General features: G+C 39.7%; 48 protein-coding genes (1 of these 48 running past the window's edge). 14 read left to right on the top strand and 34 right to left on the bottom strand.

Annotated elements, in window-relative coordinates; translation table 11 throughout:
* Together ispA and dxs are read left to right on the top strand one after the other, a co-directional pair.
* Window positions 1-503, top strand: the 3' portion of a protein-coding gene (gene ispA / locus I6F44_RS16130) for a (2E,6E)-farnesyl diphosphate synthase (RefSeq protein WP_121955572.1). The gene continues 385 nt to the left of window position 1, outside the view; the window shows 503 of its 888 coding nt (coding positions 386-888); the start codon falls outside the window, past its left edge; the stop codon is at window positions 501-503.
* Between the two features lie 105 nt (window positions 504-608).
* A complete protein-coding gene (dxs, locus tag I6F44_RS16125; protein ID WP_121955573.1) occupies window positions 609-2,471 on the top strand; it encodes a 1-deoxy-D-xylulose-5-phosphate synthase in 1,863 nt (620 codons plus the stop codon).
* Window positions 2,472-2,544: 73 nt separating this feature from the next.
* On the opposite strand, the gene I6F44_RS16120 is transcribed toward dxs, so the two are convergent.
* The 14 genes from I6F44_RS16120 to I6F44_RS16055 all read right to left on the bottom strand — a co-directional run bounded on the left by I6F44_RS16120 (window position 2,545) and on the right by I6F44_RS16055 (window position 18,611).
* A complete protein-coding gene (locus tag I6F44_RS16120) occupies window positions 2,545-5,631 on the bottom strand; it encodes a ligand-binding sensor domain-containing diguanylate cyclase (protein ID WP_007587118.1) in 3,087 nt (1,028 codons plus the stop codon).
* A 38-nt stretch (window positions 5,632-5,669) separates the two neighbouring features.
* Window positions 5,670-6,155, bottom strand: a complete 486-nt coding sequence (locus I6F44_RS16115) for a phosphatidylglycerophosphatase A family protein (RefSeq protein WP_007587120.1) — start codon at window positions 6,153-6,155, stop codon at window positions 5,670-5,672.
* Window positions 6,152-7,126, bottom strand: a complete 975-nt coding sequence (gene thiL, locus I6F44_RS16110; RefSeq protein WP_101164009.1) for a thiamine-phosphate kinase — start codon at window positions 7,124-7,126, stop codon at window positions 6,152-6,154. Before thiL ends, I6F44_RS16115 begins: the two co-directional genes overlap by 4 nt.
* Window positions 7,127-7,172: 46 nt before the next feature.
* A complete protein-coding gene (nusB, locus tag I6F44_RS16105; RefSeq protein WP_007587129.1) occupies window positions 7,173-7,583 on the bottom strand; it encodes a transcription antitermination factor NusB in 411 nt (136 codons plus the stop codon).
* A 15-nt stretch (window positions 7,584-7,598) separates the two neighbouring features.
* On the bottom strand, window positions 7,599-8,063 hold the full coding sequence (gene ribH / locus I6F44_RS16100) for a 6,7-dimethyl-8-ribityllumazine synthase (protein WP_007587130.1): 465 nt from the start codon (window positions 8,061-8,063) through the stop codon (window positions 7,599-7,601).
* A gap of 100 nt (window positions 8,064-8,163) precedes the next feature.
* Window positions 8,164-9,276 carry a bifunctional 3,4-dihydroxy-2-butanone-4-phosphate synthase/GTP cyclohydrolase II gene (gene ribBA / locus I6F44_RS16095; RefSeq protein ID WP_121954529.1) on the bottom strand — a complete coding sequence of 371 codons (1,113 nt, stop codon included), beginning with the start codon at window positions 9,274-9,276 and terminating at the stop codon, window positions 8,164-8,166.
* A gap of 29 nt (window positions 9,277-9,305) precedes the next feature.
* On the bottom strand, window positions 9,306-9,959 hold the full coding sequence (locus I6F44_RS16090; RefSeq protein ID WP_007587137.1) for a riboflavin synthase: 654 nt from the start codon (window positions 9,957-9,959) through the stop codon (window positions 9,306-9,308).
* A 26-nt stretch (window positions 9,960-9,985) separates the two neighbouring features.
* Entirely contained in the window at window positions 9,986-11,110 is a 1,125-nt protein-coding gene (ribD, locus tag I6F44_RS16085) for a bifunctional diaminohydroxyphosphoribosylaminopyrimidine deaminase/5-amino-6-(5-phosphoribosylamino)uracil reductase RibD (protein ID WP_121954528.1), read from the bottom strand.
* Between the two features lie 166 nt (window positions 11,111-11,276).
* Complete coding sequence (gene nrdR, locus I6F44_RS16080) at window positions 11,277-11,726, bottom strand: transcriptional regulator NrdR (protein WP_002961761.1); 450 nt, start codon at window positions 11,724-11,726, stop codon at window positions 11,277-11,279.
* Between the two features lie 104 nt (window positions 11,727-11,830).
* Complete coding sequence (glyA, locus tag I6F44_RS16075; RefSeq protein WP_197174170.1) at window positions 11,831-13,087, bottom strand: serine hydroxymethyltransferase; 1,257 nt, start codon at window positions 13,085-13,087, stop codon at window positions 11,831-11,833.
* 269 nt (window positions 13,088-13,356) lie between these two features.
* Complete coding sequence (thrC, locus tag I6F44_RS16070; protein WP_197174169.1) at window positions 13,357-14,640, bottom strand: threonine synthase; 1,284 nt, start codon at window positions 14,638-14,640, stop codon at window positions 13,357-13,359.
* An 11-nt stretch (window positions 14,641-14,651) separates the two neighbouring features.
* Window positions 14,652-15,587, bottom strand: coding sequence for a homoserine kinase (gene thrB / locus I6F44_RS16065; protein ID WP_010554586.1), 936 nt, complete (start codon window positions 15,585-15,587; stop codon window positions 14,652-14,654).
* A 9-nt stretch (window positions 15,588-15,596) separates the two neighbouring features.
* On the bottom strand, window positions 15,597-18,014 hold the full coding sequence (gene thrA / locus I6F44_RS16060) for a bifunctional aspartate kinase/homoserine dehydrogenase I (protein ID WP_197174168.1): 2,418 nt from the start codon (window positions 18,012-18,014) through the stop codon (window positions 15,597-15,599).
* 228 nt (window positions 18,015-18,242) lie between these two features.
* A complete protein-coding gene (locus I6F44_RS16055) occupies window positions 18,243-18,611 on the bottom strand; it encodes a response regulator (protein ID WP_024589756.1) in 369 nt (122 codons plus the stop codon).
* Between the two features lie 366 nt (window positions 18,612-18,977).
* On the opposite strand from I6F44_RS16055, the gene I6F44_RS16050 reads away from it, so the two are divergent.
* Both I6F44_RS16050 and rdgC read left to right on the top strand, forming a co-directional pair.
* Window positions 18,978-20,747 carry a sensor histidine kinase gene (locus I6F44_RS16050; protein ID WP_024593692.1) on the top strand — a complete coding sequence of 590 codons (1,770 nt, stop codon included), beginning with the start codon at window positions 18,978-18,980 and terminating at the stop codon, window positions 20,745-20,747.
* 368 nt (window positions 20,748-21,115) lie between these two features.
* The gene (gene rdgC / locus I6F44_RS16045; RefSeq protein WP_101216560.1) at window positions 21,116-22,033 is read left to right on the top strand and encodes a recombination-associated protein RdgC; all 918 of its coding nucleotides are present in this window, start codon (window positions 21,116-21,118) and stop codon (window positions 22,031-22,033) included.
* A gap of 367 nt (window positions 22,034-22,400) precedes the next feature.
* On the opposite strand, the gene I6F44_RS16040 is transcribed toward rdgC, so the two are convergent.
* Window positions 22,401-22,637 (bottom strand): YgjV family protein, encoded by a 237-nt coding sequence (locus I6F44_RS16040; protein WP_002962663.1) that lies wholly within the window; start codon window positions 22,635-22,637, stop codon window positions 22,401-22,403.
* A gap of 288 nt (window positions 22,638-22,925) precedes the next feature.
* On the opposite strand from I6F44_RS16040, the gene I6F44_RS16035 reads away from it, so the two are divergent.
* On the top strand, window positions 22,926-23,582 hold the full coding sequence (locus I6F44_RS16035; RefSeq protein ID WP_002962665.1) for a Crp/Fnr family transcriptional regulator: 657 nt from the start codon (window positions 22,926-22,928) through the stop codon (window positions 23,580-23,582).
* A gap of 221 nt (window positions 23,583-23,803) precedes the next feature.
* Here the strand turns inward: I6F44_RS16035 and I6F44_RS16030 are convergent, their stop codons facing one another.
* Both I6F44_RS16030 and pepB read right to left on the bottom strand, forming a co-directional pair.
* Entirely contained in the window at window positions 23,804-24,370 is a 567-nt protein-coding gene (locus I6F44_RS16030) for a phosphoribosyltransferase (RefSeq protein WP_007377478.1), read from the bottom strand.
* A gap of 183 nt (window positions 24,371-24,553) precedes the next feature.
* Window positions 24,554-25,849 (bottom strand): aminopeptidase PepB, encoded by a 1,296-nt coding sequence (gene pepB / locus I6F44_RS16025; RefSeq protein ID WP_024589754.1) that lies wholly within the window; start codon window positions 25,847-25,849, stop codon window positions 24,554-24,556.
* A gap of 123 nt (window positions 25,850-25,972) precedes the next feature.
* Here pepB and sfsA point away from each other — a divergent pair, with 123 nt between their 5' ends.
* The 8 genes from sfsA (at window position 25,973) to I6F44_RS15985 (ending at window position 32,410) form a co-directional block, all read left to right on the top strand.
* Window positions 25,973-26,692, top strand: coding sequence for a DNA/RNA nuclease SfsA (sfsA, locus tag I6F44_RS16020; RefSeq protein WP_007587160.1), 720 nt, complete (start codon window positions 25,973-25,975; stop codon window positions 26,690-26,692).
* A 316-nt stretch (window positions 26,693-27,008) separates the two neighbouring features.
* A complete protein-coding gene (dksA, locus tag I6F44_RS16015; RefSeq protein ID WP_002962671.1) occupies window positions 27,009-27,452 on the top strand; it encodes an RNA polymerase-binding protein DksA in 444 nt (147 codons plus the stop codon).
* Between the two features lie 20 nt (window positions 27,453-27,472).
* Window positions 27,473-28,417, top strand: coding sequence for a tRNA glutamyl-Q(34) synthetase GluQRS (gene gluQRS / locus I6F44_RS16010; RefSeq protein WP_197174167.1), 945 nt, complete (start codon window positions 27,473-27,475; stop codon window positions 28,415-28,417).
* A 78-nt stretch (window positions 28,418-28,495) separates the two neighbouring features.
* Entirely contained in the window at window positions 28,496-29,977 is a 1,482-nt protein-coding gene (gene pcnB, locus I6F44_RS16005; protein WP_007587164.1) for a polynucleotide adenylyltransferase PcnB, read from the top strand.
* A gap of 4 nt (window positions 29,978-29,981) precedes the next feature.
* A complete protein-coding gene (gene folK, locus I6F44_RS16000) occupies window positions 29,982-30,467 on the top strand; it encodes a 2-amino-4-hydroxy-6-hydroxymethyldihydropteridine diphosphokinase (protein ID WP_007587165.1) in 486 nt (161 codons plus the stop codon).
* 30 nt (window positions 30,468-30,497) lie between these two features.
* A complete protein-coding gene (gene panB, locus I6F44_RS15995) occupies window positions 30,498-31,292 on the top strand; it encodes a 3-methyl-2-oxobutanoate hydroxymethyltransferase (RefSeq protein ID WP_007587166.1) in 795 nt (264 codons plus the stop codon).
* On the top strand, window positions 31,292-32,140 hold the full coding sequence (gene panC / locus I6F44_RS15990) for a pantoate--beta-alanine ligase (RefSeq protein ID WP_007587167.1): 849 nt from the start codon (window positions 31,292-31,294) through the stop codon (window positions 32,138-32,140). The genes panB and panC overlap by 1 nt, the downstream gene beginning before the upstream one ends.
* Window positions 32,141-32,173: 33 nt before the next feature.
* A complete protein-coding gene (locus I6F44_RS15985; protein ID WP_169045067.1) occupies window positions 32,174-32,410 on the top strand; it encodes a hypothetical protein in 237 nt (78 codons plus the stop codon).
* Between the two features lie 233 nt (window positions 32,411-32,643).
* On the opposite strand, the gene I6F44_RS15980 is transcribed toward I6F44_RS15985, so the two are convergent.
* The 13 genes from I6F44_RS15980 to I6F44_RS15920 all read right to left on the bottom strand — a co-directional run bounded on the left by I6F44_RS15980 (window position 32,644) and on the right by I6F44_RS15920 (window position 47,419).
* A complete protein-coding gene (locus I6F44_RS15980; protein WP_007587169.1) occupies window positions 32,644-33,612 on the bottom strand; it encodes a PstS family phosphate ABC transporter substrate-binding protein in 969 nt (322 codons plus the stop codon).
* Between the two features lie 115 nt (window positions 33,613-33,727).
* A complete protein-coding gene (gene phoR / locus I6F44_RS15975) occupies window positions 33,728-35,035 on the bottom strand; it encodes a phosphate regulon sensor histidine kinase PhoR (RefSeq protein ID WP_007587170.1) in 1,308 nt (435 codons plus the stop codon).
* Between the two features lie 65 nt (window positions 35,036-35,100).
* Window positions 35,101-35,790, bottom strand: coding sequence for a phosphate regulon transcriptional regulator PhoB (gene phoB, locus I6F44_RS15970; RefSeq protein WP_006791869.1), 690 nt, complete (start codon window positions 35,788-35,790; stop codon window positions 35,101-35,103).
* Window positions 35,791-36,782: 992 nt separating this feature from the next.
* Window positions 36,783-37,847, bottom strand: a complete 1,065-nt coding sequence (gene fba, locus I6F44_RS15965; RefSeq protein ID WP_197174166.1) for a class II fructose-bisphosphate aldolase — start codon at window positions 37,845-37,847, stop codon at window positions 36,783-36,785.
* 201 nt (window positions 37,848-38,048) lie between these two features.
* Entirely contained in the window at window positions 38,049-39,224 is a 1,176-nt protein-coding gene (locus I6F44_RS15960) for a phosphoglycerate kinase (protein ID WP_007587175.1), read from the bottom strand.
* Between the two features lie 64 nt (window positions 39,225-39,288).
* On the bottom strand, window positions 39,289-40,305 hold the full coding sequence (epd, locus tag I6F44_RS15955) for an erythrose-4-phosphate dehydrogenase (RefSeq protein WP_002961528.1): 1,017 nt from the start codon (window positions 40,303-40,305) through the stop codon (window positions 39,289-39,291).
* 178 nt (window positions 40,306-40,483) lie between these two features.
* Window positions 40,484-41,146 carry a peroxiredoxin-like family protein gene (locus I6F44_RS15950; protein ID WP_024589750.1) on the bottom strand — a complete coding sequence of 221 codons (663 nt, stop codon included), beginning with the start codon at window positions 41,144-41,146 and terminating at the stop codon, window positions 40,484-40,486.
* Between the two features lie 79 nt (window positions 41,147-41,225).
* Window positions 41,226-41,954, bottom strand: coding sequence for an SIMPL domain-containing protein (locus tag I6F44_RS15945; protein WP_197174165.1), 729 nt, complete (start codon window positions 41,952-41,954; stop codon window positions 41,226-41,228).
* 225 nt (window positions 41,955-42,179) lie between these two features.
* Window positions 42,180-42,683 (bottom strand): hypothetical protein, encoded by a 504-nt coding sequence (locus I6F44_RS15940; RefSeq protein ID WP_197174164.1) that lies wholly within the window; start codon window positions 42,681-42,683, stop codon window positions 42,180-42,182.
* Between the two features lie 134 nt (window positions 42,684-42,817).
* On the bottom strand, window positions 42,818-43,441 hold the full coding sequence (locus I6F44_RS15935; protein ID WP_024593701.1) for a 3'-5' exonuclease: 624 nt from the start codon (window positions 43,439-43,441) through the stop codon (window positions 42,818-42,820).
* A gap of 15 nt (window positions 43,442-43,456) precedes the next feature.
* On the bottom strand, window positions 43,457-45,295 hold the full coding sequence (locus tag I6F44_RS15930) for a DUF294 nucleotidyltransferase-like domain-containing protein (RefSeq protein ID WP_165736253.1): 1,839 nt from the start codon (window positions 45,293-45,295) through the stop codon (window positions 43,457-43,459).
* Window positions 45,296-45,420: 125 nt separating this feature from the next.
* A complete protein-coding gene (locus I6F44_RS15925; protein ID WP_007587184.1) occupies window positions 45,421-47,145 on the bottom strand; it encodes a sodium:solute symporter family protein in 1,725 nt (574 codons plus the stop codon).
* A gap of 10 nt (window positions 47,146-47,155) precedes the next feature.
* Window positions 47,156-47,419 carry a DUF4212 domain-containing protein gene (locus I6F44_RS15920; RefSeq protein WP_007377498.1) on the bottom strand — a complete coding sequence of 88 codons (264 nt, stop codon included), beginning with the start codon at window positions 47,417-47,419 and terminating at the stop codon, window positions 47,156-47,158.
* 414 nt (window positions 47,420-47,833) lie between these two features.
* Between I6F44_RS15920 and I6F44_RS15915 the strand changes: the two genes are divergently transcribed.
* Window positions 47,834-51,274, top strand: a complete 3,441-nt coding sequence (locus I6F44_RS15915; protein ID WP_197174163.1) for a PAS domain-containing hybrid sensor histidine kinase/response regulator — start codon at window positions 47,834-47,836, stop codon at window positions 51,272-51,274.
* 116 nt (window positions 51,275-51,390) lie between these two features.
* On the opposite strand, the gene I6F44_RS15910 is transcribed toward I6F44_RS15915, so the two are convergent.
* The 4 genes from I6F44_RS15910 to I6F44_RS15895 all read right to left on the bottom strand — a co-directional run bounded on the left by I6F44_RS15910 (window position 51,391) and on the right by I6F44_RS15895 (window position 57,276).
* Window positions 51,391-54,036 (bottom strand): DUF2339 domain-containing protein, encoded by a 2,646-nt coding sequence (locus I6F44_RS15910; RefSeq protein WP_197174162.1) that lies wholly within the window; start codon window positions 54,034-54,036, stop codon window positions 51,391-51,393.
* A gap of 126 nt (window positions 54,037-54,162) precedes the next feature.
* Window positions 54,163-55,524 (bottom strand): hypothetical protein, encoded by a 1,362-nt coding sequence (locus I6F44_RS15905; protein ID WP_010554602.1) that lies wholly within the window; start codon window positions 55,522-55,524, stop codon window positions 54,163-54,165.
* 164 nt (window positions 55,525-55,688) lie between these two features.
* On the bottom strand, window positions 55,689-56,594 hold the full coding sequence (locus I6F44_RS15900) for a GGDEF domain-containing protein (protein WP_197174161.1): 906 nt from the start codon (window positions 56,592-56,594) through the stop codon (window positions 55,689-55,691).
* Window positions 56,595-56,691: 97 nt separating this feature from the next.
* A complete protein-coding gene (locus I6F44_RS15895; protein WP_010554604.1) occupies window positions 56,692-57,276 on the bottom strand; it encodes a YqaA family protein in 585 nt (194 codons plus the stop codon).
* Between the last annotated feature and the right edge of the window lie 395 nt (window positions 57,277-57,671).

Below are 57,671 nucleotides of genomic sequence, written 5' to 3'. Positions count from 1 at the left end.
AATTTGAATGCTCATCACAAACACAAGTAAAAATGATTGCTACACTTGCCCACGCATCAGGCCTTCAGGGTATGGTTGGCGGACAAGGCCTTGATATAGCAGCAACTGATAAAGTGATTACCGTACAAGAGCTTGAGCGAATACATAAGCTAAAAACCGGAGCTCTAATTAATTGCGCAATTACACTTGGTGCACTGTGCAGTGAAAAGGCTGATCAACAAACCTTAGAAAATTTAAGTATTTTTGGGTATGCTATAGGGCTAGCATTTCAAGTACACGACGACATTTTAGATGTTGAAGGCGATACAGTTATTTTAGGAAAGCCACAAGGCTCCGATATTGCCGCGAATAAAGCGACATATCCGGCGTTATTAGGTATGCTAGGCGCTAAAGAAAAGGCGCAGAATTTAATACAACAAGCCCATGAAGCGTTAGCAAATATAGATGCTGACACAACACTTCTTGCGTCGCTAGCAAATTACCTAATTGAGCGTGACCACTAATTTTTGCTCATACGTATTGCAATTAGCACTGACATTATTACTCAACATTAATTATTCGTAAAAGCTTTGAATTAATTAATGTTAGCGAAGGATATATATAAAACCATGACACTTGATAGTAGCAAGTATCCATTACTTAATTTGGTTGACGAGCCAGCCCAATTGCGTGACTTAGCGCAAGACAAACTCCCTGCATTTAGCAATGAGCTGCGCGATTATTTACTCAACTCAGTATCGCAAAGTAGCGGTCATCTAGCGTCTGGTTTAGGGACGGTTGAACTAACCGTTGCGCTGCATTATGTTTATAACACTCCAGACGATCGCCTAGTTTGGGATGTGGGTCATCAAGCTTATCCGCATAAAATTCTTACTGGTCGTCGCGAGCAAATGCACACTATTCGCCAAAAAGACGGTTTGCACCCTTTTCCTTTTCGCGATGAAAGCCAATACGATACGTTTAGCGTAGGCCATTCAAGCACCTCTATTTCAGCTGCCTTAGGTATGTCTATTGCTGCACAAAAAGAAGGTAAAGGTCGAAAGTCTGTAGCCATTATTGGTGACGGAGCTATAACCGCAGGCATGGCATTTGAAGCGATGAATCATTTAGGTGATGTAAAATCAGACATGCTTATTATTTTAAATGATAACGAAATGTCGATTTCTGAAAATGTTGGCGCATTAACAAATCACTTTGCTCGAATTTTATCAGGTAGCTTTTATACTAACATTCGTGAAGGTAGTAAAAAGTTACTCTCAGGTGTGCCTCCGGTAAAGCAACTTGCCAGTAAAATGGAAGAGCACATTAAAGGCATGATGATCCCGGGTACCTTCTTTGAAGAATTAGGCCTAAATTACATTGGTCCCATTGATGGTCACGATGTAAACATGCTTGTAGATACATTACGTAATATGCGTAATTTAAAAGGCCCACAGCTTTTACATATAAAAACCCAAAAAGGTAAGGGCTACAAACCGGCTGAAGCCGATCCTATTGGCTATCATGGTGTACCAAAATTCGATCCGAGCACAACTAGCCTACCTAAATCTAAACCTAGTGCTGCTACTTTTTCAAAAGTATTCGGCGATTGGTTATGTGATATGGCCGAACAAGACAGTAAGTTAATGGCTATCACGCCTGCAATGCGCGAAGGTTCAGGCATGGTACGTTTTTCTAAAGAGCATCCAGATCAATACTTTGATGTAGCTATTGCTGAGCAGCATGCCGTTACTTTAGCCGCTGGCTTTGCCTGTGAAGGTTTAAAACCTGTTGTTGCTATTTACTCAAGCTTTTTACAACGTGCGTATGACCAATTAATACATGATGTTGCACTGCAAAACTTACCTGTATTATTTGCCATTGACCGCGCTGGTATTGTGGGAGCCGATGGTGAAACTCACCAAGGTGCGTACGATTTAAGCTTTATGCGCTGCATTCCAAATATGGTAATTATGGCACCAAGCGATACCAACGAGTGCCGTCAAATGCTGTATACCGGCTATAAAGCAAATTGCCCAGTTGCTGTTCGTTACCCTCGCGGTAGTGCAGGTACTGCAGACATTGAAAGCACTATGCAACTGCTTGAAATAGGTAAGGCAGATACAATTAAGAAAGGCAGTAAAATTGCCATTTTATCGTTCGGTACATTACTTGAAAATGCACAGCTTGCTGCAGATGAATTAGATGCAACGCTTGTTAATATGCGCTTTATTAAACCACTTGATACCGCACTTTTAAATGAGCTTGCAACTAGCCACGATGTAATTGTTACGCTTGAAGATAATGCGATTGCTGGCGGTGCCGGCTCTGCAGTTAACGAATTCTTAGCAACGCAAAAAGCTGATATTAATATCCTTAACTTAGGTATTCCTGATGAGTTTATTAAACACGGCACCCAAGATGAAATGCACAATGAAATGGGGTTAGGCGAGCAAGGAATATTAACCGCTATTAAAGCGTTCATTAATTAACTTCCTATACATCTAAAGTTGAGCATATTAAGAAAGGAGCCTAGGCTCCTTTTTTAATATCAAATATTGCTGATCAGCGCATCCACACTTTAATATCAGCTAGGCCATTGCTTTGTAAAATACCTAATTGTTGATCAACGTTAGAATTTTGTTCAAACTCAAATGCATCAAGCTGATCATCAAACGTAATATTTGCAACACCATCACCACCGCGCTTTTTAACTTGGTGCAATGAAATATCAGCTAGGTTAATAGATGTTTCCCAGCTAATTACCTGCCCACCCAAAAGTGGTAATGGATAAAATGACCAACCAATTGATGCCGTGATATTAGTTGTTTTTCCATTTGGTAATTGGAATGAATTAGCCGCTATTACTTTACAAAGATCTGAAGCATAGCTGTCTATTTTATTGCATTTAAAATCACGTAATAATAGTAAAAACTCATCACCACTCCAACGTGCCACATAGTCAGAACCCTGCGTACGCGAATTTAATAATGCAGCCATTTGCTGTAAGCAGCTATCACCTGCAATTGGGCCATAGGCATCATTAATACGGCTGAAATTATCAAAGTTAATAATTACCAGCACCAGTGACTTGCCTTGTGCCTGCAGCGATTGTGAATTACGTTGAAAGTGTTCAATATCTTTAGGGAGTTGATCAAACAAAAAGCGACGGCTACGCAGCCCTGTTAGCTCATCTGAGTGACTAACTAATTTAAGCTGTGAATTCACTTGGCCTAATTTATCATTAGCTTGACGAAGCTCTAAGGTGCGCTCGGTGATCAAGCCCTCTAATGCTTCTTGTTTTCTACGCTCTTGCGCTCTAAACACCCAAAAAATAAGGTAGAAAAGCAAAATAAAGCCACTGGTAATTAAAAGCCTAAAGTAAATAGTTTCGTCAAAGCGCTCAGGCACTACAAAACCGTATTCTACTTCTTGCGCTTTAGTCCAGTCTTCACCTTGGCGCTTCGCTTCTAATTGAAACAAAAACGAGCCTGGAGGCAAGTTAGTATAAATAGCTTCACGTCGCGTATTAGCATAGCGCCAGTCACTATCTAAGCCACTTAGTTTATATCTAAATTCAATACTGTTTGGTGCATAGTAATCAATAGCTGTGTAAGTTAGCGTTATATCACGCTCGTCTGTTTCTAATGATGGTTTTTTACCAAGCGCAGCGGTGGTTAAATGACGAAGTGGTGTTGTTATTGTTTCTATTGTTGGCTTTAATGCAAGCACACCAAATAGCTCTACATTTTTAGGTATTTCAACAACACCTTGTAAGCTTGGGTACCAAATAGAATTGCCGGTGTCTGCTACCGCATCATGCCCAAGTCCACTACAACATTGATTCGCTTTACCATCGAGTTGACGGTCAAAAGATGAAATCACTTCTTCAACTTTTAAGCTTTTTATCTCTGTTTTAAATTGCTCTACAGGCATTCTGTAAACACCTTTCATGGTGCTTACCCAAACATGTTTTAACTTTTCATCATATTCTAGGCTAAATATAGACCCATACGGTAAACCATTAGCTGCATCGAGTTGACGCCACTGCCCTTGCGTACTTCTGTAAAAAAGCCCATCGTTAAGAGAGCCGATTAAAATACCCACGCCATCTATATGTAGCACGCTAGTTACGTATGCACTTTCAAGTGTTGTTTGGTCACCAATTTTTTCAATGCCACGGTCTGTAAAGTAATATGCGCCTTTACTAGTGCCAATCACACCAAAGTTTGTTTTATCCAATACGTAGGTAATAAACTTACTACCTAAAAAAGCGTTATATGCAAAAGGCGTTAAACCAGCATAATTTAATCGATATAAACCGCGTCCGGTGCCAATCCAAAAACCGCCTTTACTAGAGCGACTTATTGCAAATACCGGGTTATCGCGAAGCGCTCGACCAGGGACGGTATAGAGTGTCTTGTTTTCAAAAACAAATAAGCCGCGCCCCGTGGCTATATATAATCGTTCACCATCGAATTGTAGATCGTGTACTGACGCGTATCCATATTTACTACTTGGAACTAAATTAATAAAACTTTTATCTAAATCGAAATAACCGATGCCGCTTTTGTTAGCAACCCACAGTTTTCCATCTGGAGCTTGGCTAATAGCCATAACAGACTCGGTCATATCTGAAACTGCTGAATGCCTTTCTACCCGCCCTTCATGGGCAAGCCATAAGCCTTCACTAAAACTTGCTAACCAAACGTTATTTTTATCATCTCTAAAAATATCAGCAAACCATATGCTTTGATCAAGTTGGCTTGGCTCTACCCATTGCCACTCACCGGTTTTATCTCTAAATAATAAACGTCCATAAGTCGAAACCCATAAGCCACCATCGGTATCACTCATAAACTTATAAACGGCTGAGTTATTTGCATTAGGTAAAGGAAAAGGTCTTAGTTCGTCATCTAAATCTAAAAAGTATGCACCTAGCTCAGAGGCTATATACAAATTACCGTTTAAGAATGATAAATCGTGCACTATGGTTTGCGCTAAGCGCTCTGGTAACGATATTTTAGCGGTAAGCTCTAAACGTAGTTTAGAGAAATCTGATGAGTTTTTAGTAAGGCGTAATAAATGACGATCATTAACCAGCCAAATACCTTCAGGAGAGAGTGCCATTTGGCTAACAGAGCCAACAATTTGGGTAATTACGGTAGCATTAACAATAGGTAGGGGACCATTTACTTGAGTGCGTAAATCAACTTGCCCTCTATCTACATAGTATAAACCATTAGCCGCAATCCATATGCTGCCTTTAGAGTCCTCAAGAATATCTCTTACTGGACCTTTAATATTAAACTCTTGTGCTGCAAATGTGGCAGGATTAATAACTACCAAGCCACTTTTAGTACCTACCCACAATAAGCCACTAGAATCGACTAAAAGTTTATTAATACCATTACTAGGCAAGAACGGGCTATTTTGCGTGTTGTAGTTTGTAAACGTTGTGCCATCAAAACGGCTTAAGCCAAACTGAGTACCAAGCCACATATAGCCTTGCTGGTCTTGTACTACGCTTTTAAGTGATTGCGAAGGTAGACCATCTTTTATATTCCATTGCTTAACTACGTAATCACTAATTGAAGCCCAACTTGGTGTCGCGCACAACATCAGTACACAAACCAGTAAAAATCGCATCATATTGCTGCCACCTAGTTAAACAAATCAAATATAAAAAATTAAAAGGGTAGTAAACCCACTTTTATTAGCGCCTGTAAGCATATAAGCGAAAAAACGCCCGCAAGTATATCATCGGCCATAATACCTAAACCACCATGTACTCGTTTGTCTAGCATACGGATTGGGCCAGGTTTTGCTATATCAAAAAAGCGAAATAACAAAAAACCAACGAGTAATGTTTGCCAGCTAAGTGCTGCACCAATCATTGTAATGTAATAGCCTGCCACTTCATCCCATACAATAGCAGGATGGTCGTGCACGCCTAAATCATCAGCCGTTTTACCGCAGGCCCATATACCAAATATACTGATCACTACGGCAAATACAATTTGCAACCATAGCGGATAATACATAGTCATAAAAATGAATGGCAGTGCAGCAAAAGTGCCAAATGTACCAGGTGCTTTAGGGGCTAACCCAGTACCAAAACCCAAACCAAAAAACTGATGTGGGCGCTTTAAATTAAACTTTCGGTTTTTGTTCAAACCAGCTCCTTTGCAAAATGCTCAAAACCTTGCTGCTTAAAATCAAACTTTTCACCGTTGTGTAAAAGTTCAATTTGACCATCGCCACTTTTGATTTGGCCTATGCATGTTGCATCTACACCATACTGGCGTAGTTTTATTTCTAGCATACTTTTATTGCTATCAGGTACAGTAAAAATTAATTCGTAATCATCACCGTAACTGAGAATAAATGGCAGCTGCTGATTAAAATCAAGGCTTGCTTGCATTGCATCTGAAGTCGGAATACTTTCAATATTCACAACTGCATTTACTTGCGACATATCAAGTATATGGCTTAAATCAGCAATTAAACCATCCGATACATCAATAGCCGATGATGCAAGGCCTCGCAATACCTGTCCTGCAGCAACACGCGGTGTTGGAAAGTCAAAGCGCTTATTTAAGTACTTTAAATGTTCTGGCTCAATACTTATACCTTGTTTGCGAGACTCAATTGCAAGTCCAGCGTCACCTAGCGGACCTGTAACATAAATCCAATCACCCACTTTCGCACCACTACGGCGAAGTGCAGTACCTTCTGGTACAGTCCCTTTTGCACAAATAGTGATAGTTAATGGGCCTTGCGTGGTATCGCCACCTATAATTTGCACATTAAAGTATTCTGCAATTTCATGCATGCCTTCAGTAAACTCTTCAATCCACTGTGGGTCAATACTTGGCAAGGTTAACGCAACTGAAACCCATGTTGGCTCAGCGCCCATTGCCGCTAAGTCACTTAAATTAACAGCAAGCGCTCTGTGACCTAATGCACGAGGGGAAATATCATCAAAAAAGTGTACGCCAGCAACAAGAGTATCTGTTGTAACGGCAAGTTGGCAGTTTTGTGGAACGGTTACTAAAGCGCAATCATCCCCTATACCTAGGTTTACATCACGACGGGTGATCCCGCGACCTTTAAAGTAGCGGTTAATTAATTCAAATTCCTTCATACACAAAAAAGCCGGCCTATGCCGGCTCCCCTCTTTAACGGTTTACTTACTTGCGTAAATGCTTAACAGCTTTATCAAGTACACCGTTTACAAATTTATGGCTGTCTTCAGCGCCAAATATTTTGGCCAGCTCAATACCTTCGTTGATAGCAACTTTATAAGGTACATCTTCACGGAACTTAAGCTCATAGCTGCTTAAACGTAAAATTGCGCGCTCAACCATATCTAAGTCATTAAACGGACGTGTTAAATGTGGTGATACAGCTTCGTCTAGTTGCTTATAATTTACAGCAACACCCGTCGCTAAATCTTTAAAGTATTCAACATCAATTTTAGTAACGTCTGTTTCGATCAACATTTGTTGTTCGATATCGGCAATTAAATTGCCACTTATTTGCCAAGAATAAACGGCTTGGAGTGCTAAGATACGTGCTTTACGTCTTGCTGCTGGTTTCACAAAAATTCCTTAAACTTAAATTTTATCTAACACATTAACCATTTCAAGCGCGCCTAAAGCAGCTTCGCCGCCTTTATTGCCCATTTTGGTGCCAGCACGCTCAATTGCTTGTTCAATGCTTTCTGTGGTTAATACGCCAAATGCAACCGGGATATCATACTCAAGTGATACTTGCGCAAGACCTTTGTTTGATTCGCCAGCAACTAGGTCAAAGTGTGGTGTACCACCTCTGATCACTACGCCTAATGCGATGATTGCATCATACTCTTTTTTTGCCGCAACGCGTTTAGCCGCTAAAGGTAATTCTACCGCGCCTGGTACATAAATAACGGTAATGTCGTCATCAGATACGCCACCAGTGCGTTTTAGCTCATCAACAGCACCTGCAAGGAGGCTGCTACCGATAAAGTCATTAAAACGAGAAATGACAATGGCAAACTTTTTGCCAGGAGCGTACTTACTACCTTCAATAATTTTCATTTGATAACCCTAAAAATAAGTTCAAGCGGTTGCGATTGCGCAAAAATTGCTGCGCATCATACCATAAAAATAAAATAATAGCCTAGTTTAAGCGTGATGCTTATTGTGGCTCAACATAATCAACAACTTCTAAATGAAAGCCCGAAAGTGCATGGTACTTTTTAGGGCGACTCATTAATCGCATTTGTTTAATTCCAAGATCTGCAAGTATTTGCGAACCTACGCCAACAGTACGAGAGGTACCTTTGAATTTACGTGGCGTAACGCTTTCGCCAGCATCAGCTGCTGCAAATGCTTTCACAGTTGCCTCTAACTCTTCAGTGCTTTCTTGCTTACCTAAAATAACTAAAGCACCTTCATTTTTAGCGATATAAGCCATTGCTTCTGAAAGGCCCCAACTACGGTCAGCACTTCTATCTGAAAGTAGGATATCGTTAAAGGTACTTTGCAAATGTACACGTACATTTGTCGGTTCTTGCTCTTTTATATCGCCTTTAAGCAATACGTAATGTAATTGGCCGTCAATTGTGTCTTTGTAAGTAACTAAATCAAATTCACCGTGAATAGTTGGTAACTTACATTTTGCAACTTGCTCAATTGTTGTTTCATTTAAGTTACGGTATTCGATTAAATCAGCAATAGTACCAATTTTAATATCATGCTCTTTCGCAAAAACTTCTAAATCAGGGCGACGCGCCATGGTGCCATCGGCATTAAGTATTTCAACAATAACAGATGATGCTTCAAGCCCAGCTAAACGCGCTAAATCACAGCCAGCCTCAGTATGTCCTGCGCGAGTTAATACGCCGCCAGGTTGTGCCATAATTGGAAAAATATGACCAGGCTGAACAATATCACTTGGTACTGCGCCTTTAGCTATAGCCGCTTGCACTGTACGCGCTCTATCTGCTGCTGAAATACCTGTAGTAACACCCTTTGATGCTTCTATCGACATTGTAAAGTTAGTCGAAAATGCAGCACCATTATTTTTAACCATTAAAGGTAAATCAAGTTGCTCACAACGCTCTTGCGTCATAGTTAAACAAATTAAGCCACGGCCATGAGTGGCCATAAAATTAATAGCCTCTGCGCTAATATGCTCTGCGGCGATAATTAAATCACCTTCATTTTCTCTATCTTCATCATCCATTAAAATAACCATTTTACCGGCTTTAATGTCGTCTATGATTTCTTGTGCGCTGTGTAAATTCATAAATTTGCTCGTATAAGTTATCTGTTTCGTTATTTAATAAAACCCGCTTTAGCGAGTAAGCTCATCGAAATATCAGAGCCCGTTGGTTGCTCTGCACCTTTTATAAGGCGCTCTAAATAACGTGCAATTTGATCGACTTCTAAATTAACTTGAGTGCCTACTTTAAAGTGAGCAATTGTGGTTTGCTCACTCGTATGTGGGACAATTGTTAATTTGAATTTATTACCTTCTACAGCGTTTACTGTCAGGCTTATACCATCAATACATACCGAACCTTTGTACGGGATGTATTTCATTAAATTTTCTTCGGTTGTAAGCCAATATTCTGTTGCTCGAGCGTTTGCTGTAATGCTTGTAATAGTTGCTATGCCATCAACATGGCCAGATACTAAATGACCGCCTAAACGCGAAACAGGTTGCATGGCTTTTTCAAGATTCACCGTTTGCCCTAAAGCATAGTGAGCAAAACCGGTTAAACCAATCGTCTCGTTAGATAAATCAGCACTAAAACCGTCAATATGTTTATCAACTACGGTTAAGCAAACGCCATTGGTTGCAATGCTGTCGCCTAGCTTTACGTCTTCCATATCAAGGTCAGCACTTTGGATACGAATGGCTAAGTCGCCTTGTTTTTTTTGTAATAAAGCAATTTTGCCTGTGGCTTCTATTATCCCAGTAAACATAGCGCTACTCTTTTTATTAAGTGATTTTAATGAGTTTTTAACGCGGTGATACGTAAATCGTCACCAATGCGCGCACATTCATTAAATGTTAAATCAACGGTGTTTTGCATACTCGTCAATTCAGGAAAATTAACTAAACTTTTTGCATCATGGCCCATTAATTTAGGCGCCAAATAAAAAACAAACTCGTCAACTAAATCAAGCTCTGTCATTTTACCAGCAAGTGTTGCTCCGCTCTCAAGCCAAACATTATTAAACTGCAGTTGCCCAAGCTTTTCTAAAACAGCCTGTAAATCAACTTTGCCGTTACTTTCACTTACTTCAATATGCTTTACAAAATGCGGCCATTGCAGTGATTTATCAACCTTAGTCGTAAATATTATTACATCACTTTGGATTTTAAATAAAGCAAGGTTGGGCGTTAAACGATTCTGTGAATCAATTATAACACGCACGGGCTGGCGAAGCGGTAAATCGGTAGGTAGCGTGCAAGGCAACTCGCTTAGTCGCACATTAAGTTTAGCATCGTCTACTAACACGGTATCGGCACCGGTTAAAATAGCGCAGCTTTGCGCTCGATATAATTGTACGTCTTGGCGAGCAGCGGGACTTGTGATCCACTTACTTTGCCCATTTTTAAGCGCTGTTTTACCATCTATGCTTGCTGCCATTTTACAGGTCACATAAGGTAAGCCTTGTTCCATTCGCTTAAAAAAGCCAACGTTAAGTGCGCGAGATTGTGATTCAAGTAATCCATAAGCAACTTCAATACCGGCATCGCTCAGTATTTTAAGGCCTTTGCCTGCAACTTGTGGGTTTGTATCAACCATAGCGGCGATTACTTTTACAACGCCCGCCTTTTTTAAGCCTTCAGCACACGGTGGCGTACGCCCATAATGACTACACGGTTCAAGCGTTACATAAGCCGTTGCACCTTTTGCATTATTGCCAGCTATTGCCAGTGCATTTACTTCAGCATGACCTTGACCAGCTAATTGATGAAAACCCTCACCAATTATTTGATTATTTTTAACTAATACACAGCCAACATTAGGGTTAGGCGTGGTAGTAAAACGGCCTTTTTTGGCAAGCTCTATGGCGCGTGCCATATACATTTCATCATGTTCGGTAAAAGGAACTTGGTTCAGCATTTATTATACCAATTGCGTTAAATAAGTGGTCTATTATAGCGCTAAGAAAATAGCGCAATAACAAGGCGAAAATTATGACATATAGTTGTTCTATATAAATAATTTTTAACGCAGTGAGTGCGCTATTTAATGCGATAGAATGATCATGTTTTTAATAAAATTGGTATTACTCCCCTAAGCGGGCAATTTCTTCGCCAAATTCGCGTATATCTTCAAACGAGCGATAAACAGAGGCAAACCTTACGTACGCTACTTTATCGAGCTTTTTGAGGGCTTCCATAATGCATTCACCCACCAAATGGCTTGAAATTTCTCGCTCACCCGTTGCGCGTAGTTGCGATTTTATTATATTCACTACTTCGTCTACTTGCTCTGTGCTCACTGGGCGTTTTTCGAGTGCGCGATTTAAGCCATTTAATAATTTATCTTCGTTAAATGGTTCGCGGCTGCCGTCTTGTTTAATAACACGAGGCATAACCAGTTCAGCGCCTTCAAATGTAGTAAAGCGCTCGTGGCAGTCGTTACACTCACGACGCCTGCGAACTTGATGGCCTCCGCCAACAAGGCGTGAGTCAATAACTTTAGTATCTTTTGCGGTACAAAATGGACAATGCATAGCTCGGTACTTCCGTTTTAAAACAAAAAAGACCGCTAAATAGCGGTCTTTTATCTTAGCAAAAATTAGGGCTTATGTGCTCTAAATTACTGCCGCTTATGCAATTAAGCGTAAACAGGTAATTTTGCACAAATTGCTTTTACTTTTTCTTTAACTTGCGCCTGTACAGATTCATCAGTGATGTTATCTAGTACGTCACAAATCCAGCCAGCAAGCTCTTTTGATTCTACTTCAGTAAAACCACGGCGAGTAATTGCAGGAGAACCAATACGCAAACCAGATGTTACAAATGGTGAGCGTGGATCGTTCGGTACTGAGTTTTTATTAACTGTGATGTTAGCGTTGCCTAGGGCAGCATCTGCATCTTTACCAGTGATATCTTTATCGATTAAATCAAGTAAAAATAAGTGGTTTTCAGTTTTGTCAGAAACGATTTTGTAGCCGCGCTCTTGCATTACAGCAACCATTACTTTTGCGTTTTTAACAACTTGTGTTTGGTATACTTTAAACTCTGGTTGAAGTGCTTCTTTAAATGCCACTGCTTTTGCTGCAATAACATGACATAAAGGACCGCCTTGGCCACCAGGGAAAACAGCGCTGTTAAGCTTTTTGTAGATTGCTTCATCGCCACATGCAGAAATAATCAAACCACCACGAGGGCCTGCAAGTGTTTTATGCGTAGTTGTAGTTACAACGTGTGCATGAGGAACAGGGCTTGGGTAAACGCCTGCCGCAATTAAACCCGCAACGTGAGCCATGTCAACAAACAGATAAGCACCGATTTTGTCAGCAATTTCACGGAACTTAGCCCAATCAACAATACCTGAGTACGCTGAGAAACCACCAATAATCATTTTTGGTTTGTGCTCAAGTGCTAGTGCTTCAACTTGTGCGTAATCAATTTCGCCAGTTGCTTCATCTAGTCCGTATTGGATTGCATTGTAAAGCTTACCAGAGAAGCTTACGTGAGAACCGTGAGTTAAGTGACCACCATGAGCTAAGCTCATACCTAATACAGTATCGCCAGCGTCTAATAATGCTAGAAAAACAGCTGCATTAGCTTGCGAACCAGCATGTGGCTGTACGTTTGCGTAGTCAGAACCAAATAATTCGTTAGCACGGTCAATTGCTAATTGCTCAACAACATCTACATGCTCACAACCGCCATAATAACGTTTGCCTGGGTAACCTTCTGCGTATTTGTTTGTAAGCTGTGAACCCTGCGCTTCTAGTACGCGTGGGCTACAGTAGTTTTCTGAAGCGATTAGTTCGATATGCTCTTCTTGGCGAGCAGTTTCTTTGGTTATCGCGTCAAATAACTCTGGATCAAAATCCGAAATATTCATGCTACGTTCTAACATTGGGGTCTCCTAGGGCAACGTGTATGGTGTTTTTTAGAGGCTTTATTGTACGCTTTAAACGACTCTTTGCCTACGCTCTTAAGTTGAGGATATTTAAACAGGGATTGAAACTATTTCACAGCTCTTTTAAGATGATATTTTTTTATAAAGCCATAATAATTTTAAATGAATTATATTTACTACATTTAATTAGTAAATATAACTAAGTGTATTCATCCGTATAAAGTTATAAAAAAAGCGGCTCAAGCCGCTTTTCCTTTTAATTTAACTTAGCCTAATTTAGCGAGCATTTCGGTACGTAACGCGTCGTAATCGGCGTTCATATCGCTTGCTAGGCATGGTTTTGCTAGTGCATCAGCAAGTGGTTTTGGCATACCTAATTCAATATTTAGAATACCCTCTACGCTTTCTTTAAACTTAGCAGGATGAGCTGTCGCTAAAAAGATACCCGCTGCACCAGGTGCACGATTTTCAACAAGACCTTGGTAAGCAATAGCAGTATGAGGCTCTGCAACATAGCCAGTTTGTTGAATTTTTTTCATCACGGCTTGCGTGTCTTGCTCGTTTACGCTTGTTGAATAAAAATTATCGTAGCTAAACCAGTTATTATCTAACATTGTTTGTACACGCGGCCAATTGTTTGGCTTACTTACATCCATCGCATTTGAAAGCGACTCAAGCGTTGCGTTTGGCGTCCAGTTTTTATCAAGCATAAAGCGCGGCACAGTATCATTTTGATTTGTTGTTGCACTTAATTTGCCAACAGGTAAACCAATAACCGCACCAATCATTGCGGCGCACACATTACCAAAATTACCACTTGGCACTGATATATGCGCTGTTGCGCGCTTTTCTTTTGGTAGCAGTGCAATGGCTTCAAAGTAGTAACAAACCTGAGCAACTAAACGGCTAATATTAATTGAATTAGCTGAGTTAAGCCCAAGTGTTGATTTAACTTCTTCATCTAAAAAGGCATTTTTAACTAGCTCTTGGCAATCATCAAAGCTGCCCTCAACTGCATAACAATGAATATTGTTACCTAGCGTAGTAAATAGCTTTTGCTGAGCAAGTGAAATTTTGCCTTTAGGGTATAAAATAACAACATCGATATTTGGTTTATTGTAAAAAGCATGCGCTACAGCTGCACCGGTATCGCCCGATGTTGCTGTTAAAATAGTTACTTTCTCGTCTTTATTAAACTGCGTTAAACACTCTGCCATAAAGCGACCACCAAAGTCTTTAAACGCAAGTGTAGGACCATGAAACAGTTCTAAACAGTATGTGTTCTCTTCAACTTCCACCAGCTTTACTGGAAAGTTAAATGCATTTTTAACCATTTGTGCCACGGTATCGCTTGGTAACTCATCACCAATTAGGTGAGATAATATTTTGCCGCTGCGCGTAACAAAGTCCATATCAAGCAATGCATCAACATCGGACAGTGGGGCTAGTGATTCTGGGAAAAACACACCTTGGTTACGACCCAAACCTGTTTTTACGGCTTCAACGAACGACACTTTTTGTGAGCTATCTTTTAAATTATGTAATTGCATGACTAACTATCCTATAAAACTGTTAATTGACGCGTGCCGTCGTTATCTAATTTACAAATGTGGCAAAAGCCTTGCTCGTTAATGTAATTGGTTTCTAACCACTGCGCGCATTGCTGTGCAGCTTCAAGTGTTTTACACACACTAAATAAGGTTGGTCCTGCGCCCGAAATACTGACTATTTCAGCGCCCAGTGCTGGCAAGCTTGCTTTGGCTTCACTAAAACCTTTTATAAGCGGTGCGCGGTAATGTTCTGCTATTTCATCTTTCATTATGCTTAGCGCATCGTCAAAACGGCTAGTTAACAGTAAGCTACTAAATGCCGACAAACGCTGAGCAAACTCAACACTTGCATGCATGCTCAACTCTTTTGGTAAAACAGAACGCGCTTTTGCTGTATTTAGCGAAAAACCAGGAAATGCAGCTACGTAATACCAGTTTTCATCAACCGGCAGTGCAATCGATTTATCAGGAATTAAATCACCCGTTAGCTGCAAACCACCTAAATAACATGGCGTAATGTTGTCGTAATGACGACCGCCGCTTACCACAGCTTCAAAGTCAGCCATAAGCTCAATTAGCTCAACCTGGCTTAAATTAGTTTGTGCAAACTTATCAAGGGCAGCAAAGGTAGCCACTACCGAACACGCACTAGAGCCAAGCCCTGAGCCAATTGGTAAGTTCTTTTTAAGCTCGAGCTTTACGCTTGGCATAGTAGGCGCAACATGCGCTCTAAAATGCACTAAACACTGGTACGCTAAATTTTCATTAGCATCACTGGGTAACTTGTGAGCGTACTCGCCTGTGCAAATAAATTCGTCGCTTGGTGCTGCGCTTACAACGGCTACATCGCCTAATAAACTGCCATCAATTGGCGCAAGCGCTGCGCCAAGTGCATCAAAACCCACTGCAAAATTACCAATAGACGCCGGAGCATATACTTCAATCATAACGAGCTCCTAGCGCGATAACGTTTTTAAAATATCAGCAAATACACCCGCGGCTGTTACTTCCGAGCCGGCGCCATAACCACGAATTACAAACGGACGTGGCTGGTAGTATTGGCTTAAAATAGCCAGTGCGTTTTCACCATCACGAATGACACTAAGCGCATGCTTTGCATCTACCGCTTCAATACCTACTTTACAGTGGCCTTCTTTAATTGTGCCTACATAGCGAAGTACCCTACCCTCGCTCGCAGCGCTTTGAATGCGGTCATTAAAATCAGCATCTAAGCTTGGTAGTTTTGCCATAAACTCATCAACGCTATCACCTTGTGCAAAACCTGGTGGTAATACAGACTCAACTTCAATATCGCTTAGTTCTAATTTCATACCGGCTTCGCGAGCGATGATCAATAACTTACGTGCTACATCGGTACCCGATAAATCATCACGAGGATCTGGCTCAGTAAAGCCACTTTCTTTGGCTTTAATTGTTGCCTCAGAAAGTGATAAACCATCTTGAAGTGCGCCAAACATATACGAAAGTGAGCCTGATAAAATACCGCTAAACTCTAATAACTCATCACCGGCACCAAATAATGACTGTAAGTTGTCGATTACTGGTAAGCCTGCACCAACGTTCGTTTCGTACAAAAATTTACGATTATTCTTTTGCGTTGCTGCAATTAAATCTTGGTAATACGTGTATGAGCTTGTTGTTGCTTTTTTATTGGCAGCAACCACATGAAAACCTGCATTTAAAAAGTCTACATACTGCGCAGCAAGTGCATCCGACGACGTACAATCAACAAGCACAGGGTTTACTAAATGATTTTGCTTAACAAACTGCTCTACTAGTTTTAAATCAAACGCCTGCTCGGATGAGGCCAATTTTTGCTGCCAATCACCAAAAGCAATACCTTCACTATCAAGGTGTAATTGGCGAGAGTTAGCAACACCATACAAGTTAAGTTTAATATTACGTTTTTCCAGCCACGCTTGTTGGCGCTCAAGCTGATTAATAAGCTCTTGCCCTACTAAGCCACAACCTAGTAAAAACACATCAATTGACGGCACATGCGTGAAAAAGTTTTCATGACATATTTTTACGGCGTCGTTACAAAGTTCGCCATCAATTACTGCTGAAATAGCACTTTCTGTAGAATCCTGTGCAATTGCCACAATATTTACTTGCGCTTGTGCAAGCGATGCAAAAAACTTAGCCGCTAAGCCACGGTGCGCGCGCATGTTATCGCCCACTAAAGTAACAATGGCTAAATTGCGCTGCACTTGTACAGGCTCAATAAGCCCTGCTTGTAATTCAAGCTCAAATGCAGTTTGTAGCGCATCAAGTGCAAGTGCTAGGTCTGTTTCGTGTACACAAAAGCTAATGCTGAATTCGCATGATGACTGCGTGATCAATACAATTGATACGTTATCGTGAGCAAGCGCGTTAAATACCTTAGACGCCATACCTACTTTGCCTTTCATGCCTGGCCCTGAGACAGTTAGCATTGCAAGGTCTTGTAGGCTCGAAAGCGCTTTTACTGGCTCATCTGATGAATAATCGTTACCAATTAATGAGCCTTGTGCGTCTGGGTTATGCGTATTTTTAATTTCGCACGGCACGCCTGCTTTAGCACACGGTAAAATTGTTTTAGGGTGAAGTACTTTTGCACCAAAGTAAGAAAGCTCCATCGCTTCTTTATAAGATAAAAAATCTACTTTAGTCGCTTTTTTAATATAACGAGGATCAGCACTGTATACACCATCAACGTCAGTCCAAATTTGGCAAATCTCAGCTTCTAAACATGCCGCAGCAATGGCTGCTGAGTAGTCTGAGCCATTACGGCCAAGCGTTGTAAGTTCACCTTTGTCATTACTCGCTGTAAAACCAGGCATGATATAGATAGTTGCAGGGCTTTCTTTAAGCACAGCTTGAAAGCGCGCTTTACTTGTTACTAAATCAGCCTCGGCGTCGATATAACCGCCAGTTGAAGCGATACAGCTTGTTGCTTCTAAGTATCTTGCATCGTGCGAGTTCAATAAAGCCTGCATTAAAGAAACACTAACGCGCTCTCCAAAGCTAATTACAAATGCGCGAACTTGATCAGGGCAACATTGTATAAGTGATACGCCATCTAGTTTATTTTTAAGCTCGCCTAAGTTTGGCCAACTTGTAACTACTACACCACTTTTTTCAACGTCAGCTTTCAAACCTTCACAGCGGCTAACTAATGCTTGCCATTGCTGCGAAAAGTCAGAGCCTTGTTCTGCAGCACTTGCAAGTGCAACTAGCGAATCGGTCATTCCACCTGGAGCAGAAAGTACCAAAAGCATTTCATCTTTTAATTGTGCTTTAACTAGCTGAGCTACCTGTTGTAAGCATGCATAGTCGGCAAGCGAAGACCCACCAAATTTTAAAACTCGCATTGTTTATGTTCCTCATCCCATAAAACGAAAAAAGGCCTGTGTTCTAAGTGAACACAGGCCTTTAAATTTGTTGCACCGACCTATGCCACTATCCAGTAAGAATGATGGTTGTAATAATAATGGTCAGTACGCGATTAATTGTTTTCATATGTTAAGACTGCCTTAACAAAGGCTATGCTGTCAACCCTAAATTAAAAGATAAAACAGCCTTTTTTAACATGAAAAAACCTAATGAATGCCAAATTTATGCAATATTTCGTTTAAGTTAGATTTATTGATAGGTTTATCGATAAAGTCTATTGCGCCAAGTTGTGCGACTCGTTGCTTCATTTTCTCTTGTATATCGGCAGAAATAACTAAAACAAAGCACTCTATTTTTTCTATTTTTATAGTCTCGAGTACTTGTATACCATCAACTTCGGGCATGGTGAGATCTAAGCACAATAAATCAAAGCTTTGTGCTCGTAAAAGTTCTAGAGCGTGCGCTCCATTTGTAGCTTGTTGTATTTGAGCGTCTATACATTCATTTAAACACCGCACGACTTGTTTACGGGCAACTGCAGAATCGTCACAGACTAATATCGAAAATTTCATCATGTTTACTACTACACAACCATCAAAGTTATTAAAAGGTTATTAAAATAATGCCTTCCATTGCATTTTAGACACTTTAACACGCCTCCAAGCACTCAGCGCATTAATAATTTAATACAATGATAAATATAGAATAAATCCGTTTAAGATATAATTAGCCAAAGCAAATACTAATTAAGCCTACAATACATAACAGATAACGAATTTATTAATTTATACCTTGGTTTAAATACTTTTATACTACACGCTCACTTTTTGGATTTATCTTATTAAATTTTAACTTTTTTATTTATTTTTAGAGGTTTATTGACTAACTTTTAAATTACTATCGTAACGTTACAAAAATAATAAAGGATGAACAAGTCACTCATGTTACAAAAAAGTCTTTCTAAGAAGCTACTGACTAGCGTTTTATCCGTCTATTTTTTGCTTACCTTTGTAGTGACCTGTGGACAAGTGCTTGCTGAATACGTCAATACTAAAGACTATATTCGCGATGAACTTAGTACCTTACAAAAAACCTTTAGTCGCAGCTTAACACGTGCAATTTGGGAGCTTAATACCAAGCAAACAATTACAACAGCAGAAGGTTTACTCGCCATTCCCATGATTGAAGGGATTATTGTTCGAGACGACAGCGGCGAAATTATTTCACAGCTAGGGCGCTCTCTTGATATACACAAGCTATATAACCAACAGTTAGTACAAGAAGAGGTTATTTTAGAAGACGCAAAATCGGGTTTATTTGGTTATACCTTTCCACTTATTTTTGAATTTTCAGGCCGTGCTACTCAAGTTGGTGACGTTACCTTATTCTCAAGTCGAGAAGTTGTTTTTAGCCGCATTATGGTATCAATCTACTTTTTGATTGGTAATGCGATGATTAAAACCACCTTTTTGATCATCTTATTTTTAATGGCATTTAGAAAACTTCTTACAGACCCTTTAGCAGAACTCACTGAGCAACTAGAAAATTTAGAGCTAGACGAGCTAGAAGGTCAACATATAGAAATAGAAACAGAAGAACATAATGAACTAAAAGTGATGGAGCAGTCATTTAACAAACTAATAGATAAAGTGGTTCAGTATAGAAAAGAGCTTGAACACACCCAAAAAGAACTCATTATAAGTAACGAAAAGCTTGATCAACACAACATACAACTTGAACAAGACGTAGCCCGTAAAACATCCAACTTAAGCCAAGCAATGATGGATTTACAGCAGCAAAAATACGAACTCGAAAAGCAAAAAATTGTCCTCACCGAAGAAGTAGACTTACGCCGCAGCACAGAGCTAGAGTTAATTACAAAGCAAACTGAATCTCAGCGCTATATAGAAGAGTTAAGCCTTGCACAGGAACGTTTACTAGGCACAGAAAAAATGGCTGCGCTAGGCGGACTTGTAGCAGGTATTACACACGATATAAACACCCCTATAGGGATAGGTGTAACGGCAATATCATTTTTACAAGAACGCTTAAATAAACTCGAAAATGCTTATACCGAAAAAACACTTTCGCCAAAAGCACTAGAAGAGTTCATTAACGAGGCAAAGCAAAGCACAAGCTTACTAACCACTAACTTAGATAGAGCTTCGGAGCTTATTGCTAGCTTTAAACAAATAGCGGTCGATCAAGCCAGTGAAGCAGTAAGAACCATTAACTTTAAAGATTACACTAACGAAGTAATACGCTCACTGCACCCAAAACTAAAAAAGACATCCCATACTATAAAATTAGAATGTCCTGATGATTTAGTTTTAAATCTACCTGCAGGGGCTATAAGCCAAATTTTTACTAACCTAATTATGAACTCACTTATTCATGGCTTTGAAGGTAAAAGCAACGGTGTAATGGATATTAAAATAAGCGCTGATGACACTAACTTAACTATTGATTACAAAGATGACGGTAACGGTGTTACCAACGAGCAATTAAAAAAATTATTTGACCCATTTTTTACTACCAAACGCGATGAAGGTGGTAGCGGATTAGGCACCCATATAATGCTTAATTTGGTCAAGCAAACCCTTAGTGGCTCTATTGATGCAACGAGTGAACCGGGCAAAGGTCTGCGTTACTATATTCAATTTCCGAAGAACATGGCTAAGCCACTGCCTATTTTTGATAAATATGAATAAATAAAAGTATATGCATTAAATTATTAGGGCGTGTTGATCTTTGGTGGTTGAATTTGCAGCAACGTGTTTGGTTTTTAGGCAAGACAGAGCCTATGTAGTGTGGTTATTCCCCATAAATAGGCGATAACGCAGCATTAATACCAAACATGCGCTGCCCTTTGGGTTCTTTCTAGGGACGATTAACTCTTTGTTGCTCGGTTTTTACTTAGCCCACTAGGTTACAAACCTCGCGCCGCGATTTAATCGCCCCTAGATTGAACAAATTTCAATCCATAAAGTTCAACACGCCCTAGTAACAAATCAGTCATTTCGAGATACTGTTTTTATTGCTATTATTGTACAAATTTTTCAAATGGATCAATTCCCCTATGTGGTTTAGTAACCTTATTTGTTACCGCTTTAAGCAAGACGTTTCATATACTCAAGAAGACTTTGATAAATCATTAGAGCAAGATTTATTTCGCCCATGTACTGGTCAAGAGCTTGCAACATTTGGTTGGACAAAAGCGTTTGGAAAACATGGCGATACGCTATCGCATTTTTCTCAAAAAAGTATTCTAGTTTGCGCTAAACGCGAAGAAAAAGTACTCCCTGCTTCTGTTATTAATGAACTAGTTGCTGAGAAAATTGATCTGATAGAAGCTGAAGAAAACCGCCCAGTTAAAAAGAAAGAAAAAGACGAATTAAAAGAAAACATTCTTCATACTCTTCTACCTCAAGCATTTAAAAAGTCGAGCTTACAATTTGCCTTTATTGACCAAGAAAACGGTTGGGTTGTTGTAAATAGTGGCAGCTTTAATAAAGCAGAAGAGCTACTAGCACTACTTCGTAAATCGTTAGGAACGCTTCCGGTTGTACCTGCGTTTGCTAACTACGACCTAGATGTATTTTTAACTGATTGGTTAACTAACTTTAGTACACCAGAAGGTTTTGCTATTGGCTCAGATGCTGAACTTGAAGAAGCAGACGACAGCGGCGCACAAGTAAAACTTAAAGGTCATGATCTATCGTGTGATGAAGTTAAATCGCATTTAGAAAGTGGTAAACGCGTAACTAAACTTGCACTTGATTGGCAAGAGCGTCTTAAGTTTATGCTGCAAAACGATGGCTCTATCAAACGTTTAAGCTACTCTGAAACTCTAAAAGAAGAAAACGCAGATATTCCTAAAGAAGATATGGCTTTAAAACTTGATGCTGACTTTATTTTAGCTTCTGAAGAAATAAAGCAATTACTTGAAGAACTAACTGCAGGTTTAGGTGACGTTGAAGATTTAGAAAAAGCGTAAATACCATAGTGCCTACCTGCATAAATATTTAAGCAATTTAATGAATTAAATAGCATATGTAAGCAGGTTGGTATAACAGATAAAAATCCGATAGCAGTTTACTGCTATCGGATTTTTTTATGAAATTTAGAAGCGCTTATTTATATATTTATTAACCGCGAACAGAATTTAGCTAACGATCGACGTATTAAAACCTAAGGTAATCATCTTTTAAGTAGGAGATTACAGCATGGTTCAAAGGTTCATCAAGGTAAGTTATGTAGAGTGATATGAGATTATCTATATACGCTTCAAGCTAGACTGCACAAAAACTGAAGTTTTTGATTTCAATTAAAACCATTAACTTACTTTGTGCAGATAACTTATTTTAGCTTTTAGCGTCTTCAACTTTAGGTTGGCGATATATTTTTATAATGTGGTATAAATTTACAAGCGACAATAAGCCGTTGGTAAAAATAACAGGCACTGCGCCAATGGCAACACCGTATGCAGTAAATACAATACAACCAAACATGTTGTACCAACGTAGTTTTACTACATCTGTCATTGTTAACGATGCAACTAATAAAGCTGATGCAATATAACCTAAATATTCCCAACTCAATTGTTCTCTCCTAGCCTTTAGGTTAGCATTACATGTACTGCTATCTTATGGCACTTGTAAGTATTGCAAAGTTACAACAAAATAAAAAAGCTAACCTGCTTAAAAAACCTGAAAAAGTTTGCCGGAAAATACCAGCAAATTCTTAAATCATTACACGGGAAATGAAGGTAAAATAATACTCTTAGCAAAGCTAATAATATTAGTAGCAAGTTAGCGTAAATTCTTAGTGTCTTAATGCTATCGTCATTAAGATGTAATAAATAGGACAAATGTCCGAAGAGCACATTGATGTTTCAATACCATTTTTCTAGTTACCTTGTTGATCAGCTTTTAACCTTTGCCGGTAGCAGCTATCAACAATCAAAAAAAGAAGTTCTGATCCATCAAGATCAGCCTTTAAGCAAGCTTGTGCTTGTACGCAGTGGCACTGTGTCGTTTAGTTACGACGTAGGTAATGGACGACGCCTGCTGTTAGGACAATTGGATTGTAACAACACCCTTATTGGTGAAATAGAAGCGCTAAATAATAATCCATGTATTTATACGGTAACGTGCTTTAGCGATGTCACTTATAACCTTATTGAATTAAGGCATTGGCGTGCTCTACTGCTTGAGAAACCAGAACTAAGCTTATACACCGCACAAACTATTGCGGCTAAGTTTCAGGAAAACCAAAAAATCAATTTAGATAAGTTATTACTACCACTTAGCTATAACATAGCTAAAGATTGCTTACTAAGGGCCGAGAACAACAACCCTACGCTACTTAGAGCCTACCCAACTGTAAATGCTGAAGCCGAACGCTTTGCTACCACTGAGCGAGCTTACAGACGTGTTGTTACAGAACTTGTAGAAAAAGGCTTGGTACTTAGAAGTAACGATGGCTTACAAGCAGTCGATATACCAAAACTAAGTGAGTACGTAGATAGCTTTGCTCAGCTTTAATACCAATCTGCTTATATATGGGTCTATTTAACGTCAAGAAAATTACGCTAGAATTAGGCGAAATTTTTGTATCTAGTTGTTCTAAATATAAAATTTTTAACGACGTTATAGTGCAATTTAATTCGTTAAATTGGTCAAAGATTTATGCAGGTTGGTATAAACTAAATTTCACTCATAAAAAAAGGCCTTAACGGCCTTTTTTTATTTATGCAAATTACTAATTACTTCTCTAGCAAAATGTCATGAATTTTCGCAAGATCAGATTTACCAGCAATAATTTCATCCGGTGTTAAACCCGATAATTCATGCGGGAACACTAACCACTCTTCAGATTCATGAATATAATAATCTGGAACAGTGTCTACTTTTGAGTTTTTTGGCTTGTAGTACGGGCATGCAATACGAATATCACGTGGCAAGTTTAAGCGCATAAGCTCTGAAAGCTTTTCTTTTAATGCAACAATACTACGACCTGAGTCAAATACATCATCAACAATTAATAATGAATCACCTGCATTTGCGTTCTCTACAATGTAATGTAAGCCGTGTACTTTAATTTCTTTCGACTGTTTACCAATACCGTAATAAGACGATGTACGTACTGCAATGTGGTCAGTCTCAATGCCTTTGTAATCGTAATATTCTTGAACAGCAATACCGATCGGTGCACCACCTCGCCAAATACCAATAATAAAATCAGGACGAAAGCCATCTTGGTATACTTGTGCCGCTACGCGGAACGAATCTTCAAGCAGCTGTTGAGCTGTGATGTAGCACTTATCTGACATAATTAGAAACCCCAGTGGTGGATATAAGATTTGAGCGCAGCTTAGAGTTAAGCAAAAATTAAACTCAAACAGGTATTGGCGACTGATTTTACCGTAAATGAAATAAAATTGCTTGCCTGTAAATTAAAAAATAGGCACCCAAGGGTGCCTATTTTTAGCGTAAAAAGCGTAATTTAGTAAATATTATGCTTTTTCTTGTAAAGTACGAGCAACTGTACGCATACCTTGAGTTGTTGCACCCGCTGCCCATTGACTTGTACTGCCCATGTTAAATGCAGCCGCTAAATCGATGTGTACCCAGCCTTTGCCATCGTTTGGCACAAAGCGCGATAAAAAGCCTGCAGCATTCGATGCACCGCCATAACCGCCACCTTTTTGCGCACGGCTATTTGCCGTATCAGCATAAGGAGATGGGCAGTTTTGTTGATGCCATTTTTCAAGAGGAAGTGGCCAAGCAGCTTCCATTTCTTGAGATGCAAAACTCTCAACTTCACGTACAAGTTCTTTATCAAGTGCAAATAATGCATTGTACTCTTGACCAACAGCAACAAGCGCTGCGCCAGTTAGTGTTGCTGCATCAATAATAAGTGGAGCGCCAGTCTCACCTGCGGCCATTAGGCCATCTGCAAGTACTAAGCGACCTTCAGCATCGGTGTTTACAATTTCAACTGTCGTGCCATTTTTATAAGTAAGAATATCACCTAATTTGTATGCATGACCCGAAATTAAGTTCTCAGCACAACATAAAAACAGTTTAATACGTTTTTCAATACCACGGTTAATAGCCAATGCTAAACCTGCAGTTACTGTTGCAGCGCCGCCCATGTCGCACTTCATACCAAGCATACCTTCGCTTGATTTAATTGAGTAACCACCTGAGTCAAACGTAATACCTTTACCTACAAGCGCTGCACTTACTGGTGCATTTTCGTCGCCTGTTGGGTTGTAATCAAGCTCAAGCAATACTGGCGGGCGAACACTACCGCGACCAACAGCATGAATACCAATCCACTGTTGTTCTAGTAACGCATCACCTTTAATAATTTGGTAACTTACATGCTCAGGCGCTAATGATTGAATAAACTCAGCCGCTTTTTCAGCAAGGCTTTCTGGGTAAATGTCATCGGCAGTCCCGTTAACCATTTCACGTGCCCAAATTGCTGACGTTTTTAAATGAGCAAGTTCTTTAATATCTGATTGTGCGTTATCAACAAACTCAACACCGTTTAACGATTTTGGTGTTACAAAGCCTTGATAAAAAGCCCATTGGCTTTCTGTACACCAAGCATCGCCTGCTAATTCAACGTTTTTAATACCTTGGATTGCAATAGTACGACCAGCTTTTTGAACATTTTTCAATGTTTCTTGCTCAGACAAATGAACAGTTGCACCGCGCTCATTAAAAGACAATGACGCATTATCGCCCCAATGACTCGCTGCTGCTTGTTCGCTTAGTTGAACAACAAATTTTTCACTCATGTTAGAATACCCTTGCACTTAAATGTGCCACCGAGTTTACTATAGAGCGCTTAAGTTCCCAACAGCTTGAGATAAATAACATAAACCACACTGCTGTGCAGTATTTACGCTTTGGAAGTTATCATGAAGTACACGCCAACTCTGCAACCTGCCACCTTATTAAAACGCTACAAACGCTTTTTAGCTGATTTACAATTAAGTGATGGCAGTGAATTTACCGCCCACTGTGCTAATACGGGTAAAATGACGGGATGCGCAGAGCCGGGTTTTGCTGCTTTTTATTCAACAAGCGATAACGCAAAACGAAAATACCCGCATTCATTAGAGCTTACGCAAAATAACTTATCGCAGCTTATTTGTGTAAATACAGCAGTGGCTAATAAAGTAGTAGAAGAAGCAATAAACAATAATGTAATAAGCGAGCTACTCGACTACAGTCAATTGCAAAGCGAAGTAAAGTACGGCAGCGAAAACAGCAGAATCGACTTTTTACTCACAGACGAAAATAAGCCTGATTGCTACGTAGAAGTTAAATCAGTCACATTATTAAGCGAGGATGCACCACAAAGCGGGCAAGGCTACTTTCCTGATGCGCAAACACTGCGCGGACAAAAACATATTCGCGAACTAATAGAAATGATCGAACAAGGCCACCGAGCAGTATTACTGTTCGCTGTTTTGCATGAAGGAATAAATACAGTAAGTGCAGCTGCGCATATTGATAAAAAATACGCCACGCTATTAAGCCAAGCAATAATAGCCGGCGTTGAAGTATTAGCATACAAGGCCACAATTTCTGCTAATGAAGTTTTACTTCATAAAAAAATAGTATTTGCACAATAGTGTATTAAACCAACGGATTGAACTAAGCGTAATTTGCAAAATAAGCAAAGTACTCAAATTAAAAAAAGTTATACAAAGTGAATTATAAAAATTAACTTGTTTTTAAAGCTTTTGCCCACATAACAAGGCAAGTTTTAGAAAGCGAATATGTGAATTAATTAAAAGTGTAAATAGACTATTAATACACTTTTTACTCAGTAAGCATGGTTGAAGCTAATTCGATTAATTAAAAATAAATTTGCCTAGGATATAAGATTCTGTTATTTATACCGCCGGCTAATGCTGAGGCATTAAATTAAGGATTTAGGAGAGAGTTATGCCAGACCAAAAGAAACATGGTTTATTGGCTCAAGCCGGTTTAGAACCATACCAAGAAAAACCAGGCGAAGAGTACATGAATGATGCACAACGTGCTCATTTTAGAGCGATTTTAGAAACTTGGCGTAATGATTTACGTAACGAAGTTGATCGTACTAAATCACACATGCAAGACGAAGCTGCTAACTTTCCTGACCCAGTTGACCGCGCTGCACAAGAAGAAGAGTTCTCTTTAGAACTTCGTACTCGTGACCGCGAACGTAAATTAATCAAAAAAATTGAAAAAACAATTAATTTGATTAAAGAAGATGATTTTGGCTTTTGTGAGTCTTGTGGCATCGAAATTGGCATACGTCGCTTAGAAGCACGTCCTACTGCCGATTTATGCGTAGACTGCAAAACACTTGCAGAAATCAAAGAAAAGCAATCTGGACGCGGCTAATTAATACTTATTAATTAGTTATGTCTCCTACAGCCGTTACTGCGCCTATGCGTAAATATCGCGGTCGTTTTGCACCGTCTCCTTCTGGGCCATTACATTTTGGCTCACTTGTAGCGGCTGTGGGTAGTTATCTAGATGCAAAAGCTAACCAAGGAGATTGGTTAGTTCGTATAGAAGACATTGACACTACGCGCGTGGTTAAAAACGCCGACTCCGATATTCTTAATACCTTACATGCCTACGCCCTTCACTGGGACGAACCTGTTGTATATCAAACGCAGCGTCTGCCTTTATACCAAGATATTACCCACTCACTTTTAAAACAAAACCTTGTTTATGGTTGCACCTGTACTCGCAAACAAATAAAAGCCATTGGCGGTATTTATCAGGGGCATTGCCAAGCACTTAATCATAATACTCAATGCGGTGCGCTTCGCTTAGTTCAGCAACATCCAACGACTCAATTTAATGATTTAATTCAAGGTGATATAACGGTAAATAGCGCCCTTACCCATGAAGATTACTTAATTAAACGCAGCGATGACTTATTTGCATATCAACTTGTTGTGGTCGTCGATGATATTGCTCAAGGGATTAATCGAATTGTAAGAGGTGCTGATTTAATTGAGCCAACCGCACGGCAAATTAGTTTGTTTAAACAACTCAATAGCCCTGTACCTGAATTTGCTCATTTACCTTTAGCGGTTGCCAAGCCTGGTTTCAAATTGTCTAAACAAAATTATGCTCCTGCCATTAGCAAACAAAATCCAAAGCCTGCTTTAATTAGTGCATTTGAATTTTTAGGGTTGCCTGTTATAGCTGATTTAATCGATTTAAATATTGAACAATTAATCGCTTGGGGAATTAAAAACTTTAGCTTAAAACAGGTACCACAAGTATCCGAAATACAAATTTCTCAGCATCCACGTAGTCAGAAAGTCCAATTTACACATTTAAGTAAATAAAATAGCTAAAAACGGCTTAATTTCAACACATCAACTTAATTTTTAAACCCTGCTGGTATATGATAGCCGCCTAAATATATGCTAATTACGTCAAACAGCTTGTACTGGGCTATAACCGCCCCATTTGCTGTAACTTTTGATTGCGATGCAGAGTCAATCACACCTTCTAGGAGACAGACTATTATTTCCAAGCTTTTTCAATTTTGCCGACAAATAATCGGCCCGAATACCAGTGCCGAAAGCGCTTCTGTAAGCAGTGAACCTATTGTTGTCACTCGTGGTGAGCATGGTATTTCTCGCAAACAATTTAGCCCAAATGCAATCAAAGTATTATACCGCTTAAAAGACGGTGGCTACGATGCCTACCTTGTTGGTGGTTGTATTCGCGATATATTGTTAGGCCAACAGCCAAAAGATTTTGACGTAGTTACTAATGCCACGCCAGATCAAGTAAAAAAACTATTTAGAAACTGTCGCCTTATTGGTCGTCGCTTTCGTTTAGCACATATTGTATTTGGCCGTGAAATTATTGAAGTGGCGACTATGCGTGGCCACCACGAAGCGCAAGAAGACAAAAATCAAATAAGCCAATCAAGCGATGAAGGCCAATTACTACGTGACAACGTATTTGGCAGTATTGAAGAAGATGCAGAACGCCGCGACTTTTCAATCAATGCACTTTATTACTCAATCAAAGATTTTAGTATTCACGATTACGCCAACGGCTTAGCGGCAATTAAAGCTAAACAAATTGAGCTAATCGGCGACCCTGAAACGCGTTACCGCGAAGACCCTGTTCGTATGTTACGTGCAGTTCGCTTTGCTACTAAACTTGATATGAGCATTGCGCCTAAAAGTGAAAAGCCAATTAGTGAGCTTGCAAGTTTGCTTGATAACATTCCGCCAGCACGTTTATTTGAAGAAATTCTTAAGCTGTTTTTAAATGGCAAGGCCGAAGCCAACTTTTTAATGCTGCGTAAATACGGCTTATTCCGCTCACTGTTTCCTGAGCTTGATAAAATCTTAGATAAAAACCCAAGTGGCTTAGAACACACGCTTATTCAGCAAATGTTTCAAAATACCGACAAACGTATTAATGCCGATAAAAAAGTAACACCAGCGTTTATTTTTGCCGCACTACTTTGGTTCCCGCTGCTTGAACGTACTAAAAAGATTCAAAGCCAAGAGCAACTTGCAGAATACGATGCTTTCGCACAAGCAATGAATAAAGTACTAAGCGATAACTCACAACACATTGCGGTTCCTAAACGCTTTACTTTAGGTGCTCGCGATATTTGGCATATTCAGCACCGTTTGGATAAACGCGCAGGCCAACGTGCTTACAGACTAACGCAGCAACCTCGCTTTAAAGCCGCCTACGACTTTTTACTCTTACGCGTAGATGCAGGCGAAACACAGCATACTGAGCTTGCCCAGTGGTGGACACAATACTTAAGCCAAGATATAAACGGCCAAAAAGAGATGGTTAAAAACTTAGGCCATCAAGGTGGTCCTAAGCCGCGAAAGCGCCGTCGACCTACTAAAAAGCCAGCTGAGTAATAACATGCACTGTGTTTATTTGGGTTTAGGTGCCAACCTAAACTCACCAAAAGAGCAGCTTGATAACGCGGTAATCGCGCTTAAAAAGCTGCCTAATTGTGAATTTATAAACGTATCGCATTACTATGCAAGTAAGCCTATGGGCCCACAAGATCAACCAGACTATATCAATGCAGTAGCGTGCATTAAAACGACCCTTGAGCCAGAGCAATTACTTGATTTAACGCAACGTATTGAACTTGAGCATGGTCGAGTAAGAAAGGCTGAACGTTGGGGTCCGCGCACTCTTGATATAGATACTCTATTATTTGATGATCAAATTATAAATACGGTGCGCTTAACTGTGCCTCATTATGGTTTGAATAATCGCGAGTTTGTGGTTTATCCACTATTAGAGCTTGCACCTGAACTTATTTTACCTAGCGGCATTGCATTAAAAACCATTGCAAATAATTTACCGCTCAACGACTTACAACAATTACCTCTGTAATTAACCTAGGCTTTTGCCTGCGAGGATATTATGTCTAAAATAACCGTTTCTACTTTAAATAAAATGAAAGCAGAAAATAACAAAATTACTGCATTAACAGCCTACGACGCTAGTTTTGCAAAGTTATTTCATGATAACGGCGTTGAAGTTATTTTAGTGGGCGACTCTTTGGGCATGGTACTACAAGGCGGCGATGACACCCTTGGCGTAACCAATCAAGATATTGCATATCATACCCGCTGTGTACGCGCTGGTAGCCGCGAATTATTTGTAATTGCTGACTTACCTTTTATGACCTACTCAAGCGTAAGTGATACTTGTAAAAATGCAGCTGAGCTTATGCGCGCTGGCGCAAACATGATTAAGCTTGAAGGCGGAGAATGGCTTTACGAGAGCATTAAAACGCTTACTCAACAAGGTATTCCAGTTTGCGGGCATTTAGGCCTTACACCACAGTCAGTACATGTATTTGGTGGCTTTAAAATACAAGGTCGCGAAGAAGACAAAGCACAAAAAATGATTGATGACGCAAAAGCACTAGAAGCTGCTGGCGCACAATTATTAGTACTTGAATGTATTCCAAGTGCACTGGCAAAACGCATTACAGACGCCCTAAGCATCCCAACAATTGGTATTGGTGCGGGCAGTTTAACAGACGGCCAAATACTGGTAATGCATGACCTTGTTGGTATTTCAGCAGGTTACATTCCTAAATTTTCTAAAAACTTTTTGCTCGAAACAGGCAATATGCCTGCAGCCGTTCAAAAGTATTGTACAGACGTTAAAAATGGCGCGTTTCCAAGCGCTGAACACGAGTTTAAATAATGCAGTCAATTACTGAAATCAGATCGTTACGTAGTCAAATTAAAGCATGGCGCCAAGCGGGTCTTAGCGTGGCACTTGTGCCAACGATGGGCAACTTGCACCGTGGGCATTTTTCGCTAGTAGAAAAAGCAAAAAACTTAGCCGATAAAGTCGTTGTGAGTATTTTTGTTAACCCAATGCAATTTGGTGCTAACGAAGATTTAGATAACTATCCTCGTACACTAAACGAAGATAAACAAGGCCTTGCAGAACTAGGCACTGATATTGTATTTACCCCAAGTGTAGAGACAATTTATCCAAATGGACTTGGCGCACAGAGCTTTGTAGATGTGCCTGATATTTCATTAGGTTACTGTGGTGGCTCACGCCCTGGTCACTTTAGAGGTGTTGCCACTGTAGTTACAAAATTATTTAACCTTGTACAACCCGATTACGCCTGCTTTGGTGAAAAAGATTTTCAGCAACTGCAAGTAATTAAAACCATGGCGCGCGACCTATCAATTCCGGTCGAAGTTATTGGTGTACCTACAATGCGAGAAGTTTCTGGCCTTGCTATGAGCTCACGTAATGGTTACTTATCTGATGAGCAAAAAGCGACTGCAACCGTATTATTTAAAGCACTTAATACATGCGCTGAGCAACTTAAAAGCGGCGAAAAAGACTTCGTAAAACTTGAAAGCTTAGCTAAACAGAGCTTAGAGCAAGCTGGCCTAAAACCAGACTATTTTGAGATTGCTCAACGAGATACATTAAAAACTGCTACAATCGAAGATACTCAATTTGTTATTTTAGCCGCAGCCTATTTTGGTGGTGTTAGATTGATCGACAATATTCAAGTCGAAATTTAATATTATTGCGACTCCATTTTAAGGATAAGAAGCATGCACACTTTAATAAAAACAAGCGTAGTCGCCCTTACTTTTGCACTATTAGTAGGTTGCCAAAACCAAGTTGAAAACCCTGAAATGAATCAGTGTGCTCAACAAAATTACCAATGCGAAAGTACATGTGAACAGCAAACAACTGCTGAGGGCTTAAAGCAACAAGTATGCTCTGCAAAGTGTGTTGAGAGCTATAACCAATGTAAAGCACAAGCCGAAAAATTAGGTAATATTTAATTCCTTAAAGTTTTTAGTTTTAGGCACAAAAAAACCGCTCAATGAGCGGTTTTTTATTGCCTATGGTTTATCATACCAATTTTATTAAAAACATGACCATTCTAGCGTATTAAATAACTCACTAACTACGTTAAAAATTATTTATATAGAACAACTATGTATCATAATTTTAGCCTTGTTATTGCGCTATTTTCTTATCGCTATAATAACTCACTAATTTAATGCAATTGGTATTAGTTCAAACCAAGCTTTTTAAGTTCTGTTTTTACTAGCTTTGCAGAAAGTGGTACATAACCATCTTTTTCTACAATTTGCTGACCATCTTTTGAAAGTACCATTTTTAAGAATTGCGCTTCCATTGGAGACAACGGCTTGTTTGGGTGCTTATTCACATAAAGGTATAAAAAGCGAGATAATGGATATTTACCTTGCGCAACGTTATCAAGTGTTGCATCAACAAAGTTATCGCCTTTTTTAGCTAGCGGTACTGTACGTACGCCTGATGTTTTATAACCAATACCTGAGTAACCAATTGCATTTAATGAAGATGAAATTGACTGTACTACTGATGCAGAACCCGGTTGCTCATTTACGTTATTACGGAAATCACCTTTACAAAGTGCTTTCTTTTTAAAGTAACCATACGTACCTGATACTGAGTTGCGTCCGTAGAGTTGCACATCTTTAGCTGCCCAATCACCTGTTAGACCAACATCGCTCCAACGGTTAACTTGCTCTGGTGCGCCACATTTACGAGTAGATGAAAAGATAGCATCTACTTGGTCAATACGAAGACCTTCAATTGGGTTATCTTTATGTACAAATACAGCAAGTGCATCAATAGCTACACGAACTTCTGTTGGCTTATAACCGTAACGTTTTTCGAACGCTTCGATTTCTTTAGATTTCATTTTACGGCTCATTGGACCTAGGTTAGCTGTACCTTCGGTAAGTGCCGGTGGCGCAGTAGAAGAACCTGCCGCTTGAATTTGAATATTTACATTTGGATAAATACGTTTGTACTCTTCAGCCCAGAACGTCATCATGTTGGCTAAAGTGTCAGAACCTACTGATGAGAAGTTACCTGAAACACCACTAATTTTTTGATACTCAGGAATATCTTGATCTAAAGCAACTGCTTGTGCAGATACGAAAGTTGTAACAGCCACACCCATTGCGGCAACTAAGTTTTTAAATTTCATGTAGGGTTCTCCGGTTTGTTCGTCCCATTTTCTAACTGCTGCCCACTCTAAAGTGAGTACATGACAGTTACATTACTCTTAAATGACACTTTTATGACTTTGCTTTTCAGCCTAATTACTTAGCTAGCGAAACTATCTTATCTATTGAAAATTCGAAAGAAAAACACGAACCTTTGTTAACTTCGCTGCTAATATTTAATTTACTATCGTGGCGCGTTAGTACATGTTTTGTAATCGCAAGCCCTAAACCTGAGCCACCTGTTGTTCTGCTGCGGGCTTTATCAACACGATAAAAACGCTCAGTTAAACGGTTAATATGTTCTGGCGCAATACCATCACCATTATCGGTAACACTAAAACACGCTTTATTGTTTTTGCGCTGCCAACACACTTCCACTTTGCCACCGGGTTTAGTGTAATGAATGGCGTTAAATACTAAATTAGAAAACGCACTACGCAGTTCATCCTCAGAGCCTTTAATATCAAGGGTTTTATCAATATTAAAAATAAGCTCATGGCCTTTGTCTTGATTAATTGAGTTTGCCTCAGTGTGAATATAACCAAGTAATTGCGGTACGTTTATGGCTTTATCGTTATCTTGGCGACGAGCACCTTCAATACGCGAAAGCGATAATAATTGGCTGACTAAGCTATCCATACGCTTGCATTGTTCAAGCATAGTATTTTGCGCTTTGTTCCACATTGCTGGAGGCGGCATCATGTCACCATCCATCATCTCAAGATACCCAGTAACCACTGTAAGCGGTGTACGTAGTTCATGCGATACATTGGCTACAAAGTCTTTACGCATCTGTTCTAGCTGTTTTAAGCGCGTTACATCACGCACAACAACCATAAGTTGCGTGCTTGCATAAGGCATAACCCTAAACTCTAGTACTTGCTCAATGCTATGACCGTTATCCAGCTCAAGCGCGTCATCAAATTCGCCTTTGTGCATGTATTTAGCAAATTTAGGTTCGCGAATTAAATTATCAAGACGCTGACCATGATCGGTTGGCCACTGCAAACCGAGCACTTTAAGCGCTAGTTGATTACACCACACAATACTTAAATCATTTTGCAGTACCACTACCGCATCAGGTACTGCTTCAGCTCCATCGCGAAAGCGACGAATTAAATCAGCAAGCTCATTACGTTTTTTACGATTACGGTGCTGTAGATGATAAATACCTTCAAACACTTGCTCCCATGCACCCTCGCCCTCAGGTGGATTAAAGCTACGTTGATTAAGTAGCCAATCGCTCAAACGATAAAGTTGATGGTAGTGCCAAATAAGGAGGGAAAAAGATCCTAAAAATAAAAGCAAAAATGGCGCGCCAACCAGCACACCAATTAATAGTAAGGGTAAAAAATAGATAAACAGGCGCTTTACTAACGCCTGCTTATTAACAACTCGATACATACACTCACTTTACCTTAGAGTAGTAATACATGCGTATTTCATACATTAGCTAAGCTTTAAGCTGATCACAGCTTACTTGAAAAACGATATCCAGCACCACGTACAGTTTGCACCAAACGGTCATGTCCAAGTGGGCCAATTGCTTTACGCAGACGACGAATGTGCACATCAACCGTGCGATCTTCTACGTAAACATTAGTTCCCCATACATGATCAAGCAGTTGTTCACGGCTATAAACACGCTCTGGGTGAGTCATAAAAAAGTGCAGTAATCTAAATTCGGTTGGCCCCATATCAAGCTCGTTACCTTCTGAGGTAACACGATGCGAAATAGGGTCTAAACGCAGGCCATGTACTTCAATAGCTTCTTCTAATGAGGTTGGCGATACACGGCGAATAACCGCTTTAATACGCGCCATAAGCTCTTTAGGAGAAAACGGCTTAGTTACGTAATCGTCAGCACCTACTTCAAGACCGCGTACTTTGTCTTCTTCTTCGCCACGGGCTGTAAGCATAATAATTGGGATTTGGCGGGTGTGTTCGTTTTGCTTAAACTTTTTAGCAATTTGAATACCGCTTCCACCTGGTAACATCCAATCAAGTAAAACCATATCTGGGTAAGGTTCAACCATAGCTGCAATAGCAGAGTCGTAATCTTCTGCTTCAATTGCTTGAAATCCATTTTGCTCTAAAACAAAAACCAACATCTCCCTAATAGGAGCTTCGTCATCTACGACTAGTACTTTACGTGACATTCCAATTTATCTCTTACGCTATCGAATTAGTTTTCATTATTATGACTAAGTATGACATTTTTATGAAAGTGTAACGTGTAAATTAAAATGGTGGTAAAAAAAACACAAATTAGTGACAAAAAACCTCATTAACGTCATATTTTTAAAACCTTTTTAATATTTAACGTAATAATAAGAGATTTACGATAAATTTATAAAATAGCTAATTTTTGAAATTATCTGCTTTTTGTCGCTAGTTAAATCATTAAATAATACAAAATTAGCTGGGATCATTGTTTTACTAACCAAGACATTTTTACAGATCGATCGTTTAAAAGTAGCTTTAAAGCTATTTTAAAATTAACAAACCCGCCTGTGTAACAATCAATACGTTTAAAAATAGATCTAAATTTTACTAAGCCCAAAATAAAGGATCAGATTTTTACCAAGCCGATCCACTCTCAGATCAGAGTTGTACCCAGTCAAAGCCATAAGTTGTTGATTGTTTATACAAATAAATAACGATCAAATTATCTCAGAGCCTAAAATAGCGAAAAAGTGTATTTGGCTTAGTAAAGTAATGATCCGAAAAGGCTATGTTAGTAAATGCGTGATCCCAAAGTACGGCGTTGATAGTACAGCGATCTGATCAATAGAAGCCGTAACCTGCAATATAAAAAGGGCTGACATTAAAAAAGCCAGCAACAAAGTTACTGGCTTAGGGCCTGTTGACCTTTCAGGATTAAAATTTGTTCAATCTAGGGGCGATTTAATCGCGGCGTGAGGTTTGTAACCTAGCGGGCTAAGTAAAAACCGAGCAACAAAGAGTAAATTGCCCCTAGGCAGAACCCTTCGGGCAGCGCATGTTTGGCATTTATTCCACGTTATCGCCTATTTATGGGGAATAACCACACTGCATAGGCTCTGCCTTGCCTAAATACCAAACATACTGCTGCAAATTTAACCTCGAAAGATAAACAGGCCCTAATAATGATCAATTATAAATTGATCTATTATCTAATTTTAGGGTCTAGTTCGCCGCTTAAGTATTTAAGGTGCATTTCATCAAGTGAAATTGGCTTAATTTTACTAGCCTGACCAGAAGTACCAAACGAGTTATAGCGCGCAACACAAATCTCTGTCATTGCTTTTGTAGCTTCAGCTAGGTATTTACGTGGATCAAAGTTAGATGGGTTAAGCGCCATATGACGGCGAATTGCACCGGTAGATGCCAAACGTAAATCGGTATCAATATTTACCTTACGAACACCAAATTTAATGCCTTCAACAATCTGTTCAACTGGCACACCATAAGTTTCTGGAATTTCGCCACCATACTGATTAATAACTTCTAACCATTCTTGAGGAACTGAAGATGAACCATGCATCACTAAATGCGTGTTAGGAATACGTGCATGAATAGCTTTAATGCGGTCAATCGCTAAAATGTCATCTGTTGGTGGGCGAGTAAATTTATAAGCTCCGTGCGAAGTACCACAGGCAATTGCAAGTGCATCAACATGTGTTTTATTTACAAAGTCAGCCGCTTCTTCAGGGTCTGTTAGCATTTGCTCAGTGGTTAGTAACCCTTCTGCGCCAACACCATCTTCTTCGCCAGCTTCACCTGTTTCAAGTGAACCAAGTACACCTAGCTCGCCTTCAACCGATACGCCACAAGCATGCGCCATAGCAACAGTTTCGCGCGTTACTTCTACATTGTATTCGTAGCTTGAAGGAGTTTTGCCGTCGCTCATTAACGAGCCATCCATCATTACTGATGAAAAACCAAGCTGAATTGAACGCTGACATACACCTGGCGATGTGCCGTGATCTTGGTGCATAACAACGGGGATATGTGGCCATTCTTCAACGGCTGCTAAAATCATATGACGAATAAATGGAGCACCAGCATAAGCACGTGCGCCAGCTGATCCCTGAACGATTACTGGGCTGTTTGTTTTGTCAGCCGCTTCCATTATTGCGCGCATTTGCTCTTGATTGTTAACGTTAAAAGCAGGTACGCCGTAACCATGCTCTGCTGCATGATCTAAAAGTTGTCGCATACTGATTAAAGCCATTGGGTATTCTCCAATTTATCGACAGTAGTTCCCTACCATCTAGTTTGAACGGATGTGTTAGTTTGGCGTTATAACAACGCCACGAAAAACCACTGCTTTGCAGTAATATTCCGTCTAAATTAACTATTAAATTAGGGTGAGAGGTATTTAATAATTAATTGTCGGTGAGGGCTATTACCCCCTCACCTTACGCTACTAAAATTACTTAGCGCGCGACTCTAGCATTTCAACTGCTGGAAGTTTTTTGCCTTCTAAAAACTCTAAGAACGCACCACCACCAGTAGAAATATAAGAAACTTTATCGGCAATGCCGTATTTATCAATTGCGGCTAAGGTATCACCACCACCAGCAATTGAAAACGCATTTGAGTTAGCAATTGCTTGTGCAATAGCACGTGTGCCATTACCAAATTGGTCAAACTCGAACACGCCAACAGGGCCATTCCATACAACAGTGCCCGCATTTGCAATAATTTTTGCAAGTTTGCTCGCTGTATCAGGACCAATATCAAAAATCATATCGTCGCTTGTTACTTCGCTTACATCTTTAAGCGTAGCTACAGCAGATTCAGAAAACTCATTACCAACAACTACGTCAGTCGGTACCGGAATTTCACCATTATTAGCAATCGCTGCTGCACATAAGCGGTTAGCTTCATCCATTAAATCTGGTTCGTAAAGCGATTTACCAACTGGGCTACCTGATGCAGCAATAAAGGTATTTGCAATACCGCCACCGGTAACTAATTGGTCAACAATTTTAGAAAGTGAATCTAAAACGGTTAGCTTAGTTGAAACTTTAGAACCACCAACAATCGCCACTAATGGACGAGCTGGGTTATCAAGTGCTTTGCCTAACGCTTCTAGTTCAGCTGATAACAATGGACCTGCACATGCCACATCAGCAAATAAGCCAACGCCATGCGTAGATGCTTGTGCACGGTGAGCCGTACCAAATGCATCCATTACATATACATCACACAGTGCTGCAAGTTGCTTAGATAACGCTTCGTCGTTTTTCTTCTCGCCTTTGTTAAAGCGCACATTTTCAAAAACAACAACTTCGTTATCAGCAATATCAACACCGTTTAGATAATCTTTTTCTAAACGTACAGTTTGCTCAAGGGCATCGTTTAAGTAATCAGCGACAGGTGCTAGCGAAAACGCTTCATCATATTCCCCTTCCGTAGGACGGCCAAGGTGTGACATAACCATTACTTTAGCACCCATCTCAAGCGCTAATTTAATAGTAGGTAGTGCTGCACGAATACGCGCATCTGACGTCACTTTACCTGCTTTAACTGGTACATTTAAATCTTCACGAATTAATACGCGTTTGCCGTTTAAATCTAAATCTGCCATTTTTATGACCGACATGAACATCTCCTTAGTTAACGATACTGAACCTGAAAAATACGTTTAAAATTATTATATTAATAAATTACTTATTCACTGCCATCATAGCACGCGCTGTGTCGAGCATACGATTAGCAAAACCCCATTCGTTATCACACCATACTAATAACTTTATCAGTCGTTTGTGACTAACACGTGTTTGTGTGCCATCAATAATACAAGAATGTGGGTCGTGATTAAAATCAACCGACACAAGCGGCTCTTCGGTATAACTTAAAATACCTTCTAAGCGGTCTTTTGCTTGTGCTTTAAGTGCGTTATTTACTGCGTTTAAATCTACATCGGTATTAACCGTTACACTTAAATCCATTGCCGTGACATTTATAGTCGGTACACGTACGGCGATGGCTTCAAAACGGCCTTTAAATTTAGGTAAAATACGGTCTATACCACGGGCGAGCTTTGTATCAACTGGAATAATTGATTGGCTTGCAGCGCGAGTACGGCGTAAATCATGATGATAACCATCAATCACTTGTTGATCGTTCATCGACGCATGAATCGTTGTAATAGCGCCCGACTCAATACCAAATGCATCATCTAATACTTTAATAACCGGCACAACACAGTTAGTTGTACACGAGCCGTTAGACACAATTGTGTGCTCGCTTTTAAGCTCATCGTCGTTAATGCCATACACAATCGTAGCATCAACATCGTTATCAGCCGGATGCGAAAACAACACCTTTTTAGCGCCTGCAGTAATATGTAACTGCGCATGTTCACGCGAGTGGTAAACACCTGTACATTCAAGTACAACGTCTACATCGAGCGTTTGCCAAGGTAATTCAATTGGGTTTTCTTCACAAAAAAGTGCAATGGTATCGCCTGCAACACTAATGGTGTCTTCACCAAGTTTTACAGGAAAAGAAAAACGACCGTGGGATGTGTCGTATTTTAATAAATGAGCAATAGCTTCAGGATCAGCAAGTTCGTTAATCGCAACAATTTTTATATCGTCGCTCAAACCAGACTCGTATAACGCGCGGACAATATTTCGACCAATACGACCAAAACCATTAATTGCAAGTTTGATTGCCATGAAATATAAAATCCACTCTTTTAGCGTGCAGATAAAGGCAATACGCCTTTTAGATGGCTGTATTGTAATCGACCTTGAGCATTATTATAAGAGGGTAGCATTAGAAACTTTAAATTAAGGTTAAAGAGCTTACGCATTGCAAGCTCTTCGATGGTTCTGACTTTTAAAATTAAGTTTTTTATACTAAATTTTTCAATGCGTTAATTATATCTTCTGGCTCAGAACGAGTACGATAATCAACATCAACATAACGCCAAGTCACTTTACCTTGTTTATCTAAAACAAAGGTGGCAGGGATCGGTAAAACACTACTATTGCCATTGTTAACCGACTCTAAATCTAGGCCTCGGTCTACTCGCATATGCTCTAGTAAAAATGTGGGTACTTGCCATGCTACGCCGTAGCTTGCTGCTACATCGGCATTTTGATCACTCAGCACTAAAAAATCCATTTTACTTATTTCATCATCACTAAGTGAGCCATCGGGTACTTGCGGGCTAATAGCCACCAATTGTGCGCCTAATGCGTGAATTTCAGGTAAACGTGCTTGAAGCGCTTTGAGCTGTAAATTGCAGTACGGACACCAACTTCCACGATAAAAAGTAACAACCACAGGTCCTTTAGCAAGTAACTCGGTTAACTGCACCGATTGACCATGTTGATTTGGTAACTCAAAACTTGGTGCGCTTTGGTTTAAATCAAGTGCATTAGCACCTTGCTGAAACGCTTTTGCTTGTGCAATCGTTTCATCAACACCTTTCATGAAATCAGGATTACCTTTACGCCCTGCTGCTATTTTTGCCTCAGTTTGTGCTTTTAACGTGTTATTTTCATCGCTCATTATATGGCTACCTTCAAATTAATCAAAAACTTAAAGCCAGCTTACATTATGAAAATGTATTTGAAATGAAAATTTTAACTTATTCATCTACCTCTAAATCAAATACCACGTTTATTGATGATTTAAAGCTTACCGTTTGTTGTAGATAATTTTTGCGAGCTTTAGGAAATGAATCGCTTATTGGATTTACTCTATCTATTTTTTTAACCGCTGCACCAAAACCACTGTAAACGCTTTTTTGAGTTGAGCTAATAGTGCGTACTTCACCCACTTTTGTACCAAAGGAGTTAGCAAGCATATTTGCTTTTTCTTTTGCGTTATTAAGTGCTTGTTGTGTAGCTTGTGCTTGTAACAGCTCAGCTTTTGAAGATAAAAACTCAGTATTTTGAATCGCATTTACTTTTAAATTCAATAAAAAATCACTTAAATCATTCACTCTTTCAATATTTTTTAGTGTTACTTCAAAGGTCCTTATAGCTGCGTATTCAGCGGGAGCCTGATGCCCTGTTTCAATGTAATCCATACCCGTTTTTTCAACTTTAACACTTGAGGCAACTACATCATCGGCAGTTATTTCAAATTGATTTAGCCCGTCAATTAGTAAATTAACTTTATTATCAAGATCGTTCTTAGCTGCTAAAGGTTCGTTTTTAATACTTATAATTTGAAATAGTATTTTAGCGATATCAGGATTGGCAAGCACCTCTGCAGTCCCTTGAACCGAAATTTGACGATTTGTAGCTAAGCTTGAATTAGCAAAAGTGATGAGTGGGAATAAGGTTAAGAAAATGGCAGTGATGAGTTTCATGATCGTCCTTGAAATTCTGGAAAAAGGTTAGTCATTATTTTTTATAGGAACTAAATACACAAGCTTAAAGACGCTTGCAAAATACAAGCGTCGAGAGATTGTCAATCGATTAACTTTAGTTACTCTGTTTTTTTTCTTTTTCGTTTTTCGCTCTTACCATATCAAGCGGAGTCGTTGTATCTAAAGGATTCTGTTGTGGTACTTTTTTTTCATTTGACATAAATTTTACCTTATAAAAAATAGAATTAAGCCTGAAACAATAAAAAATATTGAACCAAGCAGCTCATTAAATGCAATTTCAAGTTTTTTTACTTTTAGCTCTGCAACTTCTCTAAAACTATTATATGAAACTTGTATAGATTTAATTAGTTTTATATAGACATCTTCCATAGTGCTTTGAAAAAATAGAGCGTCCGTTTGTTTATCTAATGGCATCCTAATAGTTTCTTTAAGCCTCAATGCTTGCAAAGAGAAAACAACCGAAGATAGAAGTAAGGTGACTCCCAAAATTAGAAAGCCTATAGATAAATATTCAATAAAACTATTAGAGAAAGTAAAACTTTTAAATAATGTTGAAAACAAAATACCTAATAAAGCTACTAATATGGTGGTTACACCAATAAACTTTGTAGCCTTTTCATCTAAATTGTTTAGACGCACTTCTTCATTAGCTAGAGTTTCTTTGGAGTATTCAAAGTATTTTTCCCAATTTCCTACTTTTTCAGACAATTTATCACTCCATGGTTTTCTAATTTATACCCGATAGTTATACATGTAATAATAAAAGTAAATGCTCTATTACAAGACACCCGTGTTAACCGATAAGGCATTTTATCGTTGGGTTTCGCTGTCCTCTATCCAACCTACGTCAACTCGCCTACTTTTAGCTCTTTGCCACGGCTTATTTGATGGCACTGGGCTAGCAGTAACTCGGCGGTGGCTTGTGCATCGGTCAGTGCATGATGGCAATGATAGCTTGGTAACTCATAACGTGTGCGGCATGCATTAAGGGTTAAATCATCTTGTTTTATTTCAGTTGAATGATGGAGTAAGCGCTTTTGTTCAATATGGAGTGTGTCGATTATGAGTTTAGGACGTATGGTTATATTGGCATTTTTAAGCGCTATTTTTAAAAACCCCCAATCGAGCATGGCATTATGAAACACTAAAATACAATCACTAAAGTGGCTGCTTAGTCGCGTTAATATACTGCACAAGCTCTGTCCTTTTGTTATAGCATCGTCGCTAATCCCATGAAAAACAGGACTTTGCTCAAGGCTTTTTACGTCTTTATTTATAAGGTGCTGCGACTCGCTCATTTTTATACATTGGTTATCTATTATCACCCACGCTACCGATACAATTTCGTGCTGTTTTGCATCAAGCCCAGTGAGCTCTAAATCAATCACCAAATAACGTTGTTGTAAGGCATTTTTGCCTAGTAATTTACGGCGCTTTAAATACCGAGTGAGCAGCTTTTTTACCATGTTAGTAATCCATCATTATAAACTGCCGCGAGCAAACTTAAACGCGGCGGCTTGCTGCGCTTGTTTAACAAGGTAAAACGCTTCTTTTAGTTGATGGCGCTCTAGTGAGTTTAATTTATTAGGATTAATACAATTACTCGGTAAGCCCTCTTCGTTTATTTGTGTACTCAAGCGAAGCTGCGTTAAGAACCGCCAGCAGTCTTTTAGGTTGTATATATCTTCTTTGCTGATCAGTTTATGTTTTAGTAGTGCGTCTAATCGCTCTTGCGTGTTGGCGCACCTAATACCCGCTTTTAAAGCGTATAACCGCACTATGTCATTTATAATTACGACACCGCGTTTTTTTAAATCTATGTATTTATTATTTTGATCTGTTTTTTCGGTTTTAAATTTATTAAATAAACCAATTGGCACGCTGTTGCTGCTTATATCGGTTGCCATTGCGGCATAGAATAAGTCGTTACGCGATATACGAATTAGTTGCTCGCAAAAAGCGGTGTATAAAGCATTTGAGCCTTCAATAAATCGCAGGTCAAAAAATATTTTACAGTTAAGCATTGCATTAGGAGTAGGGCTTTTTATCCATTTAAAAAAGCGCTCGCTCCAGTCGTTTACGCTCATTCGGCACTCATCGCTGCTTGCCATAATATTACCTGGGCAACGCCTAATGCCGCACTCAACTAAATTCTCACATACAAACTCCCCCATACTTTTAAAGTAAGCGTGTTGCTCGGTGGTTAAGTCGTTAGGGAGTAACAAGCCGTTGTCTTGATCTGAATGCAGGGTTTGTTCTTCGCGTGCTTGCGAGCCAAAGCAAATAAAACTAAAGCTGGTTGGCGCTGCGCCATGCTCTTCTTGAAATAAGTGAATAAGGCGCGATGTAAGCGCATCGGTTAAACCACTGAGTAATTTACCAATTAGCGATATGTCGTCAATGTTGTACGAAAAACCACGCAAAAGTTCGGGAATTTCTTTAGCGTAGCGTTTTAAATCAGTAACAGTATGCGCTTTATATATGCGCCCAATAAGCTGTACGGGGTCGCTTTTTTGTTGGCGCAGTAAATCGGTGCTGGTTATCATCCCTATAGGGTTATGGTTTTCGTCAAGCACGGGCAAATGATGAATATTGTATTTAAGCATTAAGTGCAGCGCCGAAAACACCCGGTTATTTTCAAATATAAACTTAGGTTTGGCGGTCATAATACTGCTTACTGCGTCTTGTGGATCTACCTCGTCGGCAAGTACTCGATTACGTAAATCACGGTCGGTTACCACCCCTACTAAGTGCGCGTGCTGCGTTATCATTATTGACGACACACCATGCTCTTTCATTTTTTTAGCGCTTTGCCTAATACTTGCATCGGGCGAAAGCGTAATGGCGGTGCGGGTCATCAGCTCTGATATTTTACGTTCAGACCAACTATCGTTTTTACTTTTATAATGCGATGACAACAACCGGTTAGCATGAGCGCGTACAAAGTATTGCTCAAACGATTTATATTCTCTGCGTAAAAAATCAAAGTGCGTTTGAGAGAGCATATACACTATGCCCTCTTTTTGTACTTCCAACCTATTTTGAATTGCCTCACCGGTTAACAGCGACGGAAAACCAAAGTAGTCACCTTGCGCTAAGCGTGTAACAACATCGCCCTTACCATCAACTAGGTCATACAAACCAGAGCGAATTAAAAACAGTTTAGGGTTTTCACTTTGTAACCACTGAGTCTGGTTTTCGCGGGTGAGGTAAATAATATCAAGATGATTTACAAAATATTCGTATGCGCTGCTATCAAGCATAGTAAAAGGTGCTTGCAAACAAACGTATTGGGCTATTTCTTGTTGTTCTACACTCATTGTATTCGCTCTTTAAATGGTGATGTACCAATCTAATGTACTTATTTATTAAACAAATAAAAAGCCCGACTAAAGTCGGGCTTTTGGTGCTTTATGTTTTCTAAACTATATCTATAAATTGTAGCCTAGTGGTCGTGTGCTTCTGCAGACCCTTTAGGGTTACGAATGCTTTCAACCATTTCTTGAATTTCAACCGGTGTAGGTTTAGTAAACTTAAGAACAATTGCAGCAACTGCAAAGTTAATAATCATACCAATTAAGCCAATACCTTCAGGCGAAATACCTAAGAACCAGTTTTCAGGGCTGTTTAGCTCTGGGCTAACAAACTTGAAGAAGATGATATACGCAGCGGTAAAGCCAATACCCGTTACCATGCCTGCAATTGCGCCTTCGCGGTTCATTGTTTTAGAGAATATACCCATAATAATTGCTGGGAAGAAACTCGCTGCCGCCAAGCCGAATGCAAATGCCACTACCGACGCCACAAATCCAGGCGGGTTAATACCAAAGTACGCGGAGATAACAATAGCGACCATGGCTGCCAACCTCGCTGCAAGTAACTCTTGCTTGTCGGTAATATCGGGCTTGAGAGTTCGCTTGAGTAAATCGTGCGAAACGGAGGTCGAAATAACCAATAGTAAACCTGCTGTTGTAGAAAGTGCCGCGGCAATACCACCAGCAGCTACAAGTGCGATTACCCATGCTGGTAAGTTAGCAATCTCTGGATTTGCTAATACCATAATGTCGCGGTCTACGTTTACTTCGTTAGCACTGTTCGGATCGGTGATTTTACCCGCCGTGTAGAACATTTTGCCATCGCCGTTTTTATCATCAAATGTAATTAAACCTGTGCGTTCCCAGTTTTTAATCCATCCAGGTGCTTCTGCGTAAGCTGTACCGCTACCGTCTTTACCATTTATAGTATCAACCATGTTTACGCGAGCAAAGGCTGCAACCGCAGGGGCTGTAGTATAAACAATCGCGATGAACACAAGTGTCCATGCGGCAGAAATACGCGTGTCTTTTACACGAGGTACAGTGAAAAAGCGAACAATTACGTGTGGTAAACCAGCAGTACCTACCATTAACGCGCCAGTAATAGCGAACACGTCAATCATGCTCTTAGAGCCTTCGGTATATTGCGCAAAACCAAGTTCAGCGCTTAAGCCGTCTAGTTTATCAAGTACGTACACGCCATCGCTGCCAATTAATGTGGCACCAAAACCGGTTTGTGGGAAGAAGTGACCCGTCATCATCATCGAGATAAAAATGGCTGGTACAAGGTAGGCAAATACAAGTACACAATACTGCGCTACTTGTGTGTAGGTAATGCCTTTCATGCCGCCAAGTACCGCATAAAAGAATACAATCACCATACCAATGTAAACACCGGTTTCAATTTCTACTTCTAAAAAGCGTGAAAATACGACGCCTACACCACGCATTTGCCCTGCAATGTAAGTAAAACAAATGAATATGGCACATACAATTGCTACTAAACGCGCGGTGCGTGAATAGTAACGGTCGCCAATAAAGTCAGGAACAGTAAACTTGCCGAATTTACGTAAGTAAGGCGCTAAACACATGGCTAATAGTACATAACCACCTGTCCACCCCATTAAGTAAACGCTGCCATCGTAACCTGCAAACGAAATAATACCCGCCATTGAAATAAACGACGCGGCACTCATCCAATCGGCAGCCGTTGCCATACCATTAGCAAGAGGAGGTACGCCGCCGCCTGCTACATAAAACTCTTTAGTTGAACCCGCACGGGCCCAAATTGCTATGCCGATATAAAGCGCAAAGCTTAAACCAACAATTATAAACGTGAGTGTTTGAACATCCATTGCTTAGCTCCTATTCGTCTACGCCGTATTTTTTATCTAACGTATTCATTTTGAAAACGTACACAAAAATCAAAGCAACAAAGGTATAAATCGCGCCTTGCTGGGCGAACCAGAAGCCAAGTTTAAACCCAAAAAAACGCACTTCATTAAGTACATCAACCAGTAATATGCCAAAGCCGAAAGACACGATAAACCACACTGCTAATAGTTTAAATAACAGCGAAATGTTTTCTGCCCAATAAGCTTTTGCTTGTTCTTCATCTTTAAAAGCCATTTTTGTTTTCCCCTTTAAGCACCGCAATATCGCGATGAGTGGTTTTTTATCTTCGCTTACCAATTTAGCAACGCTGGTTACATATTGAATTGAGACCATAGTCGTAACAGCTTGTTAACGTTTACGTAAACTGTATTTGTCATTCAAACGTATTTTATACATTTTCATTTTATTTCAATTGGTTAGCTTAATTTTTTGAATTGGCTTTACTGTTAAATTGGTAAGTTGGTCATTAATGCGACATTAGTCTAATGCTTGCGATGATTTTATTTTTGTTATTAATATTCAATAAGATAGAAATAAAATGAAAGTTTTATTTTAAATTCAAGCCTCACACTTAACCTCAGTTCTGGTATTGTGTTAATCCCTCATAGGGTTGAGGGACTATTTAAAATAATAAGGTTTAATAACAACATGACTGCCGTACTCATTATTGTTGCTTTAAGTTATATAGGTGTGCTGTTTTGGCTCGCCAATTGGGGCGATAAAACAACCCCCTTGGCAAAGCGTATTAGCCATCACCCTTTTGTGTATTCACTCTCACTTGGGATTTACTGTACCTCTTGGACTTACTACGGCTCAGTGGGTACAGCCGCCACCAGCAGTTGGAGTTATTTGCCAATATTATTGGGCCCTGCGCTGCTGTTTTTATTCGGCCAAGGGTTTTTACGTAAGCTGGTACTGGTAAGCAAAAAACAAAACATAACAACTATTGCTGACTTTATTTCAGCTCGTTACGGCAAACGCCAAACTACCGCGATTATGGTTACTGTTATTGCGCTGCTGGCGACTATTCCCTACATTGCACTGCAATTAAAAGCGCTTAGTACCAGCTTTTTACTTTTGCAAAACAGTAATAAAATATCAGGCGATATGCTCGCGCTTTCTGCCACATTAATTATGGCCTTATTTGCAATATTTTTTGGTACCCGCAAAGTGGACGTAACAGAGTATCGCTCTGGGTTAATGCTTGCTGTCGCGTTTGAATCAATGATTAAACTTATTGCACTTATTGCTGTAGCAGGCCTTGCTGTTTACACCTTATTTAATATGCCAGAGCCTACTTCAAATAAAGTAACCGAGTCTATTTGGGGTCACTGGAGCGACTTTAACTTTTTTAGCTTTAACTTTATTGGCCAGTCTTTAATGGCTGCGGCCGCTATTATATGTTTACCACGCCAGTTTCATGTAACCGTGGTCGACAACCAAAACAAACGCCACTTACTTACCGCTCGCTGGGCTTTTCCGCTGTATTTACTATTAACTGCCGCAATGATTTTACCTATTGCGACTGCGGCAATTCATCCTGAAATTGGCAGCGGCTATTCGCCAGATAGCTTTGTACTTGCCCTACCGTTAATTAACGACAACGCCTTTTTAACCACCTTTGTATTTATAGGTGGTTTATCGGCCGCCACCGCAATGATAGTGGTAGCAACGCTTACATTAAGCACAATGATTTCAAACGATGTGGTATTACCCCTAATGCTACGTCGTAAATTTAAACGCAACTTAATTACTACCAGTTATAAGTCTCGAATTTTACTTGTAAGGCGCTTTGCTATTGCAGGCATATTAATTTTGGCCTATTTCTATCAACAATGGTTTGGCCATAGCAGCGCGCTGGCAAGTATGGGCTTAGTTGCTTTTTCACTTGTTACTCAATTATTACCCGCTATTGTGGGCGGCTTATATTGGCGAAAAGGTCATGCTTATGGGGTTTATGCAGGTTTAGTAGCGGGCTTTATTTGCTGGGTACTATTTTTAATGCTGCCAATACTCGATGCCGGTGCAACGCTTGATAGCGAGCTACAACAAACGCTTATAACACGCGGAACCTTGATAGCTTTGTTTGCCAATATTGGTTGCTATATTAGTTTTTCACTTGGGGCTGAGGAGCGCTTAATTGATAAAATTCAGGCAGCTGCTTTTGTTAACCCTAAAGATCAGGCTATTTTATCAAGGCGCTTAAATAAAGACGTAAAAGCCACTGTTTACGACTTTAAAATACTACTACAAACCTTTTTAGGTATTCAGCGCAGCCAACAAGTATTGGCGCATTACGCACTCGCCCATCACTTAAGCGATAACAACGCACACCCAGAGCCTGAATTTATAGCTTACTGCGAACGCGCGTTAACAGGCGTGCTTGGCGCATCTTCCGCGCAAGCATTAATACATACGGTATCGTCGGGTAAGCGTATGGCGTTTGAAGAAGTTGTAAACTTTTTTGACGAAACCACACAAGCGCTGCAATTTAATCAAAATCTGTTATTTACCTCACTCGAAAATTTAAGCCATGGTATTTCAGTTGTCGATAAAGATTTAAAGCTAGTAGCTTGGAATAAACGCTACAGCGAAATGTTCGGCTACCCTGAAGGATTTTTAGAAGTAGGCCAACCCATAGAAGATATTATTAGATACAACGCTAACCGTGGTGAATGTGGCCCTGGCGAAATAGAACGCCAAGTAGAAAAACGTGTGCAGCATTTAAAATACGGCAGCTCGCATCACTTTATTCGCCACCGTCGTAATGGCCAAGTATACGAAATGATTGGTAATCCGCTGCCCGATGGCGGATTTGTTACCAGCTTTTCGGATATTACCAATCACATAAGTACGCAAAATGCGCTTGAAGAAGTAAACATGGATCTTGAAAACCGCATAGAAGCGCGAACTCAAGAAGTACAAACCATTAATAGAGACTTACAAGCTCAAATAGATAGCCGTGTACAAACCGAGCAAGCACTTACTTTAGCCAAACGAGAAGCAGAGCAAGCCAACGACAGTAAAACGCGCTTTTTAGCACTGGCGAGCCACGACATTTTACAGCCGTTAAACGCAGCACGTTTATACCTTGCTGCCATTGACGAAAAGCAACTCGACAGCACTAACCAAAACAGCTTTGAAAAATTAGGCGACAGTCTCGATTCAACCGTGCACTTAATGTCGGCACTACTTGAAATAGCCAAGCTAGAACAAGGCGCTATGACCCCTACCCCTCGCCACTTTTATATTGAAGATATTTTAGCCCCACTGCAAAGTGAATACGCTATTTTATCAAGTGATAAAGGTCTTAAGCTTAGTGTGCGTTCAAACCAGCAAATTGTGCACAGCGATATAACCTATTTACGCCGAATTATTCAAAACTTGGTCTCTAATGCAGTTAAATACACCGATAATGGCCGTGTATTAATTGCCTGTAGGAACCGAAAGCATAATTTACGGATAGAAGTATGGGATACAGGCCCAGGTATTAGCGAAGTAGAACAAGCTAAAATATTTAATGACTTTTACCGTGTTGAGTCGGGCGATAACAAAGGCGTAGGCTTAGGCTTAGGTGTTGTAAAACGTATGGCTGACTTATTAAGTTTGCCGCTTGATGTGCATTCTGAGCCAAATAAAGGTAGCCGTTTTAGCATTGAGGTACCTTATGGCGACGAGCAGTTTGTACAACAAAAAAGTACGACAAACAGCCTAATAGAAAACCGTGCAGCAATTAATATTGTTGCCGTAGACGACGACCCTGAAAACCTAGCTGCAATGGCAAGCTTACTTAAAAAGTGGCAAGCTAATTACACGCTATTTGATAATGTAAATAATGTACTGGCGCACGCTAAGCAAAACGGTGCACCCGATGTTATTTTAATGGACTACCAATTAGGCAATGATTGCGATGGCATAACGCTAATTAAAACCCTGCGCGAAATTTGGCAAAGCCAAGTACCCGCTATTTTAATTACCGCAGTACGCGACACCGAGCTTAAACAAGAAACCAAAGCCGCTAATATTCATTATTTAAGTAAGCCAATTAAACCGGGCAAACTAAAGGCACTGCTTAATCACAGTACATAATAAGCTAGTAAAAAGTGAGCTAGTTAAAAGTATTCTAGTTAAAAGCTATCAAGTAATAGCGTAAAACAAAAAGCCCAGTATCTTCACTGGGCTTTGCTTTATAAAGTGTTCAAAAGTTAAACTGGATTTACTCGGCTTCTAAGCTTTTGGAACAACCAACTTAACCCCACCAACGAAAGTCCTAATCCAATAAACGAAAGCGCTTTAAGTAAGCCCTCCAAGTTAGCCATATCAATTAAAAACACTTTAACAATAACTGCAGCTAGTAAGCCTAAGCCTACTTTTTGTATTAATAACTGGTTTTTTAAATGACCAAAAATTACAGTACCCGCACCCATTACTAACCAAATAACAGAGTAGCTATAAAGCTCTGCATTACTTGCGCCTTTTGATAAGTAAATATAAGGCCCTTGCCAGTATTGGCGAATAAAGCTGTTTATTGCCAATAATATAAACCCACCCGCAACGGCCAATATAAATGGCGTAGCTTTAGCGTTTATTGGTTTTACAAGCTTGGCCAGCCAAAGCGTTAATCCTGCAGGTACTAACCACAATAGTAATAACCAGTTAAATATTGGCAGCTCACCTATGTAAAGTGATTCAAATAATGGGTTGTCGTCAAGCAGTGTTTTAATAGCAAAAAGCCCTGCTAACCCTGCAAGTGCAAAGCCCGCCACTTGGTATAACTTAGCTAAAGTACCGGCAAGTTTTGCTCTATGTAAATACACGCACCCTAATGCCAGCCAGTTACAGGTAAGGAGTATTTGTTCGTAAAAATTAAGTGAATCAAATTGCGGATAATGCCCTACTAACTGATAACTTGTTTCGGTTGTAATAAAAAGCGCTAAACAATGAAGGGCTGCACCTTCTAACCATACTTTTAATTGAGATGCTTTAAAGCACCTAGCTGCGGCAAAAAATAACGCAATGCATAACGGGTAAACCACTATGCTCCAATGCAAACCAAATACCGTGAGTGCATCGTAACTTGGCGTCCAAGGTGAAAGCGTAAGGCGCAGTAATAACGCAGCAACCAAGGCTTTTATAGGCCAATGTGGCATAGGCACGCTATAGCGTTTAATAAGTACGCTTATAAGTAATACTTGTACAGCAAGAGCAATGGTTAGGCCGCTGTCACTTAGTAGCATGGTAATTGCTAACGTAATATTGGCATTAGCGCCTACCCAATAAGTAAAACGCTGAAATAGCGTTGTATTATGTTGCGCGAGCTTTATTAAAATAGCTGCCACTACAAACAATACAACGGCCCAAAGTGGATATGCAGTACTTAACGCAGAATTAGGAATAAGCGTATATAAAGTCGCTATCATTACAAATACACTAAATGCCCCCGTAATATGAAACGCTAAACGCTTAATCTGTTTTTTACCGTAATAAAGCCCAAAAGCGGTAAGTAACAATCCGAGAAATAAACCCAAACCATACTCATTTTTGAATATAAAGAGTGCGTCATCAAATAGGTTTGGCGAAAGATGCGTGCGTTCAGCGCCTATCACCAATAGCGTTGAAATAACTAACGCTACACCCTGCCAAATATCCCAACGGCTATTTTTAAGGACTAAAAACAACACCAAAACAATACTCAACACGCCGATTGTTTGCCACTGCATATCAAAGTGACTTATTAGCATGGTAAATATTAAGGGCGCCATAAAGGCGAGTAATAATGCATGATCTGGAAGCACTTTAATTAAGCGTTTTAAACTGTGCGGGCGATGTTCAATAACATTCAGTTTTAGACCCAATCGCGGTATAGCAATTAACCCAATAATACTCAGTAGAGCAAACGTTCCCATTAACCAAACGGTATCAACTTTAAGTAGCGTAAAACCAACTAAATACCAGCCAATGTGCCCAGCCCATAGTAAATACCATAGCCAAATACGTTGTACTTTATGTGCAACTAACGCAGCCGACAGGCTTACAAAGCCAATATACATTAACAGCGCAAATAAGTTACCACTGCCAGTGCTAACCCATATTGGTACGCTGTAAGCGCCAATAATACCAAGCACGGCCAATAGCGGGCCTAACCTAAGCGCCATTGCGCTTGCACTAATTGCTATAACTGCCAGTGCAAAAAATGCCACGGTAGGGCTAAGCATATCGTAGCTACTGTAGGCTAAAAGCGTTAAAGCAAAACAGGTAATAAACCCGCCGCTTGCAAGCGCTGCGGGTATGTAATTATTAAAGCCTTCAAATATAATACGTTTATGGTGTAAATAAGCCGCAGCTGCAATTAAGCCAAGCCCAAATAAGCCGCCTAAGCTCAGCCTCATTACAGGCGATAATAATCCCGCTTCTAGGCTGTATTTAGCTAAAAATATGCCACCAAACGCAAGGGCGATAGCGCCTATCCAGGTCATCCAGTTTTGCTCAAACCCTGCGCGTAATTTATTAAATAGTAATTCTATGGCTGATGCTTCAGCTGGTTTGGCTTTTTTAGGAGGCTCTGATGGCTGATTTATTACAGGTGGCGACACGCTTTGGGACGTTAAGTTTGGCTGTGTTTTATGAGCAATTGGCTCAGACCTTGAAAGCGCTGCCTGAGCCGTAGATGCTTCGCTTTGAGGTTCACTTTGCGATATCGGTTTATGTGTTTGTAGATGTGTTACTTTGGCCCTTAAAACAGCCACTTCTTGTTTTAATCCATTTAACTGCACTAGCGCTATTAAGCCGCAAATAGCACCGGCAACTACAACCAGTATTACTATGACGGCTAACCCAACTAAATCATCCATGGCACACTCTTATTAATTATTATGCCCTGAGTGTACCTAATTATTAATGAGTAGGTAAATTTTGTTCAATAAAAAAGCCTAAGCACTTAAAGTGCTTAGGCTTTATGCTACTTAATATGTTTAGATTTATTCAACACTATCGGTAATAGTGCGCTCTAGGGTCATTTTATAACCTGAGCTTGTTGTTTCATCATGCTCTAAAATCAATATGTAGTTACCCTCTTGTGTAAAGTCCATATCGCTTTGCTGAATAAGCACAATTTGCTGGCCATTATCTTCATAGACAACATAAACCGTGTAAATTTCGTTATCTACAACCTGTTCTTCTTGGTCATACTTATCTAGGCCATCGACTACGTTACTGGTGTCGTCTACTGTTTCGCCGTTAAGTGTAAAGTACACATCAACATCTGAAACCGATTGCCCTGCGTAGCTTTCAATTAGGTTTACAACCGATACCGTATGGCTGTAACTACTTGGTGTTAGGTTTTCTTCAACGCTCATCATACGTAAACCGTTATCAACGTCGTTATAAAAAATACCCACCGCACTTTGCTCACGCTCTAGCGTCATTAAAAAGTTATCAGCTAGTTTTGTACCTTCTTCGTCGTACATCGCTACGCTGTAACTATTAGGCGAAAGTTCAACATAATCTGTATAAGAGTCACTAGCAACTGTATTTGTTGTGTTTACAGTTGTACCGCGTGTAGCAGAAAAGCTCACTGGCGAGTAGTCATCAACCGTATTTATAAAACGTAATTGCCCCAGGGCAGATTGATGTTTAAGCTCAGTAACGTAGTTATTATCGGTTACTACATCAAGCGTAATACCGCCTTCTTCTGTAGCGTAACTTGGGCGGATCATTGCTACATAACTTGCTTCATCGTATAAATAAACAGATGACGACTCGTACACAACATCACTGCTGCCCGCTTCTGTTATGTAAATAGTGTAATAGCCTTCATCAATGCTTTGCAGATCTAACTCACTTAAATATTGAGCTGATGAAAAAAGTGTCGCGCTTTCAAATACGCCATCATCAGTTGCTAAATAAATATCGTAGTTAGTGTCCTCCCCTGCAATATTGTAAAACCCTAAGTTAAACTCACCCGTATCGCTTGTAATAGGTACGCTAAGCTCTGTAAATGTAGGCTCATCAAAGTTGCCGCTCATTACTACTAACTGTGTTTTGTCGCCTTTAATAGAAATTTCTTGGTCGCTAATTGTTATATAGCTGTCGTTAGCATCTAGGTATTCAAAACTTACATCATAAGTGCCTGTGCTGTAGTTATGGCGAGTAGTTACATCGGCAAAATCAGCGCCTGAACGTTCTGTTTCTTCAACAAACAAACGTGTGTATGGGCTATTGTAAGAGCCGTTATACAATTGGATGTAACCTGTAGAGCTTGAGCTATCATCAGAGCCGCAGCCCGACAAAATAGTAATTAGACTTAAGGGTAATGCAGCTTTTAAAAGGGAGTTGGTCATTAAGGTTATTCCTTATTATTAATATCCCCATTATGACCCAAACATTCTATTTTAATTTCATGATTTACAAAGCATTACCCTCACTGACATTTCCTTACGAAAACGTTAAAAAGTGTAGTAAATGTGCAAACAATAAGGACGTGTTTTTATATAATTAAAAACGCTTACGGGGCAATTTCAAAACGATCTCGGCCACTCTTCTTAGCTAAATATAAAGCTTGATCAGCGCGCTTCATTACTTTATCTAAAGGCTCATTAGGCGTTTGCATTGCAACACCTATACTTACTGTTAAGTGGCGAGAATTTTGAACATTTATGGTGTGCGCAAGATCAATTAATTGCTGCGAAAAATCACATGCTTGCGTCATATTATTTGTAGGCAAGTAGCCACCAAATTCTTCACCACCGAGGCGAGCAAATTTGTTTTGGTGCGTAAAAGCATTGTCGTATTTAGTTGCTAGTTCTTTAAGCACTACATCACCAACATCATGACCAAATTCATCATTAATTGCTTTAAAGTGGTCTATATCGATAATTAAAATAACGTAAGGTGAGTGCTGAGCATCTTTAGCGTGCTGATAAAAATAACGTCTGTTATGTACCTTGGTTAAATCGTCAATAATTAGCTCACGCGCTAATCGATTATTAATACTTTGTATAAAGCGCATCGTTTTAAATAAACCATAGGAAGTTAAAAGCATGCCGCTGGTTCTGCATAAATCTTCAAAATAAATACTTACCCAGTAAGGCTGTATCACTATCTCATCGATTAAATCAGCTGTATTACCCATGGACCAAAGCATTAATCCGAGAGTCGAAAATGTATATGCAAGCTTTGAAAGTTTGGAGCACTGAACCATCCAAAATAAAAAAATAAGAACAATTAAATTAATAAAATCAGTTGTAAAACCGTAAACATTATTTTGAACTTGTAAGGGAGGAAAGTTAGTTAGGGAGTAGGCTGAAAAAATAACAATATAAGCTAATAAAAATAGGCTTACAGTTTTATTTTTCCAGCTCATTTTAAAAAAATTAGAAAGCCTGATAGTGAGTTTTACCGTTTCAATCATATTAACCCTAAGCTTTTCGATACTATATTAAAAAACTATAGCACATTACCAAAAAGGCTTATTAGAATAAGGTGGTTAATAACCTTTAATAATGAGCTTAAATCACCAAGCTTAATCCCCAAACCCCTAACACAAGTAACGTTATTAAAACCATTGCCTTAGTTTTGTGTTTACTAATGATTCGCTCAGCTTCATTACCTGCATAATAAACAATAATAGCCAGACCAAAGTAACGAATAGAACGCGCAATACCTGAGGCCAACAAAAACAGCCAAATAGAGTACTTAGTCGCGCCTGCTGCAAGCATCGCTATTTGAAACGGAATAGGCACTATGCCTAGTGTTATTACAAACCAAAAACCTTGATCTTGCATTTGCTGTTTAACGTTTTCAAATTGCTCAGGGCTCGAAAACGTATTAATAATCCAATCGCCAACCGCATCAAATAAATAATAACCCAACGCATAACCAAACAATGCGCCCACTATGCAGCCCAAGGTCGCCATTAATGCTATAAGCCATAGCTTTTCACGACGAGCTTGCATTAGCGGTACTAATACAGCCTCAAGTGGAATAGGAACTATGGTTGACTCTAAAAACGACGCCACTGTAATACCGCTAAGCATATGCTTAGAGTCAATAAAATTACGCGTTTTTTCTTTTAGTTTTTTTTGAATGGCCATAGTAAATCCTTTTCACTTATCAGTAAGAACAAGAGTATTCAATAAGCCAATAATTACACATTTAGGTTAATACACGCTGAAAACAGTGTACTAAATTTACAGGTCCTAGGGCGTATTGATCTTTGTTGATTGAAATTTGTTCAATCTAGGGTCGATTAAATCGCGGCGCGAGGTTTGTAACCTAGTGGGCTCGGTAACTGCTCCTGCGTTACCCTACTGGCTTACATCCATGTAAGAATAAGTAAAAATCGAGCAAAGCTTCCGCGTCCTGCTAACGCCCCTTACCTACATCCATGTCATAGGTAAGATCTTAAGAAATTGAGTTGAAGCTCAATTCATGATCAAATGGTTGTTACCACACAAACCACAGAATCAAGAAAAGAGCTTCAAATGAA

This window comes from Pseudoalteromonas sp. NZS11_1 (genome assembly GCF_015864275.1).
In the GTDB taxonomy this organism is placed as follows: Bacteria; Pseudomonadota; Gammaproteobacteria; order Enterobacterales; family Alteromonadaceae; genus Pseudoalteromonas; species Pseudoalteromonas arctica.
The sequence above is the reverse complement of the archived record's forward strand: the minus strand, read 5'-3'. Positions and strand labels throughout refer to the sequence as shown.

Excerpts from the sequence above, each read along its gene's own strand:
- dxs (WP_121955573.1), top strand. The coding sequence starts at position 609 with ATGACACTTGATAGTAGCAAGTATCCATTACTTAATTTGGTTGACGAG.
- I6F44_RS16120 (WP_007587118.1), bottom strand. The coding sequence starts at position 5,631 with ATGATGCGATTTTTACTGGTTTGTGTACTGATGTTGTGCGCGACACCA.
- thiL (WP_101164009.1), bottom strand. The coding sequence starts at position 7,126 with ATGAAGGAATTTGAATTAATTAACCGCTACTTTAAAGGTCGCGGGATC.
- ribH (WP_007587130.1), bottom strand. The coding sequence starts at position 8,063 with ATGAAAATTATTGAAGGTAGTAAGTACGCTCCTGGCAAAAAGTTTGCC.
- ribBA (WP_121954529.1), bottom strand. The coding sequence starts at position 9,276 with ATGAATTTACACAGCGCACAAGAAATCATAGACGACATTAAAGCCGGT.
- I6F44_RS16090 (WP_007587137.1), bottom strand. The coding sequence starts at position 9,959 with ATGTTTACTGGGATAATAGAAGCCACAGGCAAAATTGCTTTATTACAA.
- ribD (WP_121954528.1), bottom strand. The coding sequence starts at position 11,110 with ATGCTGAACCAAGTTCCTTTTACCGAACATGATGAAATGTATATGGCA.
- nrdR (WP_002961761.1), bottom strand. The coding sequence starts at position 11,726 with ATGCATTGTCCATTTTGTACCGCAAAAGATACTAAAGTTATTGACTCA.
- glyA (WP_197174170.1), bottom strand. The coding sequence starts at position 13,087 with ATGTTAGAACGTAGCATGAATATTTCGGATTTTGATCCAGAGTTATTT.
- thrC (WP_197174169.1), bottom strand. The coding sequence starts at position 14,640 with ATGCAATTACATAATTTAAAAGATAGCTCACAAAAAGTGTCGTTCGTT.
- thrB (WP_010554586.1), bottom strand. The coding sequence starts at position 15,587 with ATGATTGAAGTATATGCTCCGGCGTCTATTGGTAATTTTGCAGTGGGT.
- thrA (WP_197174168.1), bottom strand. The coding sequence starts at position 18,014 with ATGCGAGTTTTAAAATTTGGTGGGTCTTCGCTTGCCGACTATGCATGC.
- I6F44_RS16055 (WP_024589756.1), bottom strand. The coding sequence starts at position 18,611 with ATGATGAAATTTTCGATATTAGTCTGTGACGATTCTGCAGTTGCCCGT.
- I6F44_RS16050 (WP_024593692.1), top strand. The coding sequence starts at position 18,978 with ATGTTACAAAAAAGTCTTTCTAAGAAGCTACTGACTAGCGTTTTATCC.
- rdgC (WP_101216560.1), top strand. The coding sequence starts at position 21,116 with ATGTGGTTTAGTAACCTTATTTGTTACCGCTTTAAGCAAGACGTTTCA.
- I6F44_RS16035 (WP_002962665.1), top strand. The coding sequence starts at position 22,926 with ATGTTTCAATACCATTTTTCTAGTTACCTTGTTGATCAGCTTTTAACC.
- I6F44_RS16030 (WP_007377478.1), bottom strand. The coding sequence starts at position 24,370 with ATGTCAGATAAGTGCTACATCACAGCTCAACAGCTGCTTGAAGATTCG.
- pepB (WP_024589754.1), bottom strand. The coding sequence starts at position 25,849 with ATGAGTGAAAAATTTGTTGTTCAACTAAGCGAACAAGCAGCAGCGAGT.
- sfsA (WP_007587160.1), top strand. The coding sequence starts at position 25,973 with ATGAAGTACACGCCAACTCTGCAACCTGCCACCTTATTAAAACGCTAC.
- dksA (WP_002962671.1), top strand. The coding sequence starts at position 27,009 with ATGCCAGACCAAAAGAAACATGGTTTATTGGCTCAAGCCGGTTTAGAA.
- gluQRS (WP_197174167.1), top strand. The coding sequence starts at position 27,473 with ATGTCTCCTACAGCCGTTACTGCGCCTATGCGTAAATATCGCGGTCGT.
- pcnB (WP_007587164.1), top strand. The coding sequence starts at position 28,496 with ATGCTAATTACGTCAAACAGCTTGTACTGGGCTATAACCGCCCCATTT.
- folK (WP_007587165.1), top strand. The coding sequence starts at position 29,982 with ATGCACTGTGTTTATTTGGGTTTAGGTGCCAACCTAAACTCACCAAAA.
- panB (WP_007587166.1), top strand. The coding sequence starts at position 30,498 with ATGTCTAAAATAACCGTTTCTACTTTAAATAAAATGAAAGCAGAAAAT.
- panC (WP_007587167.1), top strand. The coding sequence starts at position 31,292 with ATGCAGTCAATTACTGAAATCAGATCGTTACGTAGTCAAATTAAAGCA.
- I6F44_RS15985 (WP_169045067.1), top strand. The coding sequence starts at position 32,174 with ATGCACACTTTAATAAAAACAAGCGTAGTCGCCCTTACTTTTGCACTA.
- I6F44_RS15980 (WP_007587169.1), bottom strand. The coding sequence starts at position 33,612 with ATGAAATTTAAAAACTTAGTTGCCGCAATGGGTGTGGCTGTTACAACT.
- phoR (WP_007587170.1), bottom strand. The coding sequence starts at position 35,035 with ATGTATCGAGTTGTTAATAAGCAGGCGTTAGTAAAGCGCCTGTTTATC.
- phoB (WP_006791869.1), bottom strand. The coding sequence starts at position 35,790 with ATGTCACGTAAAGTACTAGTCGTAGATGACGAAGCTCCTATTAGGGAG.
- fba (WP_197174166.1), bottom strand. The coding sequence starts at position 37,847 with ATGGCTTTAATCAGTATGCGACAACTTTTAGATCATGCAGCAGAGCAT.
- I6F44_RS15960 (WP_007587175.1), bottom strand. The coding sequence starts at position 39,224 with ATGTCGGTCATAAAAATGGCAGATTTAGATTTAAACGGCAAACGCGTA.
- epd (WP_002961528.1), bottom strand. The coding sequence starts at position 40,305 with ATGGCAATCAAACTTGCAATTAATGGTTTTGGTCGTATTGGTCGAAAT.
- I6F44_RS15950 (WP_024589750.1), bottom strand. The coding sequence starts at position 41,146 with ATGAGCGATGAAAATAACACGTTAAAAGCACAAACTGAGGCAAAAATA.
- I6F44_RS15945 (WP_197174165.1), bottom strand. The coding sequence starts at position 41,954 with ATGAAACTCATCACTGCCATTTTCTTAACCTTATTCCCACTCATCACT.
- I6F44_RS15935 (WP_024593701.1), bottom strand. The coding sequence starts at position 43,441 with ATGGTAAAAAAGCTGCTCACTCGGTATTTAAAGCGCCGTAAATTACTA.
- I6F44_RS15930 (WP_165736253.1), bottom strand. The coding sequence starts at position 45,295 with ATGAGTGTAGAACAACAAGAAATAGCCCAATACGTTTGTTTGCAAGCA.
- I6F44_RS15925 (WP_007587184.1), bottom strand. The coding sequence starts at position 47,145 with ATGGATGTTCAAACACTCACGTTTATAATTGTTGGTTTAAGCTTTGCG.
- I6F44_RS15920 (WP_007377498.1), bottom strand. The coding sequence starts at position 47,419 with ATGGCTTTTAAAGATGAAGAACAAGCAAAAGCTTATTGGGCAGAAAAC.
- I6F44_RS15915 (WP_197174163.1), top strand. The coding sequence starts at position 47,834 with ATGACTGCCGTACTCATTATTGTTGCTTTAAGTTATATAGGTGTGCTG.
- I6F44_RS15910 (WP_197174162.1), bottom strand. The coding sequence starts at position 54,036 with ATGGATGATTTAGTTGGGTTAGCCGTCATAGTAATACTGGTTGTAGTT.
- I6F44_RS15905 (WP_010554602.1), bottom strand. The coding sequence starts at position 55,524 with ATGACCAACTCCCTTTTAAAAGCTGCATTACCCTTAAGTCTAATTACT.
- I6F44_RS15900 (WP_197174161.1), bottom strand. The coding sequence starts at position 56,594 with ATGATTGAAACGGTAAAACTCACTATCAGGCTTTCTAATTTTTTTAAA.
- I6F44_RS15895 (WP_010554604.1), bottom strand. The coding sequence starts at position 57,276 with ATGGCCATTCAAAAAAAACTAAAAGAAAAAACGCGTAATTTTATTGAC.